Here is a 57,671-nt window from a genome sequence, read left to right on the forward strand (position 1 = left end):
CCGTTGCCGTGGCCAAGCGGCTGGCGGCCGATCATCCCGACTGGGTGATGCTCTACCAGTACGGCAACCCGGCGAACGCGCAGGCGCACTACGAGACGACCGGTCCGGAGATCCTCGAGGATCTTCCGTCCATCACCCATTTCGTCGCGGGGCTCGGTACCACCGGGACACTGATGGGCACCGGGCGTTTCCTGCGCGAACGGGTTCCGGGTATTCGGATCATCGCGGCGGAGCCCCGGTACGGCGAGATCGTGTATGGCCTTCGCAACATCGACGAGGRCTTCATCCCCGAGCTCTATGACGGCAGTGTGCTCACCACCCGTATCTCGGTGGGGCCGAAGGAGTCGCTACGGCGGACCCGGCAGATGGTCGAGGAGGAGGGGATCTTTGCCGGGATCTCGAGCGGCTGCATCCTGCACGCGGCACTGATCGAAGCGGACAGATGCGTGCGCGCCGGGCAGCGCGCGGACATCGCCATCAYCGTCTGCGACGGGGGCTGGAAATACCTGTCCACCGGCGCATACGCGGGGACGCTGGAGGAGGCCGAAGCCGCACTTGAGGGTCAGCTCTGGGCGTGACGGGCAAGCCGGCGGGCGCGGTCGGAGTCGGTGTACCCGGCCGCGGCACGGCAATGATCACGATTTTCCTCCCACGTCTCAGGATGGTCCCTGATGTGCCCGGATGYACTCTGATACCGACTCGTCCGGGCTGTCCAAAATTCGACATGGGTTTCGTGACCACTGCCACAGAGTCGGAACGGGATTTCGGGCTTAGTCTGATCGCTCATGAGCGGCGCGCCCATCGGGGTATTCGGTAGCGCGGATGGCAGTCATGCCGTCGCGACCGTGATCTCCGATCAGCTCCCGATGAACCCCGATCGGATCCCGATCGGGCCCCGCCACGTCCCCGCCCGCCGACGAGGCGTGTCAGGACGATCACGGTCAGTATCTGTGATCGCCACATCCGCCCGCGCCGCGAGCCATCCCGCGGGCCCGTCCCGGCCGCGCGTGTCCGGGGCGCGTCACCCCGTCCGGGGCGCTGAGGCGATCTTCGCGTCCGCCGGCCGCCCCGACGGCGCTGGCGGAACCGACGCGGTCGCGGTCGTGACCGCCCATGCCGCCCGCGGTGCCCCCGTGGGCGGCGCGCCTTACGACGTCTCCCCATCCGCCGGCTCTCCAGGACGCGGCCGGCTGCCGGCCCACCCCTGGAGGTCAGGAGCGAGATCGTGGTTCGAGGAGCCGGACGCCCTCGACCGGATCAGGGCCTGTTYGGCGCTGTGTCGAGAAGTCGATGCGTACTCATTGATCCCGGRCTATACCATCTGCCACCTTTTGTTGACCGGCGTCATCGGCTTTGTCAGGGGAGAGGGCGTCACATTGGCGAGTAGCGCAGAAACCGCGATGAACGATCACCAACAACCTGGTCGGCGCGGAGCACTCGATGATCCGGGCCGGCCCGGACCGGTCCTCCACCGGCGCGCGGCGGCCAGCCCGCGCCCCGCGCGGGCGGTACCTGCCAGCCCGCGCCCCGCGCGGGCGGTACCTGCCAGCCCGCGCCCCGCGCGGGCGGTACCTGCCAGCCCGCGCCCCGCGCGGGCGGTACCGGCACTGACAACATCAGTACCGGCGACACCAGCCCGGACGGTATCGGTACTGACGGCATTGGCGGTGGCCCGATGAAGCTCACGATTCTGGGATGTTCGGGAACCTACCCGGGACCCCGGTCGGCGTGTTCGTCCTACCTGGTGGAGTCCGACGGCTTCCGGCTGGTACTCGACGCCGGAAACGGCTCCATGGGCGAGCTGCAGCGGCACTGCGACCTGCGGGACGTCGACGCGCTGCTCGTCTCCCACCTGCACGGTGACCACTGTCTTGACCTGGTGGTGAGCTCCTACGCCCGCCGCTACCACCCGGAGGGAATGCCGCCCAAGCTGCCCGTCTACGGGCCCATCAACACCCAGGAAAGGCTGTGCTCGGCGTTCGAGCGCTGGCCGGAGGACTCCCTCGCCGACATCTACGACTTCCGGACGATCAGCCCTGGTCGGCTGGACGTGGGCCCGTTCCGGATCGATCTGGAGCGGGTGGCGCACCCGGTCGAGGCGTTCGGGATGCGGGTGACTGCCGAGGGGCGCTCCCTGACGTACTCCGGTGACACCAGCGCCTGCGACGAGCTGGTCCAGCTGGCTCGGGACACCGACCTGTTCCTCTGCGAGTCGGCCTTCCTGGACGTCCCGGACAACCCCCCCGGCGTGCACCTGTCGGGGCGGGAGGCCGGCGAGCACGCCACCAAGGCGGGCGTGGGCCGTCTCGTGCTCACCCATCTGGTGCCGTGGGGAGACGCCGAGCGCAGCCGCGAGGAGGCGGCCGGCGCCTTCGACGGCCCGCTGACCCTGGCCGAGACCGGCGCCATCTACGAGATCTAGCCACGGCATCCGGGCCATCCCCGTCCGGACCGGCTGCCGGACCGGCTGGCCGCTGGTTGCCTGAGCGCGTCGTCCGCGCGGCCGAAGAGCCGTCGCGGGCGGCCCGTCGGGAGCCGGCGCCAGGCTCGGACGCGACCCGGGCTGGCAGGCGTAGCAGGCCGGATTCAGCCTGGTATGCCTGACTCCGCGGACGCTGGACGCCGGTTGCCTGTGCAGCCGCGGGCGCGGATCTGGAGGATCTGGTTCCTGGCACCACTGGTCGCGATGTCGCGACCGGCCGGTCTGGGCAGGGGCCGGCGTGCCCGGTGCAGGCGCCGGGCACGCCTGTCAATCCGGGCACCTGCCGGCCCGGACATGTCCGCTGGCCCGGGCCCGTCGGTGGGACGCCCGTTGGCGGGTTTTTCGTACTGTCGCCAATGATGTCCGGTTGGATTCGACCGGTGTCGAGTTGCGTCCGCCCGGTAGGGTCAGTCGTCGTGAGACGTTCCGACGGCAGGACATCCGGGGAACTCCGCCCGGTGAACATCACCCGTGGCTGGCAGGACCACGCCGAGGGCTCGGCGCTGATCGAGTTCGGGCGGACGCGGGTGCTGTGCGCGGCGTCGGTCACCGAAGGCGTCCCGCGCTGGCGCAAGGGCAGCGGGCTGGGCTGGGTGACCGCGGAGTACTCGATGCTGCCGCGGGCGACGAACACCCGCAACGATCGCGAGTCCGTGCGCGGGCGCATCGGTGGCCGCACGCACGAGATCTCCCGGCTCATCGGCCGCAGCCTGCGTACCTGCATCGATCTGAAGATCCTGGGCGAGAACACGATCGCGATCGACTGTGACGTCCTGGTGGCCGACGGCGGCACCCGCACCGCGTCGATCACCGGCGCGTATGTCGCGCTGTCGGACGCGTGCGGCTGGCTCGGCCGTCCGGACGCCCTGATCCGCAGCGTGGCGGCGGTCAGCGTCGGGGTCGTCGCCGGCCGGCCGCTGCTGGATCTCGCCTACGACGAGGACTCCGGCGCCGACACCGACATGAACGTGATCTGCACCGGTGACGGCGGCTTCGTCGAGGTGCAGGGGACGGCCGAGGGCCTGCCGTTCGACCGCGCGATGCTCGACCAGCTGCTCGATCTGRCCGTCGGTGGTTGCGCGCGGCTGACCGAGGTCCAGCGGGCGGCGCTGGCGGGCCCGCGCCCGGTACCCGCCGGCGGAGCGCGACCGGGTACCCGGTGACCACCCTCCCCGATGAAGGAAGCGCGGTGAGCGGCCCCGGCCACGGGCGTCCCGTGGGCAGCGGCCCCGGCGGCCCTGGCCCTGGCGCGGAGGTGCTGGGCGGGAGCGGGCCCGTCGAGAGCCGGCAGCGGCCCCGGCGGGTGGTGCTGGCCAGTCGTAACGACGCCAAGCTCGTCGAACTGCGCCGCATCCTCGCGCTGGCCGGTCTCGACGTCGAACTCGTGGCGTTGCCGGACGGCCCCGACGTCCCCGAGACCGGCGCCACCTTCGCCGAGAACGCCCTGATCAAGGCGCGGGACGCGGTGCGGGTGACCGGCCTGCCCGCGGTCGCGGACGACTCGGGCCTGACCGTCGACGCGCTCGGCGGCATGCCCGGCGTCCTGTCCGCCCGCTGGTCCGGGCCGTTGCCCGGCGCCAGYCGGGCCGAGCGGGACGCCGCCAACAACGCGCTCGTACTCGCCCAGCTCACCGACGTCCCCGAGGAGCGCCGTGGCTCGGCCTTCGTGTGCGCGGCCGCGGTGGTGACGCCGGCGGGCGCCGAACGGGTCGTGCACGGGGAGATGCGCGGGCGACTGCTGCGGGAGCCCCGCGGGGACGGCGGTTTCGGCTATGACCCGCTGTTCCTCCCCGACGGGCAGAACCGGACCAGCGCGCAGCTGCGCCCGGCGGAAAAGGACGCCATCAGCCATCGAGGACATGCCTTCGGCCAGCTCGCGGCCGTCCTGCGGGAGCTGCTGGCCCTCTGACGGCTGCTGTCGGCCGAGGGCCGTCCGTTCGCGTCGCTTCGTCCGTTCGAGCTGTCCCGTCCCTGTTCGCCCGGGTCGTTCCGCACGTRCCGTCCCGCCTGGGTCGCCGTGCCTGCCTGCGTCCTCTGTTTGCCTGCGCTGTGTCATGTGGTTGCGTCGTGTGTTCGTGTTGTCTCTGATCCGTCTTGCGTCGGGCAGCCGTCGGTTATGTCCGGAGAGTTTCACGGGATCATTCGATACCCGGTATCCGGGCACTTTCTGTTACCGGGTTGTCAACACTGAGCGGGCAGCGGCGAAATCCGGCAAAAGATGAGGCGGTAGAGCGCATCAAACCGGGTACATGGATGCCAATCGCCGTGTAAGCTGGAACCACCTGTAATCGATCAGTGACTATTTGCTATCGGCAGGGTAGGTTAAGGACGCGGCTGAGGTGTCCGGGTCGTTCCATCCGTCCCCGACTCGTGACACCCCAGTCGCGTCCTCGATCACCCTGGGTTGTCGGGCGTCAGTTGGTCGCAGGCCGCCCGGTGGCGCCAGCGCTGCCGACGGGCCCCGGCTGCTCAGCGCCCGCCGGTCAGTGGTGGTTGTCTATGTCGATCTCCTGTCGGATCCCCGGAGCCGCCCGTTGTCGGATCTCCGGATTCGCGCACAGCACCGCGGCCGGCCACCATCGTTCGACCACGTCCTGGACGGCGTCCAGACCGAACTGGTCGTCGACATGGGCCAGCGCCGCCCGGAACTCCGCTTCGAACACGGCCCGCTGGTCGGCGTCCAGCGCGGCGTGCACCGCGGACCCCGTCTTGTCCACTCGGATCCGCAGCCCGTCCAGCGAGGCCGGCACGTCCGTATCAGCCATGTTTCCATTGTCTCGCTCCGCCCGACGGTAACGCGGACGGGGTGTACTGCTTTCTGAACGTGAAGGAGTCGGGGCTCGCGGTGCACCCTGCCCGGACGAAGCCGGATCCAGGACAAACCCAGGATTCAAGACGCACCGGAGCCACGATGAACCCGGAGCCACGATGAACTCGGAGCCACGATGAACTCGGAGCCAGGAGGAACTCGGGGCCACGATGAACCCGGAGCCACGATGAACCCGGGCTCGGTCAGATACCGGTGAACCTGGACGCCGGTGAGGCACGCCGCCGGTTCGCCGCCGCCAGGGTCGCCCGGCTCGCCACCGTGGACGCGGCCGGGCAGCCACACCTGGTGCCGGTGACCTTCGCGCTCCAGGACAACGCGATCGTCACCGCGGTGGATCACAAGCCCAAACGGTCGACGGCCCTCAGGCGCCTGGCCAACATCGCGGCCAACCCGCGGGTCGCCCTGATCGCCGACCACTACGACGAGGACTGGCGGACCCTGTGGTGGGCCCGCGCCGACGGCCTCGCCCGCGTCATCCCCGCCGAACCCCCCGCCACCGCACCCGAGCCCGCCCGCACCGCCAGGACTGCCGCCGGACCCGCCCGCATCGTCGGAACAGTCACCGGAGAACCCGCCTGTGCTGGAACCGTCGGGAACGCCTCGGTGGGGGAGAGTGCCGTCTGGCATGGCGCGATCGACCGGCTGGCGGCGAAGTACCACCAGTACCAGCGGCATCGACCAACCGGCCCGGTCATCCTGATCGACGTCCACCACTGGTCCGGCTGGTCCTACAGCCCAGCCCCGTGACGGCCACAGCCCGCGTCCGCTCGTGTGGAGCATGATCGGCGCAAGTTTGTCGTTGTGTACGCTTTTCGGCCGAAATAGCGTACACAACGACAAGTACGCGCCGATCTTTCCGATAGTCGGCATCCGTTGGTAGGCCCACGCCGAGCTGGCCGTCCGTATCGGACCTGGAGGTCACGGGATGAATCTCGAGGATGCGCGCGGCCTGGTCGGCAGCGATCTGCTGTGGCTCGTACCCGGCACCGGCAAGATGCTGGTCGGGGTGACCGTGCGCGACACGCGGGTGGCCTACGGCCGTACCCAGGTGCTGATCGAGCCGCTGTCCGGTCGCGGCAGCCGCTGGGCCGACGCGGAACTGCTCCAACCGGTCGAGGACTGACCACCAGCCATCCGGATCCCGCCGGAGGGTCGGACCGCGCAGCCATTCGGATCCTGGCTGAGAAGTGGAGCAGACTCCCGGTCGAGGAGTGGGCCGGACGGCGGCTTCGGCCCGAGAGATGTCCGTGACCCACTACGCCGGGCCACTGCACGTCGTTGCCATKATGTGACGCCTCTTCACCGCGGCAGGTCCGCGCTCGGTGCTTCACCAGGACCGTGCGACAGCCCTTACGACCTGGTGCGCGATAGAGGGGTGTCGGGCAGTCAGTCGCAGAAGAGGCAGAACTCGTTGCCTTCCGAATCGATCGTGACCTGGTAGGAGCCCAGCTGGGTCGTGACGGTCTTGCCAACCCTGACCGCACCCAGACGTTCTGCTTCGGTGACGGCGGGGGCGATCTCGTCGACCTCGATGTCGAGGTGGAGCCGGTTCTTCACCCCCTTCTCCTCGGGGACCGGCTGAAAGGCCAAGCGGACGAAGCCGGGAGGCTCGACGTGCGACCAGCCCAGGGCGCGGTCGACCGGCTCGCCGCCGAGCAGCCCAGCCCAGAAACAGACCAGCGACCTGGGATCGCAGCAGTCCACGACGATCTGGTCAAGACGTGCACGCATGGGTGTCAGCGTAGGAGGACCGCGACGCGTCGCAGGGCGTGACTTGAGGAGGATCGCACGGGGTGGGTGGACTGTGACGTCGGCCCGAGGTGCGGCTGCGCACGCTGGCGGATATCTTCGCCGACGCCGAGGGGGGACCCTGCGGATCGACGGCACCGAGCTGCAGGGGCGCCGTCCGGTGACCCACCGCCCGGGACACAGGGCGTTCGTCTCCGGCAGGAGGAAGCAGAACACCATCAAGACCACCACCATCAGCGACGGCCAGGGCCGCATCTTGTGGTCCGGAGCCGACCGGCCTGGTCGCCAGCACGATCAGACTGCCATGCGCATCGAGGGCATCGCCGAGCAGCTCCGTCTCCACCCGCAGGTAAGAGCCGAGGTCGACGGGTACTCGGTCGAGTGCTGTCTGGGTGGTGGTGCTCTTCGCTCAGAACCGGAACCAGGACGGCGTGGCATGTCCTCGACCACCTGATCACCGACGACCGACAGCCTGCCGGATAATCGCCGTGGCGGCTTCCGGCCGTATTCCGGTCGCCCCGCTGAACCTCGTATACCGCTGGGATAACAGGACGTGGCAGTCTTTCACGTGCGACATCGGGGGAAGGCGGGCTTGTGGCCGTCGTGGCCCCTCACGACGGCTGGCAGCGGGCCGTCCAGACGGCGAGCTCGGTGCGGGCGGCCACGGTCTCGCGGTGCTCGGGTCCCAACGCCTGTTCGAACAGCGCCAATACCGCGGCGAACTGGTCCCGGGCACCCGCGGGATCCCCCGCCTCACCGGTCCAGTGGGCGAGGTTGCGCTGGTCGAGCAACGTGTCCGGATGGTTGGGGCCGAGGACCCGCTGGTGGATCAGGAGCAGGACAGCGTACTGGTCGCGGGCCATCGCGGGGTCTCCCGCCTGACCCACCCAATAGGCGAAGTTACCCCGGGCGACCAAGGTTGCGGGATGCTCAGGACCCGAGACCCGCTCACGGATCGGTAGTAACTGTGCGTACTGATCGCGGGCGGCGGCAGGGTCACCCGCCTTGCCGGTCYACCAGGCGAGGTTGGTGCGGACCCACAGCGTGYCGTGATGCTCCGCGCCGGACACCCGCTCGTGGACGGTGAGCAGTGCCGAGCACATGTCGCGCGCGGCCACKGGGTCCCCAGCCTCCCCGATCCAACGGGCATACTGATCACGGGATTCGAGAACATCTGGGTGTTCCGATCCCAGAACCCGTTCCCTGATCGGCAGAAACGCGGCGTAGTGAGTGCACGCGCCCGCCACATCGCCAGCCTGCCCGGTCCAGAACCCGAGATTCGCCCAGACATACAGGGTGTCCGGATCATCCTCACCCGCGACGCGTCGCCACCGGGGCAGGATGGACAGGCACAGGTCGCGCGCGCCGGGCCAGTCGCCGGCCTGCCCGGTCCAGTCCGCGAGACGGGCCGCGACCAGCAGAGTCCGCAGGTCGTCAGCGCCTAGGGCCCTGCTGCAGACGGGCAGCAGCGCCGCGAGCATGTCGCGCGCGCCCCCCGGATCCCCGGCCTTCCCGGTCCAGTTGGCGACGGCGGCACGCGTACGCAGAGCGGCAGGATGTTCGGCGCCCAGCCGTCTCACGGTGTCGTTGTGGACGTCCTCCTGCACGATTTTCGCCGTCCGGTAGTCGCCACTGGCGTCGAGATACTCGAGGAGTTTCAGGACGCCGGGACGGTCCGGACTGAACACGGTACGTGCGTGGGGAGCCAGCATGGCGTAGGCAGGCCACGTCCTGGACCGGTGGGGTTCATCCGGCAGCGCGGCCTCCACCAAGGCCGCCACCACGCCGCGCAGGACGTCGCGACGTTCTTCGGGCAGCTGACCGGCGATGACCGCCCCGACGAGGCGGTGCAGCTGAACCGTGTCCCCGCTACGGCGGGCCAGGGAGTAGGCCAGCGCGTCACCGACCACATCGTCGAGGTCGAGCCGGGGATGGGTACCGGTGCACGCCTGCGCCAACGGGCCGTCGAGAAGATCGGGATGGTCATCGAACAGGGCCAACGGGATCGGTTCGGGAGCCAGCAGCGCACACAGTGTCAGCAGCTGCACGGTGGCCGGGGTGTCGGCCTGCAGCCGTTCCAGCGCCATGGACCATGCGGTGGCGATGGTGCCGGCATAGAAGGGATCGCCCCCCTTGCCCAGCAGCGTCGTACGCCGGGTACGGAACTTCGTAAGGTAACCGGCGGGATCCATCCGGGTCGTGGTGAGGTAGCCGGCGGCCTGCGCCAACGCCAGGGGCAGATCACCCAACTCGGCGGCCAGCGCGTCGGCTACTGCCGCGTCCAGGCCGGGAAGACGGYGGGTCAGGAACGCCACCGCCTCAGCCCGTTCAAACACATCCACGTCGACCCCGGCGGCGAGTGCCTCCCAGCCTGGATTCCGGGATGTGATCAGCACATGGCCCGGTCCGCTCGGCAGCCAGTCCCGCAAGGTGACGGGATCCTCGGCGTTGTCGAACACCACCAGCCATCCCACCCGACGGCCCAGGGCGGCGAGCACGACGGCCGCGATGTCGGATACCACTCCATCGGTCGACAGACCCAGCGGGCCCGCGAGCGCGGCGAACTTCTCGCCGACCAGGAGAGTCTGTTCCGCGTCGATCCACCAGACCAGTGTGTATTCGGCGGCATGCCGATGGGCGTACTCGACGGCCAACTGGCTCTTGCCCACCCCGCCCATGCCGTGCAGGGCGGTCACCGCCACCGGCCCCGACTCCAGTTCGGTACGGATCCGGTCGAGTTGGGACTGGCGGCCGGTGAAATGCCGGTTGCGACTCGGCACGTTCCACACATCGGGCAGCCGCCCGGGGAACATCGGCTCCATCCCCGTCGCGGTGACCGTCGGTTGGGCGGGCCCGCCGGGAAAGATCGGCTCCACCGCCGGCTTACTCCGCTCCCCACGTGCTGCGGTCACCAGCCGCCCGGCCGCGATGTCCCGGTCGAGGCCGAACAGGTCCACGCTGACCAGCTGACCCAGCAGCCCCGGCCGATCACACTCCTCCACCCGGAACACCAGCAGCTTGCGCGCCCGCCCGGACGGGTCGGCGGCCCATGCGGCCTGCCACTCCGCCTCCGTGAACGCCGAGGACAGGTAGGCCGTCGACAGCACAGCGATCGTGCGAGCCGCGACCTGTGCCGCCTGATGCATCTCGGTGACGAAATGACTACCTGCGGAGAAGTCCCAGGCCTGGATCCGCACCCGGTAGCCGGCGTCCTCCAACACCCAGGCGATCCACTCCGCCCACCCCTGATCGGCTCTGGTGTAGGAGACGAAGAAATCCACCCCCGACAATGGCGACCTCGCCAGGCCCTGCACAGCGCCGCCGCCTGACGTCGGGACCCCTGTGCCCATAGCCGCATAGCCTGCCACAGTAGCCACGAACCGTCGCAACCCAGACGCGTACCGGACAGCCGAACGGGCTGGCACCCGAGAGGCCCGCCCACTTCCCGGGTGCCAGTAGCTCGGCGGGCGGTGAGGACGACCCGGCAATAGCGGATGGCCTCGACGTCGGCTGCCCGCCTGGTCGTCTCCTGGAGCTGGATCGGCTTGCCGGCCGCCGGGTTATAGCCGGCGAAAACCGCGACCCGGAACGACTCGCTGGGGAGCCGCTCCACGTGACTCTTCTGGTCAKGCTGCCGCCGTGTTCACGGACGGGGCGTTGCTGAGTCACCGGCCCATACGCCACGACGTATTCCACACGGATCAATCGGCGAGGCTCGCTACCGATCGTCGATGCGTGCAAGCGCCTGCCGGAGATGCTGTGTGCGGGAGGGGGGACTTGAACCCCCACGCCCGAAGGCGGCAGATCCTAAGTCTGCTGCGTCTGCCATTCCGCCACTCCCGCGCACGTGCTGCCAGGTACGGCGTACCACAAGGTAGGTGCCGCAGGTATCACGTACCGCCAGCTACAGGGTAGCGATCGCTGGCCACGAACCGTCCAGCCGCCCAGCTCAGCCCATGGGCTGGACGGTGCGGGCGAGGGCGCGGAAGGCGGTGGTGATCCATCAGATCGGGCCCTGGTTCGCGTCACGGCAGGTGGACGGCCGGGTGGAAGACTGGCGGGTGTGCTTCGGAATGTGACCGCCACCCGGTATGCGACGCCGCTGCGTGAGGGCGGGAGCCTGCCCGGTCTCATGGAGGCCGACGATCTCGGGACCTGGGTCGTGAAGTTCCACGGCGCCGGTCAGGGGGTCAAGGCGCTGCTCGCCGAGGTCGTTGCCGGGGAGCTGGCCCGCGCCCTCGGCTTCGCCGTGCCGGAACTGGTCGTCATCGACGTCGATCCCGAGCTCGGCCGGGTCGAGCCCGACCAGGAGATCCAGGAGCTGCTGCGCGCGAGCCCCGGAGCGAACCTCGGGATGGACTACCTGCCGGGCTCGATCACCTACGATCCGCTGGCGTTCACGGTGGACGCCGGCCTCGCAGCCCGCGTCCTGTGGCTGGACGCGCTCGTCCTCAACGTCGACCGATCCTGGCGGAACCCGAACCTGCTGCTGTGGGGTGGCCGGCTGTGGCTGATCGACCATGGCGCCGCGCTCTACCCGCACCACGACTGGACGCGGGCGAAGGGCACGCTCGACCGTGCCCTGCCCCAGTGGAACCAGCATGTYCTGCTTCCGGCCGCCGGGGAGCTGGCGGTCAGTCTGCCGGCCGCCGACGCGGCTCTTGCCCCCGCGGTGACCGAGGAGCTGTTGCGCGACGTGCTTGCGCTGGTGCCCGACGCCTGGTTCGGCATCGACGCCAATGCCGACGCTGATGCCGCGCGCTATGTCGACTGGCTGCACACCCGGGTCAGCGGCAGCCGCCCGTGGGTCACCGCGATGCTGGCAACGGACCGTCCAACCCGGTCGGCGGATCGTGGGACGGGACCGCCGGAGTGGCTCCGACGCCGGCTACCGTCACGGCCCGCTCACGCTCCCACCACCAGCCCGCCAGCCCCCGGCCGCCACAGGGACGGCGACCATGGGAGCAATGGCTGTGAGGATGGGCGCCGTTCCGCGGACGACAGGGCCACGGACAACACAGCCGGGGACGGTAGGACAGCGGATGGCAGAGCCGGGGACGACAGGGCCGGGGACAGCCGTGGCTGATCTGTTCGAGTACGCGGTCATCCGGGTCGTGCCCCGGGTCGAGCGCGGCGAATACGTCAACGTCGGTGTCGTGCTGTGGTGCCAGCGGGCCGGTTATCTGGCGTCCAGGTACGCGCTGGACGTCGACCGGCTCACCGCGCTCGACCCCTATGTGGACCGTACCGTCATCGCGRCCCACCTGGACGCGCTGCGACGGGTCTGTGCCGGCGGCGCGCAGGCGGGCGCGCCAGGGTCGCTGTCAGCCGGTGAACGGTTCCGCTGGCTGACATCGCCGCGCAGCACAACCGTCCAGACCTCACCCGTACACAGCGGCCTCACCCACGATCCGGCCGCCGAACTGGAGCGTCTGATGAGCCTGCTGGTCGATCCCCCCGGCCCACCAGACAATGTTGGTGGCATGCGTCCGCTCAGGCGACGTCGAGCATGATGGTGATCTCTTCGGGGGCGCCGTCGTCTTCGAGGACCATGACGACGGAGTCCCGAAGATCTGCCAGGGCCTCTTCGCGGGTGTCTCCGTTGCCGTTGCACCCAACGCGGCCGACGTAGGCGTGGGCGCACCAGACGCCGTCCTCGTCCTGTTCCACCGTGTAGGGGATGTGCACCGCGCGGCTCATGGCAATCAGAATACGTTTGCCGGTTCCCGGTGGACGTGGGCTCGCCCGGTCGGGTGGCACCCGGTGGGGCGGGGCTGTCATCGGTGACCGCGGTCCCGCCCGTTGATCGCGGTCACGTCGACAGGTATCCCGGGACGGCCGGGGYCACCCACGGCCCGGACCGTCGTCGGATCGGATGCGCCGTACGCCGCCTGCCACAGCCTGCTCCGGCGCACCCGAGGTTTCCCATACCCAGGCTGCCTGACCGGCTGCCGTGTGTGAAGGGGCCTACGGCACGTGCGCCATGTCACTTTGGCGACTGTCACGGGGCCGTTGTTCTGCTCGCGGCCGGCAAAGATACCTGAAGACCGGTGATGAGCAGGCATGTCCCGGTTTCGGCTGCCCCGCCACCACAGCGATCATCGACGTCGGCCGGGTGCGCGCAGCATGATCGTTGTGATTCTGATGCTGTGGGAACAGCGCTGAAATTACAACGATCATGCCGCTGGCCGAGGCTGACGCGGGTTGGGTGGTCACCGCACCGGCGGGGTGGCTGGTCAGATGGACGACAGGCCGAGGTCGCGGATGATTTTGGCGACGTGGCCGGTCGCCTTGACGTTGTAGAGCGCCTTCTCGATCCTGCCGTCGGCGTCCAGGACGAAGGTCGAGCGGATCACGCCCACGGTCTTCTTGCCGTAGAGCGTCTTCTCACCGTATGCGCCGTAGGCGGCGAGCACGGCCCGGTCCGGATCCGACAGCAGCGGGAAGGTCAGTTTCTCGTTGTCGTGGAACTTCACGAGTTTCGCCGGCTTGTCGGGGGAGATCCCGAGCACGTCGATGCCGGCGTCGTTCAGCAGCGCGAGACTGTCCCGGAAGTCACAGGCCTGCTTGGTGCACCCGGGCGTGGAGGCGGCCGGGTAGAAGTACACGACGACCCGTCGTCCCCGGTAGGACGACAGCGACACCTCGTTGCCGTCAGCGTCGGGGAGGGTGAAGTCGGGGGCGCTGTCACCGGAGGTGAGACGGGCAGCAGCGGCGGTCTCGGTCATGGCCGGAAGGTAGCTGGACGGGTCCGGCACCGCAAACCCCACCCCTCCGAAACCAACCCGGTGTGCCTTTTTCGCACGTTGTCCCCTGGCGTCGCTGCCCGGCCAGCTGGTCGCGGCGGGGAGGGCCGCAGGGCAGGCTGTCAGGGCGGGCTGCCCAGCGGCTCGACGCCCGCGAGCGTGGCCACACCCACGAACGCGGCCGGATCCACCTGGCCGGCGGCCCATCTGCGCAGCTCGTTTATGATCAGAATGGCCAGGTCGACGTCCGCGTCGGCGTCTGCGTCGGCGTACACCATCGGGTCGATCACGACGTCCATGATGACCAGGAAGGTCCGGCCGTCCCCGACGATCCGGCCGCAGCCCACCGCCCGGCCCGGCTCGTCCGCGGCCTCCACGCACAGGCCGGCGAGGCTGCCGTCGATGGCGTCCTCCGCCGCCTCGGGGCCGGGGTCGGGCAGACCGCCGGCGGTACGCAGCCGGCGCAGCTCCGCCACCGTCGGCATCCGGTGGACGACGATGAAGCCGCCCACCGACAGTGACAGGGCGTGCGCGGCAGAACCGTTCGCGCTCGCGCCCGCCGCCCCCGCCGCCGGCTCGACGAGCGCCGGATGGGTGGACACCGGGCCGGGCCGACGCCCCACCAGCAGGGTGTCGACCGCCGGGTGTCCGCGATCGTCGGTCCGCAGCGGGCTGCGGACGCGGCCGGCCCGGCTGATCCGCAGGGGCGGGCCGGCGGCCAGCTCCGTCAGCAGCTCGTCGGCGTCGAACAGGAGCTCGGGGTCGGCGGGGGTGACGTTCTCGTGCCGCAGGTTCGCCCGGTCGTGTCCGATGACCAGCAGCGTCCCGCCCGGGACGATCGCGTCGACCGCGCAGCGCAGCACGTCCCGCCGCTGCTCGGGCTCCAGGTGTAGGTAGCAGATGGTGACCAGCTCGTAGGACGCCGGTCGCGGCGTCCAGACCATGACGTCGGCGTGGATCCACTCCGGTGTCACGTCGAAGCGGCGGGAGAGCTCACGTGCCTTGCGGATCGCGACCTGGGAGAAGTCCACGCCGGTGACCCGCCAGCCCTGGGTGGCGAGCCAGACGGCGTTGCGGCCCTCGCCGCAGGCGAGGTCCAGGGCGCGTCCCGGGGTGAGCCCGGCGAGATGTTCGATCACGACCTGGTTCGGCTCGGCGGTCCACAGCAGGCCGGTACCGGCATGCCGGCGGTCCCACTGGGCGGCATTCATAGTCGCTATCTCACCTCGGGTGGCCACGATCTGCCGCATCGTGGCCACCCGAGGATCGGTCAGCCGGTGGCTGCCGGTGCGGGAGCGGCGGCGGCGCTGGTCACCGCGGCGGTGAAGCCCTGAGGGGTCAGAGCCTGCGGGGACAGTTGCCGGCCGTTGACGAGCACGGTCGGGGTGCCGGTCACACCGCGTTTGGACGCGTCGTCCTCGACTTTCGCGACATAGCCGTTGTAGGTGCCGTTACGCACCGCCTCGACGAACGCGGGGGATGTCAGGCCCACCCTGGCGCCGAATGCCGTCAGCGCGTCGTTCTGATATCCGCCGCTGTGCTCGGGCGGCTGGTTGGCGTAGAGAATGTCATGGTACTCCTTGAATTTTCCTTCCTGCGCGGCGGCCGCGGCGGCGTTCGCCGCCCGGACGGACTCCGGCCCGAGGAAGGACATCATGTGATAGACGGCCCTGATCCGTCCGTCGCTGATCATTTGCTGGATGTTCGGGCCGAGCGTGCTCTCCAGCTCCTGGCAGATCGGGCACTGGAAGTCCTCGTAGAAGTCCACGGTGACGGGGGCGTCCGCCCGGCCGACGACGATTCCGTTGTCGGTGCCRGTCGCGGTCACCGGCAGCACCACCGGCGCGGATTCCGTCCGGTTGCTCTGGACGGCGACGCCGATCAGCGCGGCCACCGCGAGCAGGGCCACGACCACCGATCCGACGATGGCCCGTTGCCGCCGCCGCGCGCGGGCGGCTTCGGCTGCCCGGGCCTGGGCCGCCTTCTCCCGCCGGCGATCGTCCCGCGGGGACTTCTCCAGCCGGGGGTCCTCCCGCCGGGTGTCGTTCCGGTTCCGGCGGACGTCGTTTCCGGCCTGCCTCGTGTCGTCCTGGGCCTCGTCCCGCCCTGTGTCGTCCTGGGTGGGCCCGGGCTGCTGCGCGGCGGAGCCACCCGGCCGGGAGGCCGACCGCGCGCCGGCCGGCCTCCCGGCCGGGTTTCCGCTCCGCTTCCCGCCTGACCGGTTCTTCCTGCTCTTTCTGGACGCGGTACTCATCAGCTCTCCGAAGTCCTGCGACGGCTCGATGACATGGGCCTGCGGCGGCATATTTCGATCATGGACGCACTGTCTGCGGCCCCTCGACGGCCGGTGGGCGCGTGCCTCGTTCGAGGAGGCGGTCGACGGTGAGCGCACCGGCTGGCAGGYAGACCACCAGGACGCTCGCGGCGAGCAGCAGACCGTCCCGGATGATCTCCCCGGTGTAGTGGGTGGGCGCGCCGGCGGTGAGGTCCCCGCCGGTGGAGAAGCAGCCGCAGTCGATGCGCAGGCCCCGCGCGGCGGCCGAGGCGATCGCCGCGATGTAGACGGCGAGCAGCAGCGTGGAGACGGCGGCGCTCACCCGCACCGCCAGCCCGACGAGCAGCAGCAGGCCGAGCGCGATCTCCACGAACGGGACGGCGTAGGCGAACGGGTGCACGAGCGCCTCGGGCAGGATGCGGAAGGCCCGGACCGACCGCACCATCCCCTGCGGGTCGCCGATCTTGACCAGGCCGGCGGCGAGCCAGAGCCCCGCCAGCCCGAGGCGTAGAAGCGTGGAGACGGTGGCCAGCACCAGCGGTACCCGTGAGCTGGCCGCAGCGGCCCCGGCGATCGTCCTTCYGGCCGTTGTCCGCTGATTCGTCATTGTTTCATGTGGTCTTTCCGGTATTGACCAGGATCGGGAGGTCATGGGCGTAGTCGGCGACCTGGGTGCCCGCCAGGTAGACGACCCTGGCCCGGTCGTCCGTGGTGAAGGCCATGACCTGTGTGCCATGCGTGACGGTGAAGATCCCGTTGGGCTGACGTACCGGATCCTCCAGCGGGATGCCGAGCGCGTCCGCCTGCGCGCGTATCTGTGCCAGGGTGCCCCGCACACCGATGAAGGACGGGTCGAACTGGTTCAGCCAGCGGCTGAGCACCTCGCCGGTGTCCCGCTCGGGGTCGGTGGTGACGAACACCGTGGCGATCCGCGACCGGACGGATGCCGGCACCGTGTCGAGGRCCGCCGCGATGTCGGCCATCGTCGTCGGGCAGACGTCCGGGCAGTTGGTGTAGCCGAAGAACAGCAGGGTGACCTTCCCTGCTGTCCGGGAACGCAGGTCGAACGGGGCGCCGGCGGTGTCGACCAGGTTCAGCGCGGGTTTGTCGACCGGTTGCGCGAGCGCCGTGCCACGCAGCTCGTTGGTTGCCCCGGAGTCGTCCACGATCGTGACCGCGGACTCGGTACCGGACGCACACCCGGCCAGGAGGAGCGCGAACGCCATCACCAGCGGTACCGCGAACAGGCGGCGGCGGGCAGGAGGACGCGGACGGCCCCCGCCGGATCCTCGGCCAGGCGGATCGGTACCAGGGCGGGCACCCGCCGTACTGTCGGCGTCGTCGCCGACAGCTTCGCCGACAGCTTCGCCGACAGCTTCGCTGACGGCTTCTCCTRCATCTTGCGATGTACGCACCCGGGCCTCGCTCCTCGATCCGTACCCTTACCGCCGGACGGCTCCTTGTGTGGACTGACGGATAAGCCCTACGGCTCGGTTCCACCTCCGGCCGTGTCGGACGCCCGGGCCGTGGGCCATCACCGTGGGCCATCAGTGGAACAGTGGGCCATCAGTGGAACAATCGCATGTGCCGGTCCCGCCGGGAGYGGGCGCTCCTGGCGGTGAGTCACCCGCGAGTCACCGGTATCCGCTGGCATCCGCCCGTGCCTGCCGGCGTGACCGCTGCCCGGCCGAGCCCTGTCGCGATCTTCGGTGACGCGGGACAGTCGTCTACGAAGGTACGCGACCGGCTTCTTCGGCAACGATCTCCGATGACGTGGGGACGGTGGCCCGGCGCGGGTGAGCTCGGCCGCTCGACCGCTGTTTTGCCGCGCGTCCGGGCGGCCCTTCTGGCACGATTGTCATCAGATCCTGTCGTAGATCCCGGCGTCATCCGACGTCGATGTCGTCGCTCATGGTCGTCATATAGTGTGATTCATGTTATATCCGGCATGTTCCGGTGGATATTCTGGTACGCCTGAACGGCCATCCTGGGATGTGGAGGAGGTCTCGACGGTGGCGTTCTGTTCGGGTCGACGACAACGCCATTGACCACAACGCCGTGCTGCTGACGACAGCGTTGCCGGTCCGGCGAAGCCGACGTGGTACGTTCAGGAAGCGCCGGTGAAGATCCAACAGATATACCCAGGCAGTCATCGCGCGTGGAGGAAAGGGCGACATCGGTGCCGCAGGACCCGGCTGCGATTCAGCAGCAGATCGAGAATACCCGCGCCGAGCTCGCGGTCACCTTGGACGCCATCGCCGAGATCGTGAGCCCCAGAAGGGTCGCGGAGCGGACTGGCGAGCAGATCAGAGGCAGGGTCGCCGAGCTGCGCCAGAAGATGATCACGAGCGGCTTCGGTGGCCCGCCCGCCATCACCGCGGACTCCAGCGTCGCCGGCAACGGTTACGGCACGCCGGCCGACAGGCGTGAGCTGGTCGCCGGGCTTGACACGGGTCCGGTCGTGCAGCGCGTCGTCCGATGGGACAGGGTGGCCGCCGTCGGGAGCGGCGTGCTGGTGCTGTTCGTCAGCGTTCGCCGCCGCAGGCGCCGCCGCGCCCGCGTTCTGTGACGTTCTACGGCATTCCGCGAGGGCCGGGCAGGCCCGCTCTTGTCGTATGACGTAATGCTGTAGTTCCGTAATGCCATCCAGTGCCAGAAAAGCGGACTTCCGCCTGTTTCTGGCAATATTCCGCCGATAGCGACCGTACCGGCCGGGTGACGGCCAGTGCGGGCCTGAAGCCGTGCTGTGCCGACTGTTCTGGGCCGGTTCTCCGTGCCGGCCGTTCTGTGCGGACCGCTGTGCTTCGTGTCCGCCCGCCCCGAGCGCGTCCTCCCGCGCCGTCCGGGTTGCCGGCCCGCCCGAGTTCCCGCGCTTCCCGCTGTCGTCGTGGTGCCTGCTGGCCGGGGGTTTCCGGCCGTCCGTGCTTTCGACGAGCCGTCGCCCGCCGCTTTGTTCACCGGTACCGTCCATGCTTGTGGGATCTCATATATGGATGGTCGGCCGCCCACGTTGCCCGAGATTTTCGCCGCTTGTACCCAGCCGGCGACCGGTGGGCGACGGAATGCCCGTCCAGTTCGGGGACCCGGCTTTGACGCATTCGTAGACTTGACTTGTTCCAGACAGCGGCGAAGGCTGGCCGGTGTGAACAGTGAGGATGCCGCCGGGCAACTGCGCTCGGCCGGGCTGCGGGTGACCGCGCCTCGGCTGGCGGTGCTCGCGTCCCTGGCCGAAGGCGCGCACCTGAGCGTGGAGACGATCGCTCAGGGCGCCCGTGCCCGGCTCGGCTCGCTGTCGCTGCAGGCCGTGTACGACAACCTGGACGTGCTCGCCGCCGCCGGGCTGGTGCGCCGGTTCGAACCGGCGGGCCACCCGGCCCGGTTCGAACTGCGGGTCGGTGACAACCATCACCATCTCGTCTGCCGGGTGTGCACGGCCGTCTACGACGTCGACTGCGTGATCGGCGCGCGGCCGTGCCTGTCGCCGTCGGACGACCATGGTTTCGTCATCGACGAGGCCGAGGTGACCTTCTGGGGGATCTGCGCCGACTGCCAGGCCAGGGCCATCGCCGACGTTGGGGGCGGCGCCGGCTCCGGAGCCAGGGCCGACGTCAATGCCGATGCCAGGGCCAACGCCGATGCTGGCACCGCTGGTGACGCCGGTGCCGACGGCAGTGCGCCTGCCGGGGCGCGGCCGCGGCGGGCCGTTCCGAGCGTGCGGGAGAGCTGACCTCCCGGCCACGCGGCTGATGTCCCGGCCACGCCGGGAGAACCGACAGCTGACATCCGTCGACTTTCCGGCGGGCACGGGCGGGTAGGACCCCGGGAGTCCGAATCCGGCGCGAGCCGCCCGGCCGTCGGCAGGGACCCGTCCCACCGACGGTCGGGACGCGACGACAGAAGACAACAGGAGTGAGTTTTTGATGACTGACTCTCGACCACCTGTAACCACGACCGACGCGGGTATCCCGGCACCGAGCGACGAACACTCCCTGTCTGTCGGCCCGAACGGTCCGTTGCTGCTCCAGGATCACTACCTGATCCAGAAGATGGCCCAGTTCAACCGGGAACGGGTGCCGGAACGGGTCGTTCACGCCAAGGGCGGCGGTGCGCACGGCTATTTCGAGGTGACCGCGGACGTCACCCCGTACACGAAGGCGGCCTTTCTTTCCGAGGTGGRCAGGCGCACCGACGTGTTCATCCGGTTCTCCACCGTCGCGGGTGAGCTCGGCAGCGCCGACACGGTTCGTGATCCGCGTGGTTTCGCCATCAAGTTCTACACCGAGGACGGCAACTACGACCTGGTCGGCAACAACACGCCGATCTTCTTCGTTCGGGACCCGAGCAAGTTCTCCGACTTCATCCACTCCCAGAAGCGGCGGTCCGACACCCACCTGCGCGACAACAACATGCAGTGGGATTTCTGGACGTTGTCCCCCGAGTCCGCCCATCAGGTGCTCATCCTGATGAGCGACCGCGGGACGCCGCGCAGCTGGCGGAACATGAACGGTTACGGCAGCCACACGTTCATGTGGGTGAACGAGGCGCACGAGCGGTTCTGGGTGAAATACCACTTCAAGACCGAGCAGGGCATCGACAACTTCACCGACGCCGAGGCGAAGGCGGTCGTCTCCGTGGACCCGGACTTCCACCTCCGGGACCTGGCGTCGTCGATCCAGCGGGGCGACCATCCGGCCTGGCGGCTGGAGGTACAGATCATGYCGTTCGCGGACGCCGCCACCTACCGGTTCAACCCGTTCGACCTGACCAAGGTCTGGCCGCACGGGGACTACCCGCCGATCACGATCGGGCGGATGGTCCTCGACCGCAACCCCGAGGACTACTTCGCCGAGGTCGAGCAGGCGGCGTTCGAGCCGGCGAACCTGGTGCCCGGCATCGGCGCGAGCCCGGACAAGATGCTGCTCGGCCGGCTGTTCTCCTACCCGGACACGCATCGTTACCGGATCGGCCCGAACTACCTGCAGCTACCGATCAACCGCCCGAAGGTGCCGGTGCACTCCTACAACAAGGACGGCGCCATGCGCTACCAGCCGTCCCACGACCCGGTGTACGCGCCGAACAGCTACGGCGGCCCCAGGGCGGACACGGCCCGGTACGGCGAGGACGCGGTCTGGCGGGCCGACGGCGACTTCGTCCGGGCGGCGTACACGCCGCGCCGCGACGACGACGACTTCGGCCAGGCCGGGTCGCTGTACCGCGACGTGATGTCCGATACCGATCGGGAACATCTGGTCTCGAACATCGTCGGCCACGCGTCCCAGGACGTCACGTCGGAGGTCCAGCGCCGGGTGGTCGAGTACTGGCGCCAGGTCGACCCGGACCTCGGCGCCCGCGTCGCCAAGGGCCTCGGCACCGGCTGACCAGCCCTTTTCCTACGCGTTTCCTACTCGCAGGCCGGGCCTCATCCGACGGCCCGGCCTGCGGCCCTCCCGGGCAGAGCCGTGCTGCGCGGGCATCGGTCTACAGGATGCCGCGGCGGCGCAGGACGGTCAGGGCGGCGATGCCGGGGAGGACGGGGAGCCAGTAGCTGATCAGCCGGTACACCAGGACGGCCGCGAACATGGACACGGCGTCGCCGCCGGCGGCGGCGAGGCCGATGGCGAGGGCGGGCTCGAGCGCTCCGATGTTGCCCGCGGTGGGTACCGCGCCGGCCACCACCGCGCCCACCAGATAGATGGTCGCTACCGACAGTAGCGATACGGAGCCGCCGAAGGCCCAGACGCAGGTGGCCAGCGCCACGATCTGTGTCACCTTGGTGGCAGCGGCCGACAGCAGCAGCACGGCGGTGCGCCGGGGGGAGCGTGCGAGCAGCGCCAGATGCTGGCCCGCGCCGCGCAGCGCCGGCCCGAGCCGGCCGCGGATGCGGGGGTGCAGGCCGGCCACGACACAGCCGACCAGGCACAGCGCGACACCGCCGAGGGCGGGTCCGGAGCCGACGCTCGCCGTGACCGACCTGATGGGCGCGATCACCGCGTCCTGCGTGCCCGAACCGCCGACCAGCGCGGCGGTGAGCGCGATCCCGCCCACGTGGGCCAGGGCGAAAACAATCTTGACTGCGGCCACCGCGCTCAGGCAGGCCGAGCAGGTCAGCTTCTGACGTTCCAGATAGCGGATGTTCACGGCGATCGCGCCCAGGCCCGCCGGCAGCACCCGGTTGGCCGCCGCCGCGGCCAGTTGCACCGCCACCGCCGTGCGCAGCCGCAGGGGCAGCCCACTGGCCGCCCGCAGGGCCAGACCGTTGGCCAGGAAGAAGCAGGACGAGGCAAGCCCGCACGCCACCAGCCATGGCCAGGTCGGCACGGGGACGCTCGACAGTCTCGCCCCGACCTCCGTCCGGAACCGCATGACCAGCATGACGGCCGTCGGAACGGCGAGGGCGACCACGACCAGCGTCCAGGGATGGCGCAGCCAGCCCATCCGCAGACGGGGGCGCAGCGTTCCGGAAAGTGCGAGTGGGCTCACCATCTGCTCATCAGGCAGGCCTGACAGCGGCGGGCGTGTGACCTGCCGTGGTGAGATAGCTGCTGGCTGTGCGGTGGCGACGGCGCTGCCGTCGACCGTCGCCCTTGCGGGGGCTGCCGTCGCGGTAGCTGCCCGGCTGGGCGTCATGGCGCCAACAGTAGATCGGAATTCATAACGGATGCTGAACAACGTACATCCTGTGATGGGATCTTCTTCTACCTGCCCCGTCGGGCGAGGGATGGCACCGATTGGCCAGGAGGCCGTTTCATGCCGGTACGGAACAGAACCGGCGGCGGCCGGCTTGCACGCAGAGGTACGTCATGTCGCCCGAAAATGACGTGCACCGGTAATCCGCCGCCGGGTGACCGGGATCACAGAACCCAGCGAAACCTTCAGCATCCGAGGAAAGGCAGGACCGTGACAGATCTGCGTGACCTACCGGTAACGACCCTTGCCGGTGAGAAGACGACCTTTGGTGCGTTGGCGGACGGGCGTGCCGCGCTCRTCGTCAACGTGGCAAGCCGGTGCGGCCTCACCCCGCAGTACGCCGGTCTGGAGAAACTGCACGAGGAGCTCGCCGGCCGCGGATTCACCGTGATCGGTTTTCCGAGCAACCAGTTCGGTAGGCAGGAGCCGGGCACCGCGGAGGAGATCGCGACCTTCTGCTCGACGACCTACGGGGTGACGTTCCCGCTGAGCGCGAAGATCGAGGTCAACGGCGAAGGCCGTGACCCGGTGTACGCCGAGCTGACCCAGGCCGCCGACGCGGAGGGGCGGACCGGCGACATCGCCTGGAACTTCGAGAAGTTCGTGGTCGCGTCGGACGGCAGGGTCGCCGCCCGCTTCGGCCCGCGCACGGAGCCGCACGACCCGGCGCTGCGCCAGGCGATCGAGGCGGTTCTGCCCGCCTGATTCCCCTTTCGGCCCTGGCCCCTGTCCCTGGCCTCGGCCTCCGCTCCCGGTTGTGGCTCTGTCCTGTTTCTGCTTCCGGCCAGGCCCGCCCCGCCCCTGGTTCCGGTCCGGTGCTGGTCGTGGGGGCGTTGCGGTTACTCACTCGGCCCGGCTCTTTCTCAGTGCGGTCCGGCGGTCGTCCGGGGGAGCCCGTCCGGGCCGTACCAGGACGGCCGGTGAGTGCGCAGCCAGCGCAGGATGGCCGTCCGCAGGTACGTCGGCCGGAACTCGAACGTGTGGAGCGTGGACACCGAGACCGAACTGATGTCGATCGCCTCCTCCCGGCTGCCGATCTGTGCGAACGCGGGCAGCGCCGCGGCGAACACGACGTTGATCTCGTGCCAGCTCTGACCGGATTCGACGAACGTGTGCTCCACGCATCCGACGAAGTCCAGCGCGTGGGTCGCGAGTCCGGCCTTCTCCCGGATCGTGCGGCGCAGCGCCGCCTCCACACTCTCGCCGGGCTCCACGTTCCCGCCCGGCAGGTAGAACCAGGACCGCCCGCGCCGGTTGGCGATGAGTACCCGCTCACCGGAGATGAAGAGCATGCGGGCGCTCAGTACCGGGATGGCGTCGTGGGCCGGGCCGCCCAGGCCGTACGGGCCGCCCGCGGCGGCAGGGCGTTCCAGGTCGGCGACTGTCGGGTCCACGGCGATCGTCGGGTCGGCGGCCCAGGAAGCGTCCCTGCCGGGACGCGGTAACGGTCGGGCTGCCTGGTGGGATGTTGCGTCGTTGTTCTTGAGCATGGCTTTCCTCACGGGTGAAGGCGGGCTGGATCGACCACGTTCGGCTGATTCGGCTGCTTCGGGTACTTCGGGGCTGCTCCGGTGATGTTGCTGCTCGGTGATGTTGCTGCTCGGGGGATGTTGGGTCGGTGGGTGTCGCGTCTTCGAGGTGTCCGCGGCCGGTTCCTGGCGGGCCTTCGGCGTACTGGCGGCGTCTGACAGCACCGGACGGCACCGCGGACAGCGCCCGGCTCGGCCTTTTTCCGGTGTCAGGCCCCGGTTCGGCCTGRCTGCCGGTTCCCGCGGCGGCGGCCAGGCGGTCTATCCGTGGGTGCTCCTGACCCGCTGGACCGCCAGCGAGGACGGGTCGAGCCCGAGGATGTCCATCGCTTCCTGAACGACGGCCCGCTCGGCGGGGTCGAACGTGCCGTCCGAGCGTCCGATCACCGCGCCGAACTGCACGACCGACCGGGCCCGCGCCCGGTTGCCCCGCACCTTGGCGATCTCGCGCAGCGCCGCGGCCCGGCCGCCGGCGGCGTCCGCGCGCAGCGCGTCCACATGGGCGTCGAACAGGTGGACGAGCTCGTTGGGCGGGAAGGCGCTGAGCGTCCGGTCGGTGGTGACGATGTGCGCCATGGCGTCCCGCTCCCGCGCGTCGATCGTGCCGTCGGCGGCGGCGACGAGCGCGCAGATGGCGACCGCGGCGTCCCGGAACGCGGCGTCGTCGAGCTCGTGCCGCCGGGCGTGCAGTTGGGCCCGCAGCACGTGCACGGACTGGCTGAGATGGTTCCACCACGCGTCGGGCTCGTGCACCGGCAGCCCCTGCCACACCGGCCAGTGGTCCTCCAGCCAGCGGACCACCGCGACCGAGACGGCGGCGGGTGTCAGCGACCGTTCGTTGAAGTCCTCCAGGGCCAGCGGGACGAGCGCGGCGCCCGCGTGGGTGACCGGGGCGGCGGCACCGTCGGGCAGGTCGGCGGCGAACAGTGCGGTGACCGTGTGCTCCGCGTCCGGCCCGTGGTGCTCGACGCAGCCGACGAACTCGGTCGGGACGGCCGGGGAACCGGTCAGGGTGTGGACGTAGCGGGCCGCGGCCGAGGCGATCCCCTCGGCGGGCTCGACGTCGCCGCCGGGCAGGAGGTAGGCGGACACGTCGGACCGATAGTGCGCGACCAGGTAGCCACCGGTGTCGAGCAGGATCCGGACGTTCAGCCGGACATCCGTGGGAACGGGCATGTCGACCCCCTGATGACGGTTTCCCGCTGTCAGCGGCATTACGGACGAGTTGTTGCTGACCCRATGACATCATCCACCTGCCCAGGGTGGTTGCCCATTGGCAGGAAGCCGCCGATGAATACGACGGCACAGAGGTTGTAACCGAAAGAGGTTTGTGTTGCTGCGGCCGGTTACTTGAAAATTTTCAACCAAGATTTGTGACAGTGCTTTGACCTGCAGTGATGCATGATCTAGATCATATTGATGATCGATCCTGCCGTCGGGCGGCCTGCCAGGGGCCATCGGGGAACGGCCTGTCCAGTTCACGACAYGCGACCTCACGTCCTGTGGTCGTTACCTTCAGTAGATGGCCGCTGGTCCCCGGCGGGCTCGGCCCGCACCGTATCGTGATCCATCCACCCGGTCGCCGTCACTGATCTGATATTCCGTGGCGAGCCGTGATGCCGGTGGCAGGCTCGGGCAGGCGACAGGCCCGGCGGTGGTGACTCGGGGTGGCTGCCGCCGGGGGTGGTGGGTCAGCCGGGGGGTGGGGTGAACGTGGGGTGGGTGTCGTCGGAGCCCCGCCACAGGTAGGCGGTCAGCCTGGCGCCCTCGGCACGTTCGGCGGCCGGGTTGGCCGGCGGCGGCCAGCGCAGCTAGGTGTAGAGCAGGACGCGGTGCTGGTCGTAGGCGGCCTCGACCAGGTCACCGAACGTCTGCGCCCGGGCCGGGACCATCAGCGTCACGCTGCCGACGGCGACGGCGAGCCCGACGGGCAGCGCCAGCCAGGTGAACGGGGTGAACGCGCAGAACAGCAGCCCCCACACCGCGGTGGTGACCGCCGCGTCCAGGCTGGCGCGGGCTGCGAGCAGGTCGGCGCGGGTGGTCTCGGGCAGCGCCGGCCACAGCCGCGGCCACAGGATGATCGCGTCCAGGCCGTACTTGTCCAGCGGGCGGCCTTCGGCGGCGCGCAGGATGTTCCCGATCGGGGTGGGCAGGAAGTAGCCGGGCGGCGCCGGCGGCAGCGTTCCAGCCGGGTGTAGGCGGCGAGTTCGTCGGTGGTGGGGGTGCTCGGTGGGCGGACGCGGTCGTAGGCGGCCTGCCAGGCGGTCTGGTCGGCGGCGGCGCGGGCCGCGAGCCGGCCGGCCAGCCGGCGGCGGACGGGTGCGGTCCAGGCGGGCCAGTAGCCCTCCAGCAGCCGCAGCACCGGGGTGGCGGCGCGGGCGACGAGGATGCCGGAGGCGAGCACGGCGAGCAGGACGGTGAGGATGGCGGCGGTCTGCACGGCCGGGGTCTGCCGGTCCAGCCAGTCGGCCTGTTCGCTCAGTGTGTGCAGGCCGCCGCGGTGGTGGGTCCAGGCGGCGAGCCCGGCCAGCCAGAAGATCAGGGCGGGGGCGGTGACGGTGGCCCAGCGGTCGGCGAGTTTCCCCCCGACCGCCTCCCAGAACGCCCCCAGCATCAGGTCAGCCTCGCACCAGGCGGACCTGATGGGTGGGACAGTCCGGGATCGCGACGCCGACTTCGGGCCGGTACCAGGTGTAGTCACCGCGCGGGCAGACGTAGCGGCCGGCCTCGACCGGGCCGGGATCGCCCGGCAGGACGAGCGCGCCGCCGGTCTGCCGGTACAGGTAGCGGGGCTGATGGTAGGGCGGTCGGTAACGCGGCGCGTCCTCCAGAACCGTCCTGAGGAACCATGCGGTGGTCTCGTTGCCGTCGAGCAGCGCGCGGAGCTGGCGGGCAGCCGCCGCGTGGTCGGTGGGGGTGATGGCGGTGGCGGTGACGGCGGTGAGCTGGTTGGCGAGGCTGCGGTCCAGATCGGGGGCGGCCGGGCCGACCAGCTCGTCCAGATAGGGGCGGATCGCCCGAGCAGCCTCCAGCACCCCCTTGATCTCGTTCACTTCGCCGTCGTCGGTGCCCATCGGTTCTCCTCGTCGTACCGTGCGTCGTCCATACCGGGTGCCGGCCCGGGTGCGTGCCACCCGAGTGGGTGCGGGGTGTCAGGCGCCGGCGTGGATGTGCGGCGCCCACACCGACGGCTCGTGTGGCCACCGGTCACGTAGCCGCCGGGTCGCCGTATGCACCGCGACGGCCACATTGTCCGCGTCGGCGCCGTTGGTGCCGAGGAGGGTGTAGATGTGGTCGGCGATCTCCACGGCGTGCTGGTCGCCGATCGGCCACAGCGTCCCGATGACATGCCGGTAGCCGGCGAGTTGGAACGCCGCCGCCAGATTGATCACCTCGTCGGCCAGCCGACCGCCGGGGCGGGCGGTCTCGCAGGCGGACAGGAACGCCAGCTGGGCGCTGTCCAGGCGCAGCCGGGCGACATCCACGACCGTCAGCGGCCGCTGCTGATGGTCGGCGAGTAGCAGCCGGCTGGCCGAGGGGTTGGCCAGGTCGGCTTGGCCGTGGCAGGCGAAGTGCGCCCACCGGGCGGCCGGCAGCGCCGCCGTCACCGTGCCCCGGGTGGCGTCATCCCCGCCCAGCGGTTGGACCCGCTCGGGGAACCGCTCCCGCAGCTGACGAATCTCCTCCGCGGTGCCGGGCAGGTCGGACGCGCCAGGGGTACGGGGCATCCCGACCGCCACGATCCGTCCACCCTCCGCGCCGGGGAGAGGGCGGCGGGCGTGGATGAGAGCGCGGATCGTGGGGGTGGTCGAGCTGATCACCCGGTCCAGCACGGTCACCGGGGCCGGGTCGTGCCGGGTGTGGTGGTGGCCGGCGGCGTGGACCGGCAGGAACGCCAGCAGCCCGGAGACACACCACCACACCCGCAGCCCGCCCGCGTCCTCCGGCCGCCGCACAGCGGCCGGGCCCGGTCCGGTGGGGCCGGTCCTCTCCGGCGGGACGACTCCCGGGGTGCCGGTGGGGGCCGGCCGGTGATCCCGAGCCGGTCGAGGACCGGGCCGGCCAGGTTGTCCCACAGCCAGCCAAGGGTGTCGGTCAGTTGTTGTCTGTTGTCCGGTGTGTGGGGGCTGGCCAGCGCGGTCAGGAACGCGACGGTCTGCTCGTAGACCGCGGCGGGGGTGAGTGCGGGGAGGTCGACGGGGTCGAGCAGCCCGTCGGCGGTCAGGATCAGCGCGGACGACCCGAACTCGGACACGATCACCAGGATGATCGGTCCGGCGGTGGCGGCGGGCAGCAGGTCGGCCAGCCGGGGTGGGCGTAGGAAGTCCTCGAAGCCGGGCAGCCCGCGGATCCGCCCGATCGTGGCTTCAAGGGCGTCAGCGGCCCGTCGACGCCGCTCCCGCTCACCGTCGGTGAGATTGGCAGCCGGGATGGCCGAGGCTGCGCCGGCCGTATCGACCGCGACAGGCCCGGCGGCGGGCGTGGGCTGGTCGAGCTGGGCGCACAGGTCGGTGAACCGGCCGGCCAGTTCCGGATGACGGGCGGCCAAAGCGGTCAGGTCGGTCCGGGTGTCCAACGCCTGCCCCAGCAGCACCCCCCGGCCCTGCTCGAACAGCTCGACGGCCCGGGCGGGCTGCCCGGCGCGCAGCGCGCAGGCGGCGGCGTCCGCCCCCAGGCTGCCGAGTTCTGCGAGCAGCCCCTCCTGGTCGGTCCGAGCCAGGCTGCGGGGGATGAGCGGGGAGAGCAGGTCGATCGCCGCGGTGAACCCGGCCGTCGCCTGCTCCCACCGCCCCCCGGCAGCCGCCGACCGCCCCCAGCCGCGGGCCGCGCCCGCGCGTATCCGCGGTGGCGCCACCGCGACCGCGACCGCTTCCTGGCTGGTGGTGATCGCGTCGTCGAGGTCTGTCATCTCCCCGACCCGCTCGAACCGGGTCTGCAGTGCGGCGCCAAGGTTGGACAGGTACATGGCGCGGTCGGGGTGGTTGGTGGGGGTGGTTGGTGGGGGTGGCTGTGACTGCTTCTCGGACGGTGGTGATCGCGGCGTCGAGGTCCGCTAGTTCTCCGACCCGTTCGAACCGGGTTCGCAAGGCAAGGCCGAGGTTGGACAGCAAGCCGGCGTGGTTGGGGTGGTTGGTGGGGGTGACGGCTATTGCTTTCTGGTTGGTGGTGATTACGGCGTTGAGGTCCGCTAGAGCGCCGGTCATGGAACCATACGTATCCTCGCTAACGGCGGCACACGTCGATGGACACCGGCCATCGGAGAAGATCGGCGCAAGTTTGTCGTTGTGTACGCTGACGCGGCCAAAAAGCGTACACGACAACAAACTCTTTTGGATCATGGCCTGTGCGGGTGGTTGTGGATGGGATTCGCACTACTTGACCAGCGCTCTAGTTCTCCGACCCGTCCGAACCGGATGTACAGGGCAAGGCTGAGGTTGGACAGTCGGCCGGCGTGCTTGGGGTGGCCGGTGGGGGTGGCGGTGACCGCTTCCCGGCCGGCGGTGATTGTGGCGTTGAGGTCCGCCATCCCCCCCGACCTGTTCGAACCGGGTCCGCAGGGAAATACAGAGGTCGGACAGGTACATGGCGTGGTCAGGATGATTGGTGGGGGTGGCGGCTATTGCTTTCTGGTTGGTGGTGATCGCGGCGTTGAGGTCCGCCATTTCCCCGACTCGTTCGAACCGGGTGTACAGGGCAAGACTGAGGATGAACAGCAGGCCGGCGTGGTTGGGTTGGTTGGTGGGGGTGACCGCTAACGTGCGGGTGAACAGGTCGATTGTCTCGTTGAGCGGACCGAGATCGCCGTTCTTCCGGGTGGCTTGTAACAAAGCGGCTGCTCGAGCCGCCCATGCCTGTGGATCATCAGTGGTATTCTGGCTGGAGGAGGTCCGGTCCCGGGTGGGGGTCTGTTCAGGGCGTGCTCGTAGCCGCGGCAGCAGGCGTTTTCGCATGATCCCGTACCCCCGTGATTTCCGTGCCATCTAACGATGGCGGCGATTCTCTCGCGCAGAGGATATGAACACCGCTGTCGCGGCATATGCCCGGGGTGGTCCGTGCCTGCCGGGGGTGGACGCGGACCAGCTACTACAACACCGCCGGACAGACCGTGGAGTCGCGGATGCCGAAGGCGAACGGCACGGACACGTTCGCCATGGTGATCGCCTACTATACGGAGACCGGCAGCGGCTGTGTGGACGTGGCCTGGACGGGGTTGGCGTGCACCAGCGGGCCGGCGGCGCAGCCGTCGTCGGGGAACCCGTTGCCGATGGTGACGTACACCTATAACGACCCTGACGAGGTGTTGATCRCGGTCGAGACTGTCAACGCGACGACCTGGACGGCGATGACCAGGCTATGACGCGGCCGGGCGGAAGACCTCTGCGGCGGTCGCCGCGAGTCTCGCGGCGGACGGCGGTACCACTCTGCCGACGATCACCTACGGCTACAGCACGACGACAGGCCTGCCGACCAATGTTGGTGACGGTACGACCACGCTGGCGACGGGCTACGACAGTCTGGGTCGGGTCGCCTCGCAGACGGACGCGGACGGCAATGCCGCTGCCACCGCCGGCACCGTCACCACGCCGGTGCTGGACTGGGCCGGGGCCAGATCCCCGTCGATTCCGGGAACGTTTCCGGTGTTTGTTGCGGTTGGCTATCTGGCGGTGGCCAATCGTAGACTTCCCTGATTCCTTGGCTATATGGGCCTGGCTATGCGGAGAGCGGGATCGCGTCTCGGCGCTGTTCGATCCGGGTGGAGGCTACCCGCCTGATCGCTGGTGACCCGTAATGACTAGTCTCGCGGCRTGGCCACCGTTTGGAGAAGACAACCGGTGTTCGTCGCGCGGTCCGGCAGGCGGGCACGGCGGGTCCGGCGGGTGGGGTGGGTACTGGGAGCCGTGATGCTCGGCTGTCTCGGGTTGGTGGCGGCGGGTCTGTCGGGGGTGGCCACGGTTCCCGGTGTGACGTTGCCGCCGTTGTTCGGTTCCTCCGACCGGCCGGCTCCCGCATCCTCCCCGAACTCCGGCTCCGACGGCCTGGACGCCGCTGCCGGGGGTATGCCACGCGCGCAGGCGTCGGTCGCGGTGCCGGCGCGTCCGGTGACCGCTCCGGCGCCGTCCGGCCCTTCCGGCCCGCTGGGGATGCCGGCTGCCTCCGCGAGTGGCGTGTCGGGGCCGCTCCCGGTGGCCACCGTCGTGGCGGTGTCCTCCACGCCGCCGCGGGCTGTCGCCTCCCCGAAAGGCCAGGGCCAGGGTCAGGGCAGGCCGACCGAGCAGGGAAGGCCGACGTCCAAGCCGAGCCCGTCGAAGCCGTGAGGCATCGGCGTGACGCGCACCGGACCCCCCGGGCGCACTGGCTGCTGCTCGCGCTGTTCATCGGCACATTGGCGAGCATGCTCGGGATTCAGGGATTCGCCCGGCACGGAACCGGTCCGGCCCGCACCCCCGCCCCCGACGGCACCGTCGAGGAGACGGCGGCGGGCCCGGGGGACGGGCTGGGCGGCCCGGTCCTCGACCTGTCCGGCCCGGTACCCCAGGGGCGTGGCCTGCCTGCCCGGACGGTCGCGCTGACGTTCGACGACGGGCCCGACCCGCGATGGACACCCGCCATCCTCGACGTGCTGCGTCGGCACCGGGCGCAGGCGACCTTCTTCGTCGTCGGCTCCCGCGTCCTGGAACACCCCGAACTGGTCCGGCGTATCCGGCAGGACGGTCATCAGCTCGGCATCCACACCTTCAGCCATTCCGACCTCACGGCCGCGCCCGCCTGGCGTCGCCGGATCGAGATCTMCCTGTCACAGTCCGCGCTGGCCGCCGCGACCGGCGCGACGTCCAGCCTGCTGCGGCCGCCCTACTCGTCCACCCCGGCCGCGCTCACCCTCCCCGCCTACACCACCTATCGTGAACTCGCCTCGCAGGGTTACCTCACCGTCCTCGCCGACATCGACTCCCGCGACTGGACCCGTCCCGGTGCTGACGCGCTCGTGCGGGCGGCCACCCCCGTGGGCACGGCCGGCGCGGTCGTCCTGTTCCACGACAGCGGTGGCGACCGGAGCCAGACCGTTGCGGCCGTGGACCAGCTACTGGACGTACTGGACGCGCGAGGCTACCGCCTCGTCACACTTTCGGCTGGGCTGCGGCTACCGTCCGACGTCGCCTCCCACCCCGCCGACACCGCCACCAGGCTGCGCGGCCAGGCGCTGCTGGCCACCTACCGGATCTCCAGCGCGTTGACCTGGACGCTGACCGCCTTCCTCGTCCCGCTCACCGTGCTCACTCTCCTGCGTGCCGTGGTCGTCACGGTGATCGCCCGCCGGCACTGGCGGCTCGCCGACCGGCGGCGCAAGGCCGCCCGCCGGCGCCTGCGGAGTACCGACCTGCGCCGGCGGACGGACACCGGGTTCCGTCCGCCGGTCAGTGTGATCATTCCTGCCTACAACGAGGCGGTCGGCATCGCCGACACCGTCCGCTCGATGGTCGCCAACGACTACCTCGATCTTGAGGTGATCGTGGTCGACGACGGCTCCAGCGACGGCACCGCCGACATCGTCGAACAGCTCGGACTGCCCGGGGTGCTGGTCGTCCGGCAGGCCAACCAGGGCAAACCAGCTGCTCTCAACCACGGCATCGCCGTCGCCTCCGCCGACGTGCTCGTCCTCGTCGACGGGGACACCGTCTTCGAACCGGACACGGTCCACCACGCCGTCCAGCCGCTGCGCGACCCGGCCGTCGGCGCCGTCGCCGGCAACACCAAGGTCGGCAACCGGCGGGGGCTGCTCGGCCGCTGGCAGCACATCGAATACGTGCAGGGCTTCAACCTGGACCGCCGGATGTACGACGTGCTCCAGTGCATGCCGACCGTGCCGGGGGCGATCGGCGCGTTCCGCCGGGAGGCGTTGGAATCGGTCGGAGGCGTCTCGGAGGACACCCTCGCCGAGGACACCGATCTGACCATGGCGCTGTGCCGCGCCGGCTGGCGGGTCGTCTACGCCGAACAGGCCCGGGCCTGGACCGAGGCGCCGGCCACCCTCGGCGCCCTGTGGCGGCAGCGCTACCGCTGGTGCTACGGCACGATGCAGGCGATGTGGAAGCATCGGCATGCCGTGGTCGAACGCGGCGCCGCCGGCCGGTTCGGCCGCCGCGCCCTGCCCTATCTGCTGATGTTCCAGGTCCTGCTGCCGATGCTTGCCCCCGTCATCGACCTGATGGCCCTCTACGGCCTGCTGTTCGCCGATCGTGGTGCTGTCCTCATCTCGTATGCCGKCTTCYKCKYSRWMMARMWMRCCACCACCGCCTACGCCTTCCACCTCGACCGGGAACGGTTCGGCCCCCTGTGGACCCTGCCGCTCCAGCAGATCGTCTACCGCCAGGTGATGTACCTGGTGGTCATCCAGTCCGTGGTCAGCGCCGTGCTCGGCAGCCGGCTGCGCTGGCACAAGCTCGCCCGCGCCGGCAGCGCCGGCTCCGCGCTGGAGACCCGCACCCCCGTCGAACCAGCCTGATAGCGGATCATCATTCTTCGCTACCGGCTGAGCGCTGCTCGGGACCGCCTCTCCCGGTGAATCTCAGTTGGCTCCACGACGACGGCCACCGCTCTCACCGCCCGCTGCGGGCTCGACCCGAGTGCTCGGGGGAGCTGTTCAGCGGAAAAGGCGGAATGCGGYGGGGGAGCGGACAGCGTCCACGGGGACGCGAGGGTGGACGGGGGCTGCGAGTTCGAACCAGACGTGTTTGCCGGGGCTGTCGTTGGCGGATTTGTCCACGCCCCACTCGCTGGCGAGCGCCGCCACCAGGTGCATGCCGCGGCCGGACTCGTCGTCGTCACGTACGGTCCGTAGCACCGGGTGGGTATTGCTGCCGTCGCCGACCGCTATCCGCACCCGGTCCTTCTGCGCGACGACCTGGACGTGCAGCGGATCGTCCGACCTTGTGTAACGGACGGCGTTGGTGACGACCTCGCTGACCAGCAGGCGAGCGACCTCGGCGTCCTCCTCGCGGCCCCAGGTCGACAGCAGCTCGTTGACCAGGCGTCTGGCACGCCCGGYGGCGCGGGCGTTGGCGGGAAGATCGAAGCGTGCGGTAAGAGCTTCGGCCACGCCTCAACCCTCCACGGGTAACCGCCGACGGCCGTACCGTCGAACATCGCCTTGGGCCCGTCGCCGTCGTCGCGTTCATGCCACATGCCGTCTGCATTCAAACCTTGCCGACGCCGACCTGTCACGGACCGTCGGGTTACTCGGCGGGCCCCGAACCGCCCCGTACGCACGACCGGTTGGTCCGCGTCCGGCGGGACACCGACAGTACGATCATGCTTTTCCTGTGCTGCCGGGGGGTTTCGGCGAGGTCAGATCACGTCGATGCCGTCGAGGATGTTGCCGTAGCCGGGCCAGTGGGCGCCGCTGCTGTCACTGATCGTGTCGTCCTGGGCTGCGGCGCGAGGCGGTCTCCCCGGGCGTTCGGCCTGCGGCCCCCGGGCGTTCGGCGGGGCGCCCGGATCACCGCCGCCGGGATGCGACGCGGTGGTGTACGGCTGGCGTGCCGGGTCCGGCCCCGGATGCGGCCGGCCTGCCGAGCGGGTGGGCGGAATACCCATCGGCCCGGAGATCAACGGCGCGAGACGGGCCGTGGGGATGGCCGCTTCCCTGGGCGGGTACGCCGGCGGCTGGTCACCGGCTCCCGGCCCCGGCCCCGGCACGAGCGGCCAGGGCTGCGGCTCGCGCACCGGCGGCTGCCGGAACGGCTCGGCGGGCCGTTGCCGCGCCGGCAACGGGCCCGTCACCGGCTGCTGACCACCCGGCCGCGGCGCGGAAGGCGGGGCGGGCGGGGTGCCTGACGGCATCTGCCACCCGTCCGGTGTGGGCGTGACGTCGGCCGGGCGCGGCGGCTGGGGCCTTCGCGGCGGCTGTGGCGGCTGTGGCTGCTGCGCCGTCTGGGGTGCCTGGGGCGGTTGCGGTATGCGGTGCGCGCCGGTTGACAGCGAGGCGGTGGAGGACGGGATCCATCCGGTGGGGTTGCCAGGGGTCGCCGAGACCGGGTAGGCGCCTGTGCCCGRCCCACCTGGGCCTGTTCCGAGCGGCCCCGTGCCCGGGCCGTTCGGGCCCGTGGCCGACGTCGGAGCCGCCGGCAGCGGGGGAATCGGCCCGCTGACCCGCGGCATGCCGGAGAACGGCGGGAGGGAGCCGGGGGGTGCGGGTGGGAGCGGTGCGGGCGCGGGGGGTGCCTGTGCGGGAGGCGGGACGGCGTCACCCGGTCTGGGGCCCCCTGGTCTGGGGCCGTCCGAGATGAGGCCCCCCGGGATGGGGCTGCCCGGGATGGGGCCGCCCGCGGCGGCGGCGCGCGTCGCGACGGTGGGCGGCGCGGGCGGGGCTGTGGGCGGGACGATGGTGACGGGCGGGACCGGGGGCGCGACGCCGGCCCCGGGTGCGGCACCGGTACCGGGCGCGATCGGAGGCGCGGTGGTGGCCCCGGGCATGACGGGTATCCCAGGCATGGTGGTGGATGCGGGCGTACCGGCCTCGACGGGTCTCGCTTCCAGGGCCTCCAGGGCATCCAGGGCCGCTTGGGCACGCTGTCGCCTGACATCTGGATCCGGGGCCTGCTCGTCGTCATCCGGCTGTGGGGACATGCCGGTGACGGCCACGACCGTCGGGCACGGYCAGAGCCGGTCACAGCTCACGCACAGATCGAACTCGTTCGCCTGGTGGAGGTCGAGCAGCGTGAGCAGGGACCCGATGTGCGCCATCATCTTCGGACCAGCCAGGACAGGCCCGTTGGAAATCATGCGAAGTTCCGAGCGCAACCGGTTGCAGTAGCGCTCGACCTCATCCGTCCGCTGATCCTCCATCGATGCCAGCATGCACCATCACCCGGTGGGAAGTGCTACCGGTACCGTCCTTGAGCGACCATTTTGGTCATCACACTACCTTTTGTAGCCTTACCTGCAAACTCTGTTACCAGATGTCGCTTCTGTCACCAAAAGCCGGGTGTTGCCACCGATGGCGGGGTACCGGCGGCTGGACGGCGACATGATCCGGACGACGGCCGTTGCCACCGGGGCACCCAGCGGCCCGATCACCTGGCCAGGCGGCAACCGGCTGCCCGGCCGCGCGCCGCCGATTGCCAGCCGCCCTGCCACCACTCGCCGGCTGTCGCTGACCAACCGTCTGGCCACCAGCCGCACGGGCGGTCGAGCGACCGCCCGTGATGTTCATCCCCGTTCGGGGCGGACCTCGTCCGGACGGCGGACCTGGCGCATCAGGCCCTCCTGGAGACGGGCGAACTCCTCGACGTACGGGCTGTCGACCTGGCCGGGCACGCCCGGGCCACCCGGGACCGGCTCCTTGATGCCGCCCTGGATGGCGCCCGCCTGCCGGTCGAAGACCGGCTCGAATCCGGCGAACTGCCCACCGGCGCCGCCGGGGCCGAGGCGTTCTCCCTGCCCGTCGAAACTGGGGTAGTGGGTGGCGACGGCGGTCGGCGGCGCGCCACCGCGCTCACCCTGCCCGTCGTAGCCGCCCGAGAACGAGGGCAGGTTCGGCGGGCCGCCCGGGCCGGGACGTTCGCTGGGGGCTTCGAACGACGGGTAGTGGGCGCCGTTGCCGCCCGGGCCGCGCTCGTCGGCGGGCGGGTCGTACCCGAACGACGAGCCGTTGGACGACGGCTGGGCCGCGCCGATGGCCGGGACGTTCGAGCGGCCGGCTGGTTCACCGCCCAGCTCGGGCTCGCCCGGTCCGAACGCGTCCGCTGGCGGGTAGATCCGTGCCGACAGGCTGACCGACAGCGGGTCGCTACCGTAGGTGATTACGTCTACCTGGTCGTCCGCCCCGATGCCGCCGTTGCGGGCCAGGTCGACGAACCGGAAAAGATCAGCCCAGCGCAGGCCGTCAAGGTCCACACTGATTCGCAAAGCCATCGTCGTGCCTCATCTCACGGTTCCAGCGTGCCGACCCAACCATTGCCTGACCCTGCCTGACCCATTGCCCGTGCCCGAACCCATCATCTGGGTCACTGCCTGGGCCACCGCCTGACCACTGCTTGGCCCGCTGTTGCCTTCGCCTTCGCCTTCGGTGCCGCGACTGCCGGACGACGTGGAGCTCTCCGGCGGTGGCCCGGCGCCGGTTCGCCGGCCCGGCAACAGCGGGAGGCCGACGATGGGCGGGAGCTTATACCCCGTTGGGGGTGCATTCCCCATCCGGGGAGGTTTGTGCGTTTGTACCGGGAATCCGCGGTCCGTGGGTTGTCGCGGGGTGTTGACCTGGCTCGGGCAGGCTCGGGTGAGCCCCGGACGGACCCGGACGGACTTGGATGGACTTGGGCGGACTCGGATGGACAGCGCCATCGTCCACCGTTGTAGGACGGTGCCGCCCGGGCGGGTAGTGTCCGGCGTGTGAGTGTTGCTTCCGGCGGTGTCAACGGTATGGCTGGCGTTGGCGGCATGGCTGGTGTGGACATGCGTGCCGGATCGTTGYCGATCAGACTTCTTCATGATCGGGTCCTTGTCGCTCCCCGTGAGGACTCGGCCGACCGCCGCTCGAAGGCCGGGATCGTCATTCCCGCCACGGCGCAGATGGGTAAGCGACTGTCCTGGGCGGACGTGGTCGCGGTGGGTACGGCTGTACGTACCATCCAGGTGAGCGACCGGGTGCTCTACGATCCGGAGGAACGGGCCGAGGTCGAGCTGCACGGCACGACCTATGTGCTCCTGCGCGAGCGGGATGTGCACGCGGTGGCCRCTGAGCGTCTCGATGACGGTCTGACCGGCCTGTACCTGTAGAGCTGTACCTGTAAAGTGGTCCGTCCGTGGGGGCCCGCCCCCACGGCGACGGCCAGGAACCGGGCATCCGGCCGGTGGGCCGGTGGGCGCCGGGTGAGCCTGGGCGCCCACATGTCGATCTGGCTACGGGTCGTTCCGTCCCGGTGACTTCATGATCGCTATTCTCTGACTCGGCTCATCCCGGCCGGAGCGGAGCGATCATGCCTGTTCGCGCGCCGGGCCGCGGGCCACGACGGCTGCGATCGACGGGGAGCGGATCGACGGGGAGTGGCAGGGATCGGCGGGGGCGGKCCGGGTGGATCCGGTAAGGCCTACCAGATCGGGTTCCCCGAGATGTCCGGACTCGACCGGGTCGACGTTATCGGCCCGTCTGTCGGAAATACCACCGCGCTATACCGGAATACGACGAGAAGATGGATGTGTCGGGTCTGACATCGAGGCGAACACGTGATGCCTGGCCTGTCGCCGCGCGGAACCGTATTGTACGCGTCGGTCGAGGGAGATCCGTTGTCCTGTATCGACCACGCAGGGATGTAGACAAACCTCGTCGGCTGTGCCCGCGTCGGAGTCGTTGCGTATTGTAGCCGCTCGATCCTGTTCGGGTACGGGCCTGGACGGGTACCGACACGCGGCTGTGCATCGCGTCTCGCGCGCATGGCTGATCGCAACCGTAGGGAACGACTGGAACCGTAAGGAAGGAGACTCGATGGCTCGTGACTTCGACGCCCGGCGGGGCACTGACGTCGAGGATGACGAACTCCAGGAGCAGAGCCTGGAGACGCTGAAGGCACAGCGGGCCGGAGCCGCGGCCGATCTCGGAGACGATGTCGACGCTCTCGAGGCGGAGCTGGATCTTCCGGACGCCGAGGTGCGTGACGAGGAGCTGTCCCTGCGGGTGCTGCCGAGACAGGCTGACGAGTTCACCTGTACGAGCTGTTTCCTCGTCCACCATCGCAGCCAGCTCGCGGACGCGCGTCGCGCGGTCTGCGCGGACTGCGCCGCCTAGCGCCGGCCATCGGAGAAGATCGACGCGGGCTTGTCGCTGGGTACGCCCGCAGGGGCCAAGAAGCGTACCCAACGACAAACTCGTCTGGATCATGCTTTGTACGGACGGGGCTGCGGGCAGTGCCCGTGCCGGCCGGTGTTCGTCGGAAGCGCTTCGACGGACACCGGCCGGGGCACCTGATCTGGTTTTGCGCACGCCTGGCGGCGCCGGCGGACTCGGCCGGCGCCGCCAGGCGTGCGATCATGATCTTTTCGGTCGGCGGGGCCCGCGGGATGCGCGGCTGCGCACCCTGCCACCGCGGGCTGGGAGCCGGCCTGGGAGGCCCAGTTCCCCGGTCTCGGGGCCGGGCCTACAACAGGCGGGCCAGCAGGCGGGCCAAACAGGCGGGCCAAACAGGCAGGCGCCGTCCGTCAACGGGCGGACGCTGGCTACGGGCCCGGTTCCCGCGCTCCCCGGTAGCGGGCGGGTCGCTGTCGGGGGTGCCGCCGGGGGATGCCGGTGTGTACGTGGAGCCCACGTGACATTTCCGGTCTTCGTGTTCTGGCGGGCATGACGCCGCCAGGTGCGTCGTGGCCCGGTCGCGGCTGGCCCCTTTTCGACGGGTTCGTGGGTGTCTGGTCAGCGGTCTCGTCTTGCCCATAACCGCTCGTCGCGATACCACTACGTTGCGCGCCTGGTCGGTTGGGGGTTGTGACATGGTTGACGGTAAGGTGTCCGCGGCCGTTACTTCTTACCTGGATACATCCGCCGCGAGGGTGCCCCTCGTCATCGCGCGGACGAACGCGCCGCCACTGCCCGCCATCCACGTCCCGCGCATCCGCCTCTGGGAGGCCATCGACCGGGGCGTGCGCGGCGGGGTCACGGCGATCAGCGGGCCAGCGGGTTCCGGCAAGACCGTCCTCGCCGCATCCTGGGCCGCCGCCGGCCGCTGGGCGGGGCCGGTCGCCTGGTTGTCGGTGGACGCCGACGCAATCACCGAGCTGTGGTTCCACCTGCTGTGCGCGCTGGAACGCGGGGGTGCCATCCCGGCGGGGGCCGGGGCGCTGCGCTACGGGTCGGCAGCCCCCAGATCGGCCGTTGCCGCCGCGGCTGCCGGTGGCCGCGGCGGCGCCACCGCGGCGGTCGACGGGACATCGCCACTCGTCGGCGATACCGGGCCCGTCCGGCCCGTTGGACCTGCCGGACCCGCTGGGCCCGTTGGACCTGCCGGATCCATCGGGCCCGGCGGCTCGGGATGGTTCTGGCGGGAGCTGGCCAACGCCCTCACCGAGCTGTCCGCGCCGGTCGTACTGATCATTGACGACGTGCACCTGATCGCCGATCCGGTCGTGCTCGCCGGGCTGGAGCTGCTGGCGGCCTGCGCCGGGCCGACGCTGCGGCTCGTGCTCTGCTCGCGTTACCCGGTCCTCGCGCTGCACCGGCTGCGCCTCGACGGCCGGCTGGTCGAGATCGGCCCCGCCGACATCGCCTTCACCGCGGGGGAGACGTCCGCGCTGCTGCGCGCCCACGGCGTCGAGCTGTCCGATGCCGGCCGGAACCAGCTGCTGGAGCATACCGAGGGCTGGGCCGCGGGCCTGCGGCTGTGGGCCGCCCGCGCCCCCTTCGCCGGCACGGGCCAGGCGTCCGCCGCCGGCGAAGGGGGCGCCGGATGGCCGGGCGGTGCCGACGGTGCCGATAGTGGCGGTGGCGGTGCCGAAGGCGGTGATGCCACCACGGCCGTCGCGCATCCCGGCCGTGAGGTCGCCGAGTACCTCGGCGCGGAGGTCCTCGGCGGCCAGCCGTGGGCGGTCCGCCGTCTGCTGCTGCGCGCCAGCGTGCTCGACCGGCTGACCGGACCGCTGCTCGACGTCGTCGCCGCCGAGCCCGGCGGGACGGCCGCGGCGCTCACCCCGGTCGCCGGTGCCGCCACCGTCGGGCGGGACAGCCCGGCCGTGGACGGGCGGATGCTGCTGGCGGACCTGGCCCGGACCAACTCGTTCGTGATCGGTATCGACGGCGACGACACCTGGTACCGCTTCCACCGGCTGCTCGCCGAGACCCTGCACGCCGATCTCGTGCGGGAGGCCCGGGAGGACGAGCCCGAGCTGCACCTGCGCGCCGCCATGTGGTTCGCCGACCACGGGGACCTCTCCGCCGCCGTGCGGCACGCCTGCCGTGCCGGCGACTGGCGCTATGCCGCCTGCCTGCTCGTCGAGAGCGGTCTCGGGGTGCTTCCCAGGCCGGATGCCCCAGGCGTGGACGTCGACCGGGTCGGCATGCTGGTGGACGCCTTCCCCGCCGGATCGGTCGACCAGTCGGCCGAGTGCGCCCTTGTCGTGGCAGCCCGCCACCTGCGGGCCGGCGCCGCCGAGCCCGCGGCCGGCTGCCTGGACGCCGCGCGGGCCGGGGTGACCAGCCTGCCGGCGAAACGCAGACGTCTGGTGGCGACCGCCGCGGACCTCCTGGAGATTCGGCGCGCCGAACTGCGGGCGGACACCGACGGAATGCTCAACTACGCCCGCCGGCTGCTGCGCGCCGGCCAGCGTCCGCACGACGCGTCCGAGTGCCATGATCCTGACCAGTGGCGGGGCTACCCCGCGGCACGGGCTGTCGCGCTTGCCGCCCGGGGGCGCGCCGATCTGTGGCGCGGCCGGCCGGACAGCGCCTTCGAGACCCTGCGGACGGCGCTGCGGCTGGCCGGGGAGACCGGCATGGACGACGTGGAACTGTCCTGTCTGGGCAGCCTCGCGCTGCTGCACGCCTGGCGCGGACGGCTGCGCCAGGCCCGGGCGTGGGCCGACGCGGCGGTGGACGCCGGCCGGGGCCGGCCGGCCGGCGGCGGCGGTCCGGCCGGCAGCGGCGGCGGTCCGGCCGGCAGCGGCGGCGGTCCGGCCAGCGGCGGCGGCGGTCCGGCCGGTACTGACGGTTTGGTCGGCACCGATGGTGACCGGTTCCGGCCGGGCCGGATCGCCGGGCTCGCCGACGCCCGTCTCGCGATGGCCATCGTGGCCTACCACAGCGATGAGCTCGCCGCCGCCCGCCAGCACATCCAGGAGGCGGACGGATACTGTCGGCGGTGGCCGCAGCCGGTGACCGCCGAACTGCTCGTCCTGCTCGACGCGGCCATCCTGGCCCGGCAGGGGGAGGTCCGGGCCGCCCGGCGGCTGCTGGCCATCCACCGTCCGGCCGGGCTGCCCGACGTCTGTCTACGCGCACGACTGGCCACCGAAGGAGATCTTCTTGTTGCGGCGGGTAATCCCGACGCGGCGCTGACCCTGCTGCGACGCGGGATCGCCGACCACCGTCCCGACCCGGTCGAGGTGCTCACCCTGGTGCGCATCCACCTTGCCCGGGCGGACGCGTCCGCGGCCACGACGATGCTCGCTCCGCTGCTGCGGGCCGACACCGGCTTCGGCATTGGCAGCCTCACCGCGGCCTGCGTGCTGGACGCGGTGGCGGCGGACCGCGGCGGGGACGTGGCGCGGGCGACCGCATCCCTGGCCCGCGCACTGGCACTGGCCGAGGACGAAGGTGCGTTGCGTCCGTTCGTGGACGCGGGAGAAGTGATCATCAGGCTGCTGCGGGCGCATCCCGGGCTGCGGGCGGCCCATCCCGCGTTGGTGGGCCGACTGCTCGACCGGGCCGGGCGTGCCAGCCACGCCACATCCACCACATCCACTGGGTCGCCTGGGTCGTCGAGGACCGCGGGGTCCGCGGCGGTCGCCGGGCCCGAGGGAGCCGGGGCGCCCGGGACCGGGCCGCCGGGCGCGTGGCTTGCCGGGCCACGGGCCGCTGCCGCGCGACCGGCCGTGGCCCGGCCGCGGCCACCGGCGTCCCCGGTAATCGCGGGTGCCGTCAGCAGCCCCGTCGCCGGCCCCGGGCGGGCGGGCTCACCCCGCCCGCGGCCGGCGGGGCAGCCGGCCGCGGCGGCCCGTGGGTTCCCCCCGGCGGTGCCCGGTGACAGCGCCCGTCCAGACGCGCCGATCCCGCGACGCGCCACCGACCGGCCGGTCGGACCGGCCGGTCCGACCGGGAGCGTCCCGGCGGGCTCTTCCCAGGCTGGGCAGCAGGTCGGACACGCGGCGGGGCCGGGCGGGCCGGTGGTGGAGCCGGCCGGGCCGTTGCCGGCCGCTTTCGAGCCGTTGAGTGGCCGGGAGCAGACGGTCCTGAGCTATCTGCCGACCATGCTCACCACGGCGGAGATCGCCAGCGAGATGTTCGTCTCGGTGAACACCGTGAAAACCCACCTCAAGAGCATCTACCGTAAACTCGACGTGGCTCGCCGCCGGGACGCCGTGCACCGGGCCCGCGCGCTTCATCTGCTGTGAGTTCGGGCCTGTGCGAGCCCCGGCCGCTGTGAGCTTCGGCCGGGCCGGGGTCGCGTCATCCAGACCGCCCCGGTCGCGCCGGCCACCGGCCACCTTGACGGCACCAACGACAGTGAGCACCGATGGTGGCAGGAACGCCCGGCCGTACGCGAACGGAACGACGTGGGGTGGGCGGAGCCGTCCGCGTGTATGCGGCCTGACGTTGTTGGTTGTGGGTTGTCGGCCTCGGCCCGTCAGCAGTGCGCGGCAGTGCGTGAGAATACGGTACCGGCCGCCGCCGTTCCGATGGCCGAAGCGATCGTTGAAAATATGCCGACAATATTTCGGAAGTACGTGGTGGATATGTGGTCGACAGATACCCGGAGCGCGGTTGTCGCGCGATTGTCGTGTGGTTGACGTCGCCGTATCCGCGCCGGCCGTGTCGCCGTGCTGGCGGCTATGGCACATGCTATGAACTGATATGATCTAATTCATCTTCCTCTCACCCCATGGGGAGGATGCGCTACCCGTGGCCGCTGACAGATCTTTGTCCTCGCGGCGCTGGGCGACGGCATCCGATGGTGGGGTGGGCGATGTCGTCTGCGGCGTGGGACCGGCGGCCTCGACCGGTCCGGGGGGACGCGGCCGGGGGTGACGCGATGGACCAGGTGTACGACCGGATGAAACTGCCGCTTTCCGGTGTGGAAGTCGAACTGGTGAGTTCGCCGGTGGGCCTTCTGCACTGGCGGCTGAAGTCCGCTGACGATTCCACCACCCGTCTTGACCAGCCGCTCGACCGGACGCCGATTCTCGGCTGGCAGGAAGGCAGCACAGCGGTGGACGGGCGGCATCCGCCGGTGCTCTTCACCGTCGTGTGGGGATCGCTGCTCGGCGGTCGCGGGCCGCTGCGGGTCGTGCTGGTGCGCCGCCGCCGGTTCCGGGCCTCCCAGCGGCACAACCTGGACCCGATAACGCTTGGCGGGGCGTTCTGGATCGCCGAGTCCGAGGGCTCCTTCGACCATCTGGTGGTCTCGGACGGGGCGATCGTCGAGAGCCGTGACCTGCACGCCCCGGTCTGAGCCGGGGACTGCCCGGATGGCCGTGGCCGGTGCCGTCCCGCTCGGGCACGCAACGCCCGCGCTGGCCGGGCGGCGGGCCACCGCACGGCCAGCCGCGCCGGTTGTCAGGTGCGTTTTCTCACATCTTCCCGCGGCCCGGTCGGATTCGGATGTATTGATGATCAATATCAGGGGCGACCGGTCGCGGGAACGCCGGGCGGACGCCTTTGTCAGCGGATTGTCGGCAGCCTCGGCGGTATCGGCAGCGTCTGCGGTATCAGCGGCATCGGCGATGGCGTCGGGGCGCGGATGGCCGGGCCTGACGAAACCAGGCGTCCCGAAAGCGACCACGGTACCTGCCCTTCCGTGTATGGATAACTGCGCTGTGTCCGCACCCGGTTTCCGCTGTGTTGCCCGGCCGGTGGGTCCTGCCGGTTGGTTTTCCCGGGGGGCTAAAATTTCCGATACGTATCCGGTGGCACGGTGCCCGCGCCCATGTCCTGCCTGCCCGGGGAAGGAGCTGGTCCGGCACCCGCAAGTGCCGATCTCGGTGAACCGGTGTCGGTCGCCGTTGGTGTCCGTCGGGGACCGTCGGCCAACGATCTGCTGGGAAATGATGTCGACCTTGAGAACTGTCGTCGTTGTGAGTTTCGTGATTTCTGGTTGTCTTTTCTGGCACATTATTGTGAATATAATGTGTCGTTGTTGTTCTTTCGTATATGTGTACGGTTCGACTCCCGGGCTCCTTGGCGGGTCGGTCGCGGCACGCCCGCGGCCGTGGCCGCCGGCCCGGTGGCCGGCGAGCGCCGACCGGCCGGCGGGCACACGATCGTCACCGTGGCCGCACACCTGGACACCGGCAGGTATGCCGGTGGGTGCCGGGCCGTCCGCCGGCGCAGCCCCGGCCCGTGGCGCCGCCGGCGCGCCGACGCGACGGCGGGTCAGGAGGGACCACCCATGAGCACCAGCACGCACCGTAGCCCGCAGGCCCGGACCTCCGGGGTATCGCGGGCCGGGGCGGTGCGGGTCCCCGGGTCGTCGCGGGACCTCGTCGTCGCCATCACCCCCTTCACCGAGCCTGACGCGCGCCTGGTGGCTGCGGTGGCCCGGGCCGGCGGCCTCGGCGTTCTCGACCTGGGGCGGGACGCCGCCGCCGCGCGTGCCGCGCTCGCGGACGCGGCCCGCTGGTCGCGTGGCCCGTTCGGGATACGGGTGCCCGTCGGCTGCGCCACCAGCCCGTGGGAGCTGCCGCCCGAGGTGGACACCGTCGTCCTCGCCACCGGGCCGGCCCACGGAGGGCGGGACGGTGAGTGGGATGTGGCGACGGCGGCGGTCGGGCGCCGGCGCGTCCTCATCGAGATCACCTCGGTCGAGCAGGCGCAGGTGGCGGCCGCGGCCGGCGCCGACGGCCTGATCGCCCGGGGCGGCGAGTCCGGCGGCCGGGTCGGCGACCTGACCACGTTCACCCTGCTCCAGCACCTGTTCGCCGCCGACGGCCTGGACCTGCCCGTGTGGGCAGCCGGCGGGGTGGGGCCGCACACCGCCGCGGCCGCCGTTGCCGCGGGGGCGGTCGGCGTCGTGCTCGACGTCCAGCTCGCGCTCGTCCGGGAGATGGAGCTGCCGGCCGAGGTCGCCGCCGCCATCCGGGGCATGGACGGCAGCGAGACCACGGTCCTCGCCGGGCACCGGGTGTACGTCCGCCCCGACCTGCCGGTCGCCGGGCTTGCCGGCCAGCAGTTCGCCGGCCCTGGCCAACAGGTGGACGAGGACATCGACGATGACGCGGTCGCGTACCGTCTCGGCGCCCGTGACCTGCGCGAACAGTTCCTCCCCGTCGGTCAGGACGGCGCCTTCGCCGCGCCGCTGGCCGACCGGTACGTCACCGCCAGCGGCGTTGTCACAGCGGTCCGGGACGCCATCGAGACCCAGCTCGCCGCCGCGGTCCGGCTCGCCCCGCTCGCCCCGGGCGCGTCCTTCGCCGCCGACCGGGGTCTGCGCGTCCCGGTCGCGCAGGGGCCGATGACGCGGGTCAGCGACCGGGCCGAGTTCGCCCGGGCGGTGGCCGACGGCGGTGGCCTGCCGTTCCTCGCGCTGGCCCTGATGGACGGTGACGAGGCCCGCGCTCTGCTCGAACAGACCCGCGCCCTGCTCGGGGACGCGCCATGGGGGGTGGGGATCCTCGGCTTCGCCCCGCCGGAGATCCGTTCGGCCCAGCTCGATGCCATCGGGGAGATCCGCCCGCCCTGCGCGCTGATCGCCGGCGGGCGTCCGTCCCAGGCGGCCTCCCTGCAGTCCGCCGGTGTCGACACCTTCCTGCACGTGCCCTCGCCGGGGCTGCTCGGCCGGTTTCTCGCCGCCGGGGCCCGCAAGTTCGTCTTCGAGGGACGCGAGTGCGGCGGCCATGTCGGCCCGCGGGCCAGCTTCCCGCTGTGGGAGAGCCAGATCGCCGGGCTGTTGGCGTACGGCGAGCAGGTGTCCGTCGCCAGCGGCCGGTCCGCGGCCAGGGCGTTCTTCGAGGGCCTGCACGTGCTGTTCGCCGGCGGTGTGCACGACGAACGGTCCGCGGCGATGGTCGCGGCGGCTGCCGCGCCGCTGGCCGACCACGGTGCCCGGATCGGGGTGCTGATGGGTACCGCGTACCTGTTCACCGCCGAGGCGGTCAGCTCCGGCGCGATCCTGCCCGGTTTCCAGCGGACGGCGCTGGACTGCGACGGCACCGTCCTGCTGGAGACCTCGCCGGGGCACGCCACCCGCGCCGCCCGGTCACCTTTCGTCACCACGTTCGCCGGGCGGCGGGCCGAGCTGCTCGCCCAGGGGCTCGCCCCCGCGCAGGTGTGGGAGGAGCTGGAACAGTTCAACCTCGGCCGGTCACGGATCGCGAGCAAGGGCCTGCGCCGCGACCGCGGCCGGCTGGTATCCGTCGACGAGGACGTCCAGCGTAACGACGGTATGTTCATGATCGGCCAGGTGGCGGCGCTGCGTTCGGAGCCGACCACGGTGGCTGCCCTGCACGCCCAGGTGAGCGAGGGCGCCACCCAGGCGCTGGCCGACCGTCTCGCCGCCCTCGGCATCGACCCCGACAGCGACATCCCCGACAGTGACATCGACACTGGTCTCGACAGCGATGCCGATACCGACGTCGGCGCGGCGCTCGGGCAGCCGGCCCGGCCAGGCACCACGACACAGGCGGGCGCCACGACACAGGCGGGCACCAGGGCGCGGACGGGTGCCAGGGCACGCGGACGTGGACGCGGCCGCCGCCACGAGGCCGCCCGTCCGCTGGACGTGGCCGTCATCGGCATGGCCTGTGTGTTTCCGGGCGCCGCCGACACCGCCGAGTACTGGGCCAACGTGCTCGGGGGCGTCGACGCGGTCACCGAGGTGCCGCGCAGCCGCTGGGACGCGGACCTCTACCATGCTCCCGTCCAGACCCCTGACCAGCGGGCCTCCGGTGGCCCGGATTCCGGGCGGGGCGGGCGGGTGCCGTCCAGGTGGGGCGGGTTCCTCCCGCCGGTCCCGTTCGACGCGCTGCGCTTCGGCATCCCGCCGAAGTCGCTGAGCAGCATAGAACCCGGGCAGCTGCTCGCCCTCGAGGTGACCGCGCGGGCCCTGCGCGACGCCGGCTACGACAACCGGCCGTTCGACCGGTCGCGCACGTCGGTGGTCTTCGGCGCCGAGTCCGGCGCGGACCTCGCCGCCGCCCACGGCTTCCGCTCGGCCTACCCGGCCTTCTTCGGGCCGGTCCCACCCGCCCTGGCCGAACGCCTGCCGACACTGGACGAGGACTCCTTCCCCGGCATGCTCGCGAACGTCATCGCCGGGCGGGTCGCCAACCGTTTCGATCTCGGTGGCGTGAACTACACGGTGGACGCGGCATGCGCGTCCTCGCTGGCGGCGCTGGACACCGCCTGCAAGGAACTGGTCGGCGGCACCTCGGACCTGGTGCTCTGCGGCGGTGTGGACACGCACAACAGCATCCATGACTTCATCCTGTTCTCCTCTGTCCACGCTCTGTCACCGACCGGTCGGTCCCGCAGCTTCGACGCGGCCGCCGACGGCATCTGCCTGGGGGAGGGGGTAGCTGTCGTCGTCCTCAAGCGGCTCGCCGACGCCGAACGCGACGGCGACCGCATCCACGCGGTGATCAGGGCGGTGGCCGGGTCGAGTGACGGCCGGGCGCTGGGCATGACCGCGCCGAGCCGGGCCGGTCAGGTGCTGGCGATGGAACGGGCGTACGCGCGGGCCGGGATCTCCCCGGCCGACGTCGGCCTGGTCGAGGCACACGCCACCGGCACGGTCGTCGGTGACAGCACGGAACTCGCCAGCCTCACCGAGGTGTTCGCCGGCCACGGCGCCCGGCGGGGGAGCTGTGCCGTCGGCTCGGTGAAATCCCAGATCGGGCACACCAAGTGCGCCGCCGGGCTGGCCGGACTGATCAAGACGGTGCGGGCGCTGGCGGTCGGGGTGCGTCCCCCGACGTCCAACATCACCCGGCCGAACCCGTCCTGGGACGCCGGGAGCAGCCCGTTCTTCTTCGACACCGCCGCCCGGCCGTGGGCGGCGCCGGCGTCGCGGCGGCACGCCGGAGTGTCCGCGTTCGGCTTCGGCGGGACCAACTTCCACGTGGTGCTCTCCGCCTACGACGGCGCTCCCGAACCCACCCACGGGCTGGACGCCTGGCCCGCCGAACTGTTCGTCATCCGCGGCACCGACCGGGCGGCCGCCTGCCGCACCCTGGACCGGCTCGCCGAGCTGATCCGCGTCAACGACGGCGCCGGACGGCCCTGGAAGCTGCGTGACCTGGCCGCGACGGTGGCGGTCAAGCGCGGCGGGGCGGTGCGGGTGGCGTTCGTCGCGACCAGCCTGGACGAACTCGCCGACCTGGTGAAGCGGGCTCGCGCGTTCACCCACGACCCGAAGGCCGGGATTTTCGTCGCCGGCGGCGACCGGGGCGTGGCGGGCCAGGGCAGGGCCGGCCGTGCCACGCTGGTCGGTACCGCGGACACGGCCCCGGCGCCAGCCGGGAAGCAGGGCACGGGCGGGGCGGAAGAAGAAGAGGCGGAAGAAGGGAAGATCGCCTTCCTGTTCCCGGGGCAGGGCAGCCAGCGGCCCGGGATGCTGGCGGAGCTGTTCGTGGCCTTCCCACGGCTGCGGCACCTGCTCGAACGCGGGGAGAAGTGGGTGCCGGCGATGTTCCCGCCGGCCACGTTCAGCCGGGCGGACACCGACGCCCGGCATGCGGCGATCACCGACACCCGGACGGCGCAGCCGGTCCTCGGGATCGCCGGCCTCGCCATGCACGAGATCCTCACCGGCCTGGGCGTGCGTCCCGACCATCTCGGTGGCCACAGCTACGGCGAGCTGGTCGCCCTGTGCGCGGCCGGGGCCGTCGACATCGACGATCTGCTGCCGCTCAGCGAAGCCAGAGCGGCCGCCATCCTGGACGCCGCCGATGCCTTCGCCGCGGCCTCCGCGACCGCTGATCCCAGCGGTGCCTCCGCAACCGGTGTCATTGTCGGCCCTGCCGTTGGCGCCGATCCCACTCCCGTTGGCGCCGACACCACTACCATCAGTGGCAATAACACTACTTCTAGTGGCGACATCGATCCCGTCACGGCTGGCGCCGGCACGATGGCGGCGGTGTCAGCCCCGGCGTGGCGGGTGCGGGAGGTGCTGGACGCCGCGACGCCGGGCCCGGTCGACGGCCCGGCGGGCCCGGGCGATGCCGTGATCGCCAACCACAATTCGCCGGAGCAGACCGTGATCTCCGGTCCGACCCCCGCGGTGGAGGCCGCGGTGCGGCGCCTGGCGGCCGAAGGGCTCACCGCCAGGCGGATCCCGGTGGCGTGCGCCTTCCACAGCCCGGTGGTCGCGGCCGCGGCCGGGACGTTCGCCGCGGAGCTGGACAGGGCCGCGATCATCCCGCCGTCACGGCCGGTCTGGTCGAACACGACCGCGCGGCCATACCCGGACACCGCCGACGCGATCCGGCAGACCCTCGCCGGCCAGGTCGCCCAGCCCGTCCACTTCGTCGAGCAGATCGAGGCGATGTACGCCGCCGGTGTACGGATCTTCGTGGAGGCCGGGCCGGGTCGGGTCCTCACCGGGCTCACCAGCAGGATTCTGCACGGCCGGCCGCACACGGCCGTCGCCACGGACGTCCCCGGCGAACACGGGCTGCGCCGGCTCCTGCTCGCGCTGGCGGAGCTGGCGGCCGCCGGTGTCGCCGTGGACACCACGCCACTGTTCACCGGACGTGACGCACAGGTGGTCTCGGCCGCGAACTGCCCGCGCCGGCCCGGCTGGCTCGTCGACGGCCACCTGGTGCGGACGTCCGACGGCCGTCACCTGCCGGGTGGGCTGGTTCCGGCGGACAGGCTGACCCGTCTGCCGGTCCCCGAACCGCCGTCGTGGGCCGCGTCTCCCGCGGTGGCGGAGCTGCCGACGGTGATCGTCCCACCGTCGGTCGGGAACACCGATGCCGCCGTGATCGAATTCCTGCGGACGACCCGTGAGCTGGTCGCCGCGCAGCGCGAGGTCATCCTGAACTACCTGGCCGCCACCGACCGCATGTCGGCACTCCCCCCGGCCGCTCTCGCGCGTGCGGAGGCTGCCCTGCCACCGGGCACGCTCGACCACGTCCCGCCACTCGACCACGTCCCGCTGTCGGATCCGCACGAGCATGGTCCGTTTCCAGCGGTGGACAACCACGTTGCGTTGCCAACGCCGGCCGACCATGYCGCGCCGCTGCCCGCCTCGGCCGATCAGCCCTGGCCGCCCGGCCAGCCCGTAGGCCACGACGACGCCCCGGCCGTGGTGGTCTCCGAGCGGCCGGTGTCCCGGGAGCCGGACGTGGTGCTGGGCGCGGTGGTGGAGGTGATCGTGTCCGCGACGGGGTATCCGGCCGAGATGCTGGCGGCGGACCTGGATCTCGAAGCCGACCTGGGTATCGATTCGATCAAACGGACGGAGATCCTGGGCACGCTGGCGGAACAGCTCGGCCTCGGCCTGCCCACGGCCCGGGAAGCCGGTACCACCGAAGGCGGCGCGACAGTGGATGTTGGCGCTGCCGGAGGCTGGAGAGCTGGCACTGCCGAAGGCGGCGCGACAATGGATATTGGCGCTGCCGGAGGCTGGAGAGCTGGCACTACCGAAGGCGGCCTGGCCGACGAGGTCGTCGAGGAGCTCGCGGCCATCCGGACCATTCGCGGGATCGTCGAGTGGATCGTCACCCGCTCGGATGCCGGCCCCGCCACGGACACGTACCCCGCCACGGACACGTACCCCGCGGCGGACGCGGGCCCTGCGACGTACCCGGACCCCGCCGCGAGCGTGGGCCCCGCCGTGGGCCCGGGGAACGCGGTGGGCCCGGGGAACGCCGTGGGCCCGGGGCTCGGCCCGGAGCTCGCGGCCGTCCCGGGCCCCGTGACGATTCCGGGCAGCGGGATTGTTGTGGAGGCCGCGAGCGTCGCGGACGCGGGGAGCGGGCCAGCGGTCCCGGCGGCCGTGTCGCGACAGGCCGGCGGTCGGCCCAGCGAACGTTTCGTGCGCCCGCCGGGCCCGGGGGATCCCGCGGACTCGGCGGCCGCGTTGCGGCGCTTCGTCGTCGAGGTCGTTCCGCTGCCGTCGCAGGGCACCCTCCCCGACCTGCTTGCCCTTGCCGCGGCGGGCACCCGCCCCGGGCCGGGGCCACTGGCCGGCAGCCGGTTCGCCGTGGTCGAAGGCGGCCTGGGTATCGGCCTGGCGCTGGCGACCCTGCTGGAGCAGCAGGGCGCGTCCGTGCGGATGTTCTCCGTGGACGACGCCTCGCTCGCCGACCAGCTTGCCGGCGGTGCCGGGGCGGACGGTGTCTGGTGGGTGTCGTCCGTGGACCGGGACGCGCCACCGGCCCTGCCCGCCGCGTTCGTCCCGATCCGGGCCGCGGTTGCCGGCGGCACCCAGCGTCTGATCATCGCGACCGGTGGTGGGGGCAGCTTCGGTCGCGGGGTGGGCGACGAGCCCGGCCCAGGTGTGGGGATGGCCGGTTTCACGCGCACGCTCGCCCGGGAGGTGCCGGACGTGGTGGTCCGCGCGGTGGACCTCGACCCGAAGGAAGCGCCGACCCGGCTCGCCGGCTACCTGCTCACGGAGTTCCTCACGCCGGACGCCCCGTCGGTGATCGGCTACCGGCACGGCGTCCGGTCGACTCTCCGGGTGGTGCCGGCCGAGATCCCCGGTGCCGGTGCGCCCCCGGCCGCCTCGGTGGCTCCGGTGGGCCCGGCTGGCCCGGTGAGCATGGCTGCCCTGACGCTCCCGGCCGCCGGGCCGTCGTGGGGCTGGCGGTGGCACGACGACGTTGCTTCCGTACCGCCGCCCCAGGCCACCGGCGTGCTGGGGGAGCTCGGCCCGAGCTCCGTCGTCCTGCTCACCGGTGGCGCGCGCGGGATCACCGCCAAGGTCGCCCTCGGGCTTGCCCAGGCCACCGGCTGCGGGATCGAGCTGATCGGCCGGACGCCGCTGCCGGCCGCAGCCGAGGATCCGGCGACGGCCTCCGCGGTGGACGCGCCTCAGCTGCGCCGCGCCCTGATCGCCGCCGGCCTGCGCCGGCTCACCGAGGTCGAGGCCCGTGTCACCCACCTGCTCGCCGAGCGGGAGGTGCGGGCCACCGTCGCGGCCCTGCGCGCGAGCGCGTCCTTCGTCCGCTATCACGCCGTCGACGTGCGGGATCCGGACGCGCTGCGCGCGGTCGTCGAGACGATCTACGCCGACCGTGGCCGGCTTGACGGGGTCGTCCACGGCGCCGGCGTCCGCGAGGACAAACTGCTGCGGGAGAAGACGGCACGCTCGTTCGAGCGGGTGTTCTCGACCAAGGTCGACGCAGCCCGGACGCTGGTCGACGCGCTGCGGCCCGACCTCGGCTTCCTGGTGCTCTTCGGCAGCGTGTCCGGGGTGTTCGGCAATCGGGGGCAGGTCGACTACGCCGCCGCCAACGACGCGCTCGACACCTGCGCCCATGCCTGGGCGAGGCGGCTGCGCGGCCGTGTCGTGTCCCTGGACTGGGGCCCGTGGGCATCGCCCGGCTCTGCGGGCCTTGCCGGCTCCGCGGGCTCTGCGGGCCTTGCCGACTCTGCCGGCTCCGCGGGCTCTGCGGGCTCTGCCGGCGGTGACCGGGAGGCAGCGGTGGCAGGCGCGGGAGCCGGCGGGGGGATGGTCTCGGCGGAGCTGGCACGCGTCTACGCCCGACGGGGTATCGGGCTGATCGACCCGGACGCCGGGGTCGCCGCGGTCCTGCGCGAGCTGGCCGCCGACGTGGACGACCCGCAGGTGGTGTACCTCTCCGGCTCCCTGGACGCCTTCGATGCCGGGATCTAGGGCGGGCGGGCCCGGCGGGCCGCCGGACCCGGACGCGGGCATCGCGATCGTCGGGATGGCGGCGGTGTTCCCGGGCGCCGGTGACCTCGACACCTACTGGCGCAACATCCTCACCGGTGTGGACGCCATCCGGGACATCCCGCCGCAACGTTTCGACCCGGAGTTCTTCCATCCGGATCCCGGCCCTGGCTCCGGCTCTGGTCCCGATCTCGGTCCCGATCTCGGTTCCGATCCCGACCCTGGTTCCGATGGCGGTCCCGAGGCGGCCGGGGAGCGGATCCGCTGCCGGCGCGGCGGGTTCATCGAGGAGTTCGCGACCTTCGACCCGACCCAGTTCGGGATCATGCCGCTGGCCGTGGACTGGGCCGAGCCCGACCAGCTCATGGCCCTGCGGGTGGCGGCCGAGGCGATCGCGGACGCCGGTGGCGCGGACGCGCTCGGTGACCGAGGCCGGACCGGGGTGGTACTCGGCCGCGGTGGTTACTTCGCCTCCGGGATGGCCCGGCTGGACCAGCGGATCAAGGTCTCGACACAGCTGGTCACCAGCCTGTCCGAGCTTGTCCCGACGCTCACGGCCGAGCAGTTGGCCGGGGTGCACGCCGCGTTCACCGAAACGCTCGGCCCGCGGCGCCCCGAGGCCGCGATCGGGCTGGTGCCCAACCTGGCCGCGTCCCGGATCGCCAACCGCCTCGACCTGCGCGGCCCGGCCTACACGCTGGACGCGGCCTGCGCGTCGTCCCTGATCGCCGTCGAGACGGCCGTGCGCGAGCTCGTCGCCGGCCGGGCCGACACCATGATCGTCGGCGGTGTGCACCTGGCGCAGGAGGTGACGTTCTGGAGTGTCTTCTCGCTGCTGCGGGCGTTGTCGCCGAGTTCGCGGATCCGTCCTTTTGACCGGCGGGCCGACGGCATCCTCATCGGTGAGGGGGTCGGCATGGTCGTCCTCAGGCGGCTGGCCGACGCCGAACGCGCCGGTGACCGGATATACGCGGTGATCCGCGGCTGCGGCTCGGCGAGCGACGGGCGGACGTCGACGCTGCTGGCGCCGGCGTCCGACGGGCAGGTGCTCGCCGTCGAGCGGGCCTGGGCCGACGCCGGGCTGGATCCGAGGGCACCCGGCGCGCTCGGCCTCGTCGAGGCGCACGGGACCGCGACCCCGGCCGGGGACGCGGCCGAGCTGGCCACCCTCCGGCAGGTCTTCGGCGCCGACGCGGGGGCTGGTGCGGGGGTCTGGGGGGGAGCGCGGCCGATCGGTGTCGGCTCCGTCAAGTCCATGATCGGGCATACCATGCCGGCGGCGGGCGCCGCCGGGTTGATCAAGGCTGCGCTGGCGCTGCATCATCGCGTACTGCCGCCAACCCTGCACTGTGAGCAGCCGCATCCGGCGTTCGCGGGCACCCGGTTGCGGCCGGTGGCAGAAGCCGAGGCCTGGGACGTCGACGACGGTGTGCCGCGCCGGGCCGGGGTGAACGCGTTCGGTTTCGGCGGGATCAACGCGCACGTGGTCGTCGAGGAGGCGCCGGCACCGTCGAACGCGCCGTCGCTGGCCTTCCCGGCCACGGTTCCGGTGCCGGTCCCGGTCATGCTCCCGGTCCCGCCTCCAGGCCCGGCCGCGGCCGCGCCCCTGGCCGTGACCACGGCGGCGGTGCCCCCGGGCGCGGTCCCGGGCGCGACCGCACTCCCGGCCACCGTCCCGCTCCCGGTCCCGGCAACAGCCATGGCCACCACGGCCATGGGGCCGTCCACGCGCTCGGGCGAGCGACCCGGCGGCGAGCGGGTACTGCTGTTCGCCGGGACGAGCCCGGCGGAGATCGCCCGCGCGCTCGCCGTCCCCGACCAGGAGCTGCTGGCGCGAGACGACACCGCCGCCCCGCCCGAAGGCGGGCCCTACCGGCTTGCGATCGTCGCGCCGGACCGGCGCCGGCTGGCGCTCGCCCGCACGGTCGTCGAGCGCGGTCGGCCCTGGCGCGGCCGCAACGACCTGTGGTTCACCGGCTCACCGCTGCTCGGCGCCACCGCCGCGCCGGACCGGACAGCGTTCCTGTTCTGCGGCCTGGAGGACAACTTCCACCCCCGGGTGGACGACGTCAGCGCGCACTTCGCGCTCACCCGCCCGCGGCACCTTTCCGCCGGAAACCTCGGCCCGGCCGCCGCTGGAACGGGCGGCTGGGCCGAGGCGCTCGGGGAGCACGGCGTCGCCAGCGTCGAAGTGGGCCGTGTACTCGACACGGCGCTGCGCCGACTGGAGATCTTCCCGGACCTCGTCGGCGGCCACAGCATCGGCGAGTGGAACGCCATGATCTCCGCCGGGATGATCGACGACGAGGATGTGGACAGGTTCATCGCCTCGTTCGAGCCGTACTCCCTGGAGGTGCCGGGGGTGGCCTTCGGCGCGCTCGGGTGCGGTGCGGACACGGCAGCCGCCACCATCGCGGACCTCCCGGACGTCGTGGTCTCGCACGACAACTGCCCGCATCAGTCGATCATCTGTGGGGAGGAACGCAGCGTCGAGAGCGCCCTGCAACGGCTGCGCGGCCAGGGCGTGCTGGGCCGGATCCTGCCGTTCCGCTCCGGCTTCCACTCCCCGTTCCTCTCCCCGTTCCTGGCGAAGGTCCGGGTCGACGTGGCCGGCATCCCGATCCGCACGCCGACGGTGCCGGTGTGGTCGGCGACGACGGTCGCGCCCTACCCCGACGACCAGAACGGAATCCGGGAGCTGGCGGTGCGCCATCTGCTGGAGCCGGTCCGGTTCCGCCAGCTCGTCGAGCGGCTGTACGCCGAGGGCGCGCGGGTCTTCGTCCAGGTGGGGGTGGGCAGCATCGCCGGCTTCGTGCAGGACACGCTGCCGGGCCGGGAACACCTGACGGTCGTCACGAACACCCCGAAACGCCCGGGCATGGACCAGCTGCGACGGGTGGTCGCCGCGTTCTGGGTCGAGGGCGCCACACCCCGGATGGACCGGCTGTCGGCCATGAGCACGCCGGCGACGATCCCGCTCCCGATCCCCGGGCCTCAGCGGCCATCGCCGTCGCCATCGTCACCGGCGCCATCGCCGCTGTCCCCGCTGTCATCACCGTTGTCACCGTCAGCCGCTCATGACGGCCAGGAAGAAGCAGTCGACGATGGACAGCGGTCGTCCCAGCAGACGCACCGTGGCCAGCCGATGTTGCTCAACCTGGGTGCCCCACTGGTCCGCCTCGGCGAGCGGGCGGCGTCGCTGCTGCCCACGACCCTGTTCCCGGGCCCAGCCTCGATCTCATACCCGGCCCTGGATCCGGACTCGGACTCGGCTCTGAGCCCGGACAGGGAACTGGCCCTGCCCCCGGATCCGGCCCTGGATCCAGCTTCGGACCCGAACCTGGCCCCGAACCAGAATCAGGACCCGAATCCGGAGCCGCCCCCTGCCTCGGATTCGGCCCTGGCAGCGGATCCGAACTCGATCCCGGAGCCAGTCCTTGTCCCGGATTCGGACTCGGCCCTGCTGTCGGAGCCGGGCTCGCGCCTGGCCACCACCCTGGAGCCGGATCTGACTCTGCTCCCGGATCCGGCTCTGGATCCGGATCCAGCCCTGGATCCGGTCTCGGCGCCGATCCTGGCGGAGCCGGAGCGGGAACCCTCGGTTGCCGGGCCGTCCGCCCGTTCGATTCCTTCCGCGACGGCCCACGAACGTCGGCCGCTGACAGCGCGGGAAAGACGTGATCGGGCGGTCAGCGCGCATCCGGCCGGTGGACACGGCAGCACCGGCAATCCGGTGCTCGCCGAATTCGACGCGCTGGTCGCCGAGACCAACGCGATGGTCTCGGCCGTGTTGGCACACTGGACGGCCAGCGCGTCCGCCGTCGGCGCCACCGCGTCCGCCGCCAGGAGCGGTGCGCGTGGCGCCGGGAGCGGCGCGCCTG

The 57,671-nt window shown here is 71.4% G+C and carries 41 protein-coding genes, 1 tRNA gene and 3 pseudogenes (2 of these 45 cut by a window edge); 24 read left to right on the forward strand and 21 right to left on the reverse strand.

The window, feature by feature from the left end:
• The 4 genes from BL254_RS14750 to rdgB form a co-directional block, all read left to right on the forward strand.
• A protein-coding gene (locus tag BL254_RS14750; RefSeq protein WP_076843590.1) for a PLP-dependent cysteine synthase family protein crosses the window boundary here: on the forward strand, positions 1–578 show its 3' portion. 370 nt of this gene lie to the left of the window's left edge; the window shows 578 of its 948 coding nt (coding positions 371–948); the start codon falls outside the window, past its left edge; the stop codon is at positions 576–578.
• Between the two features lie 1,097 nt (positions 579–1,675).
• Positions 1,676–2,422: an MBL fold metallo-hydrolase gene (locus BL254_RS14755; protein WP_047223398.1), complete on the forward strand. Its 747-nt coding sequence runs from the start codon at positions 1,676–1,678 to the stop codon at positions 2,420–2,422.
• 476 nt (positions 2,423–2,898) lie between these two features.
• Positions 2,899–3,645: a ribonuclease PH gene (gene rph / locus BL254_RS14760; protein ID WP_076843592.1), complete on the forward strand. Its 747-nt coding sequence runs from the start codon at positions 2,899–2,901 to the stop codon at positions 3,643–3,645.
• 95 nt (positions 3,646–3,740) lie between these two features.
• Positions 3,741–4,391, forward strand: a complete 651-nt coding sequence (gene rdgB, locus BL254_RS14765) for an RdgB/HAM1 family non-canonical purine NTP pyrophosphatase (protein ID WP_047223438.1) — start codon at positions 3,741–3,743, stop codon at positions 4,389–4,391.
• 574 nt (positions 4,392–4,965) lie between these two features.
• Here rdgB and BL254_RS14770 read toward each other — a convergent pair.
• The gene (locus tag BL254_RS14770) at positions 4,966–5,247 is read right to left on the reverse strand and encodes a DUF6247 family protein (RefSeq protein ID WP_047223396.1); all 282 of its coding nucleotides are present in this window, start codon (positions 5,245–5,247) and stop codon (positions 4,966–4,968) included.
• Positions 5,248–5,504: 257 nt separating this feature from the next.
• On the opposite strand from BL254_RS14770, the gene BL254_RS29485 reads away from it, so the two are divergent.
• Both BL254_RS29485 and BL254_RS14780 read left to right on the forward strand, forming a co-directional pair.
• Positions 5,505–6,059: a TIGR03668 family PPOX class F420-dependent oxidoreductase gene (locus BL254_RS29485; RefSeq protein WP_047223395.1), complete on the forward strand. Its 555-nt coding sequence runs from the start codon at positions 5,505–5,507 to the stop codon at positions 6,057–6,059.
• A gap of 178 nt (positions 6,060–6,237) precedes the next feature.
• Positions 6,238–6,435, forward strand: a complete 198-nt coding sequence (locus BL254_RS14780; RefSeq protein ID WP_047223394.1) for a hypothetical protein — start codon at positions 6,238–6,240, stop codon at positions 6,433–6,435.
• Between the two features lie 263 nt (positions 6,436–6,698).
• Here BL254_RS14780 and BL254_RS14785 read toward each other — a convergent pair whose 3' ends face one another.
• On the reverse strand, positions 6,699–7,043 hold the full coding sequence (locus tag BL254_RS14785; RefSeq protein ID WP_047223393.1) for a VOC family protein: 345 nt from the start codon (positions 7,041–7,043) through the stop codon (positions 6,699–6,701).
• On the opposite strand from BL254_RS14785, the gene BL254_RS29490 reads away from it, so the two are divergent.
• On the forward strand, positions 7,042–7,515 hold the full coding sequence (locus BL254_RS29490) for a transposase family protein (RefSeq protein ID WP_371390677.1): 474 nt from the start codon (positions 7,042–7,044) through the stop codon (positions 7,513–7,515). The genes BL254_RS14785 and BL254_RS29490 overlap by 2 nt on opposite strands.
• A 157-nt stretch (positions 7,516–7,672) precedes the next feature.
• Here BL254_RS29490 and fxsT read toward each other — a convergent pair whose 3' ends face one another.
• Complete coding sequence (fxsT, locus tag BL254_RS14795; RefSeq protein ID WP_254858171.1) at positions 7,673–10,342, reverse strand: FxSxx-COOH system tetratricopeptide repeat protein; 2,670 nt, start codon at positions 10,340–10,342, stop codon at positions 7,673–7,675.
• Positions 10,343–10,823: 481 nt separating this feature from the next.
• Positions 10,824–10,904 (reverse strand) — tRNA-Leu (locus tag BL254_RS14800).
• Between the two features lie 220 nt (positions 10,905–11,124).
• Between BL254_RS14800 and BL254_RS14805 the strand changes: the two genes are divergently transcribed.
• Positions 11,125–12,147, forward strand: coding sequence for a HipA family kinase (locus BL254_RS14805; protein ID WP_338052748.1), 1,023 nt, complete (start codon positions 11,125–11,127; stop codon positions 12,145–12,147).
• The gene (locus BL254_RS14810; protein WP_175648378.1) at positions 12,140–12,574 is read left to right on the forward strand and encodes a DUF3037 domain-containing protein; all 435 of its coding nucleotides are present in this window, start codon (positions 12,140–12,142) and stop codon (positions 12,572–12,574) included. The genes BL254_RS14805 and BL254_RS14810 overlap by 8 nt, the downstream gene beginning before the upstream one ends.
• On the opposite strand, the gene BL254_RS14815 is transcribed toward BL254_RS14810, so the two are convergent.
• The 7 genes from BL254_RS14815 to BL254_RS27155 form a co-directional block, all read right to left on the reverse strand.
• A complete protein-coding gene (locus BL254_RS14815) occupies positions 12,555–12,761 on the reverse strand; it encodes a type II toxin-antitoxin system HicB family antitoxin (protein ID WP_047223435.1) in 207 nt (68 codons plus the stop codon). The genes BL254_RS14810 and BL254_RS14815 overlap by 20 nt on opposite strands.
• Positions 12,762–13,297: 536 nt before the next feature.
• A complete protein-coding gene (gene bcp / locus BL254_RS14820) occupies positions 13,298–13,789 on the reverse strand; it encodes a thioredoxin-dependent thiol peroxidase (RefSeq protein WP_047223434.1) in 492 nt (163 codons plus the stop codon).
• 140 nt (positions 13,790–13,929) lie between these two features.
• Positions 13,930–15,057, reverse strand: coding sequence for a class I SAM-dependent methyltransferase (locus BL254_RS26130; protein ID WP_200902443.1), 1,128 nt, complete (start codon positions 15,055–15,057; stop codon positions 13,930–13,932).
• A 20-nt stretch (positions 15,058–15,077) separates the two neighbouring features.
• Positions 15,078–16,112 carry a thioredoxin domain-containing protein gene (locus BL254_RS14830; RefSeq protein WP_047223432.1) on the reverse strand — a complete coding sequence of 345 codons (1,035 nt, stop codon included), beginning with the start codon at positions 16,110–16,112 and terminating at the stop codon, positions 15,078–15,080.
• 7 nt (positions 16,113–16,119) lie between these two features.
• On the reverse strand, positions 16,120–16,689 hold the full coding sequence (locus BL254_RS14835; protein ID WP_083731103.1) for a MauE/DoxX family redox-associated membrane protein: 570 nt from the start codon (positions 16,687–16,689) through the stop codon (positions 16,120–16,122).
• 4 nt (positions 16,690–16,693) lie between these two features.
• Positions 16,694–17,308, reverse strand: coding sequence for an SCO family protein (locus BL254_RS14840; RefSeq protein WP_076843602.1), 615 nt, complete (start codon positions 17,306–17,308; stop codon positions 16,694–16,696).
• On the reverse strand, positions 17,308–17,481 hold the full coding sequence (locus tag BL254_RS27155; RefSeq protein ID WP_175648379.1) for a hypothetical protein: 174 nt from the start codon (positions 17,479–17,481) through the stop codon (positions 17,308–17,310). The genes BL254_RS14840 and BL254_RS27155 overlap by 1 nt, the downstream gene beginning before the upstream one ends.
• A gap of 780 nt (positions 17,482–18,261) precedes the next feature.
• On the opposite strand from BL254_RS27155, the gene BL254_RS14845 reads away from it, so the two are divergent.
• From BL254_RS14845 to BL254_RS14855, 3 genes and pseudogenes are all read left to right on the forward strand, one after another.
• Positions 18,262–18,651: a DUF3618 domain-containing protein gene (locus BL254_RS14845; protein WP_047223430.1), complete on the forward strand. Its 390-nt coding sequence runs from the start codon at positions 18,262–18,264 to the stop codon at positions 18,649–18,651.
• Positions 18,652–19,224: 573 nt separating this feature from the next.
• Positions 19,225–19,635 (forward strand): annotated as a pseudogene (locus BL254_RS14850) (Fur family transcriptional regulator); the annotation flags it as partial.
• A 367-nt stretch (positions 19,636–20,002) separates the two neighbouring features.
• On the forward strand, positions 20,003–21,460 hold the full coding sequence (locus BL254_RS14855) for a catalase (protein ID WP_076843606.1): 1,458 nt from the start codon (positions 20,003–20,005) through the stop codon (positions 21,458–21,460).
• Between the two features lie 100 nt (positions 21,461–21,560).
• Here BL254_RS14855 and BL254_RS14860 read toward each other — a convergent pair whose 3' ends face one another.
• Positions 21,561–22,565 (reverse strand): YbhN family protein, encoded by a 1,005-nt coding sequence (locus BL254_RS14860; RefSeq protein ID WP_254858159.1) that lies wholly within the window; start codon positions 22,563–22,565, stop codon positions 21,561–21,563.
• Positions 22,566–22,979: 414 nt separating this feature from the next.
• Here BL254_RS14860 and BL254_RS14865 point away from each other — a divergent pair, with 414 nt between their 5' ends.
• The gene (locus BL254_RS14865) at positions 22,980–23,474 is read left to right on the forward strand and encodes a glutathione peroxidase (protein WP_076843608.1); all 495 of its coding nucleotides are present in this window, start codon (positions 22,980–22,982) and stop codon (positions 23,472–23,474) included.
• Between the two features lie 158 nt (positions 23,475–23,632).
• Here BL254_RS14865 and BL254_RS14870 read toward each other — a convergent pair whose 3' ends face one another.
• From BL254_RS14870 to BL254_RS28425, 6 genes and pseudogenes are all read right to left on the reverse strand, one after another.
• Positions 23,633–24,259, reverse strand: coding sequence for an NUDIX domain-containing protein (locus tag BL254_RS14870; protein WP_235433551.1), 627 nt, complete (start codon positions 24,257–24,259; stop codon positions 23,633–23,635).
• Between the two features lie 300 nt (positions 24,260–24,559).
• Positions 24,560–25,474: a TerB family tellurite resistance protein gene (locus BL254_RS14875; RefSeq protein WP_047223428.1), complete on the reverse strand. Its 915-nt coding sequence runs from the start codon at positions 25,472–25,474 to the stop codon at positions 24,560–24,562.
• A gap of 515 nt (positions 25,475–25,989) precedes the next feature.
• Positions 25,990–26,912 (reverse strand): annotated as a pseudogene (locus BL254_RS14880) (hypothetical protein).
• A 4-nt stretch (positions 26,913–26,916) separates the two neighbouring features.
• Entirely contained in the window at positions 26,917–27,372 is a 456-nt protein-coding gene (locus BL254_RS14885) for a hypothetical protein (protein ID WP_047223389.1), read from the reverse strand.
• A gap of 78 nt (positions 27,373–27,450) precedes the next feature.
• Positions 27,451–28,221, reverse strand: a complete 771-nt coding sequence (locus tag BL254_RS28420) for a CHAT domain-containing protein (RefSeq protein WP_052914643.1) — start codon at positions 28,219–28,221, stop codon at positions 27,451–27,453.
• On the reverse strand, positions 28,134–29,264 hold the full coding sequence (locus BL254_RS28425; protein ID WP_254858161.1) for a hypothetical protein: 1,131 nt from the start codon (positions 29,262–29,264) through the stop codon (positions 28,134–28,136). Before BL254_RS28425 ends, BL254_RS28420 begins: the two co-directional genes overlap by 88 nt.
• Before the next feature lie 508 nt (positions 29,265–29,772).
• Here BL254_RS28425 and BL254_RS27790 point away from each other — a divergent pair.
• From BL254_RS27790 to BL254_RS14915, 5 genes and pseudogenes are all read left to right on the forward strand, one after another.
• On the forward strand, positions 29,773–30,054 hold the full coding sequence (locus tag BL254_RS27790) for a hypothetical protein (protein ID WP_139342322.1): 282 nt from the start codon (positions 29,773–29,775) through the stop codon (positions 30,052–30,054).
• 281 nt (positions 30,055–30,335) lie between these two features.
• Complete coding sequence (locus BL254_RS28430; RefSeq protein WP_076843614.1) at positions 30,336–30,656, forward strand: hypothetical protein; 321 nt, start codon at positions 30,336–30,338, stop codon at positions 30,654–30,656.
• A 157-nt stretch (positions 30,657–30,813) separates the two neighbouring features.
• Positions 30,814–30,987: a hypothetical protein gene (locus tag BL254_RS28435; protein ID WP_235433853.1), complete on the forward strand. Its 174-nt coding sequence runs from the start codon at positions 30,814–30,816 to the stop codon at positions 30,985–30,987.
• Positions 30,988–31,131: 144 nt separating this feature from the next.
• On the forward strand, positions 31,132–31,614 hold the full coding sequence (locus BL254_RS26145; protein ID WP_139342323.1) for a hypothetical protein: 483 nt from the start codon (positions 31,132–31,134) through the stop codon (positions 31,612–31,614).
• A pseudogene (locus BL254_RS14915) lies at positions 31,611–33,800 on the forward strand (bifunctional polysaccharide deacetylase/glycosyltransferase family 2 protein). The gene BL254_RS26145 and the pseudogene BL254_RS14915 overlap by 4 nt, the downstream one beginning before the upstream one ends.
• Positions 33,801–33,938: 138 nt before the next feature.
• On the opposite strand, the gene BL254_RS14920 reads toward BL254_RS14915, so the two are convergent.
• The 3 genes from BL254_RS14920 to BL254_RS14930 form a co-directional block, all read right to left on the reverse strand.
• Positions 33,939–34,394, reverse strand: a complete 456-nt coding sequence (locus tag BL254_RS14920; protein ID WP_076843618.1) for an ATP-binding protein — start codon at positions 34,392–34,394, stop codon at positions 33,939–33,941.
• Between the two features lie 248 nt (positions 34,395–34,642).
• Positions 34,643–36,154, reverse strand: a complete 1,512-nt coding sequence (locus BL254_RS14925) for a hypothetical protein (RefSeq protein WP_076843620.1) — start codon at positions 36,152–36,154, stop codon at positions 34,643–34,645.
• A gap of 351 nt (positions 36,155–36,505) precedes the next feature.
• Positions 36,506–37,210, reverse strand: coding sequence for a hypothetical protein (locus tag BL254_RS14930; protein WP_076843622.1), 705 nt, complete (start codon positions 37,208–37,210; stop codon positions 36,506–36,508).
• A gap of 474 nt (positions 37,211–37,684) precedes the next feature.
• Here BL254_RS14930 and BL254_RS14935 point away from each other — a divergent pair, with 474 nt between their 5' ends.
• The 6 genes from BL254_RS14935 to BL254_RS14960 all read left to right on the forward strand — a co-directional run.
• On the forward strand, positions 37,685–38,071 hold the full coding sequence (locus tag BL254_RS14935; protein ID WP_076843624.1) for a co-chaperone GroES: 387 nt from the start codon (positions 37,685–37,687) through the stop codon (positions 38,069–38,071).
• Between the two features lie 706 nt (positions 38,072–38,777).
• A complete protein-coding gene (locus BL254_RS14940) occupies positions 38,778–39,077 on the forward strand; it encodes a DUF4193 family protein (protein ID WP_013872769.1) in 300 nt (99 codons plus the stop codon).
• 695 nt (positions 39,078–39,772) lie between these two features.
• On the forward strand, positions 39,773–43,384 hold the full coding sequence (locus BL254_RS29100; protein WP_175648380.1) for a LuxR C-terminal-related transcriptional regulator: 3,612 nt from the start codon (positions 39,773–39,775) through the stop codon (positions 43,382–43,384).
• 659 nt (positions 43,385–44,043) lie between these two features.
• Positions 44,044–44,442 carry a hypothetical protein gene (locus tag BL254_RS14950; RefSeq protein ID WP_139342324.1) on the forward strand — a complete coding sequence of 133 codons (399 nt, stop codon included), beginning with the start codon at positions 44,044–44,046 and terminating at the stop codon, positions 44,440–44,442.
• Between the two features lie 936 nt (positions 44,443–45,378).
• Complete coding sequence (locus BL254_RS14955; protein WP_083731110.1) at positions 45,379–53,772, forward strand: type I polyketide synthase; 8,394 nt, start codon at positions 45,379–45,381, stop codon at positions 53,770–53,772.
• A protein-coding gene (locus tag BL254_RS14960; RefSeq protein ID WP_083731107.1) for a type I polyketide synthase crosses the window boundary here: on the forward strand, positions 53,759–57,671 show its 5' portion. It continues 2,036 nt past the right edge of the window; the window shows 3,913 of its 5,949 coding nt (coding positions 1–3,913); it begins with the start codon at positions 53,759–53,761; the stop codon falls past the right edge of the window. The genes BL254_RS14955 and BL254_RS14960 overlap by 14 nt, the downstream gene beginning before the upstream one ends.

Origin of the sequence: Protofrankia sp. BMG5.30 (assembly GCF_001983005.1) — a bacterium.
GTDB lineage: Bacteria > Actinomycetota > Actinomycetes > Frankiales > Frankiaceae > Protofrankia > Protofrankia coriariae.

Bases quoted from the DNA above. Each gene is read 5' to 3' on its own strand.
- BL254_RS14870 (WP_235433551.1), bottom strand. From the start codon at position 24,259: ATGCTCAAGAACAACGACGCAACATCCCACCAGGCAGCCCGACCGTTA.
- BL254_RS14860 (WP_254858159.1), bottom strand. From the start codon at position 22,565: ATGGTGAGCCCACTCGCACTTTCCGGAACGCTGCGCCCCCGTCTGCGG.
- BL254_RS14930 (WP_076843622.1), bottom strand. From the start codon at position 37,210: ATGGCTTTGCGAATCAGTGTGGACCTTGACGGCCTGCGCTGGGCTGAT.
- BL254_RS14780 (WP_047223394.1), top strand. From the start codon at position 6,238: ATGAATCTCGAGGATGCGCGCGGCCTGGTCGGCAGCGATCTGCTGTGG.
- BL254_RS14940 (WP_013872769.1), top strand. From the start codon at position 38,778: ATGGCTCGTGACTTCGACGCCCGGCGGGGCACTGACGTCGAGGATGAC.
- BL254_RS28425 (WP_254858161.1), bottom strand. From the start codon at position 29,264: ATGTACCTGTCCAACCTTGGCGCCGCACTGCAGACCCGGTTCGAGCGG.
- BL254_RS26130 (WP_200902443.1), bottom strand. From the start codon at position 15,057: ATGCGGCAGATCGTGGCCACCCGAGGTGAGATAGCGACTATGAATGCC.
- BL254_RS14875 (WP_047223428.1), bottom strand. From the start codon at position 25,474: ATGCCCGTTCCCACGGATGTCCGGCTGAACGTCCGGATCCTGCTCGAC.
- BL254_RS14885 (WP_047223389.1), bottom strand. From the start codon at position 27,372: ATGGGCACCGACGACGGCGAAGTGAACGAGATCAAGGGGGTGCTGGAG.
- BL254_RS29490 (WP_371390677.1), top strand. From the start codon at position 7,042: ATGGGTGTCAGCGTAGGAGGACCGCGACGCGTCGCAGGGCGTGACTTG.
- BL254_RS14785 (WP_047223393.1), bottom strand. From the start codon at position 7,043: ATGCGTGCACGTCTTGACCAGATCGTCGTGGACTGCTGCGATCCCAGG.
- BL254_RS29100 (WP_175648380.1), top strand. From the start codon at position 39,773: ATGGTTGACGGTAAGGTGTCCGCGGCCGTTACTTCTTACCTGGATACA.
- BL254_RS14770 (WP_047223396.1), bottom strand. From the start codon at position 5,247: ATGGCTGATACGGACGTGCCGGCCTCGCTGGACGGGCTGCGGATCCGA.
- BL254_RS14815 (WP_047223435.1), bottom strand. From the start codon at position 12,761: ATGAGCCGCGCGGTGCACATCCCCTACACGGTGGAACAGGACGAGGAC.
- BL254_RS14950 (WP_139342324.1), top strand. From the start codon at position 44,044: ATGAAACTGCCGCTTTCCGGTGTGGAAGTCGAACTGGTGAGTTCGCCG.
- bcp (WP_047223434.1), bottom strand. From the start codon at position 13,789: ATGACCGAGACCGCCGCTGCTGCCCGTCTCACCTCCGGTGACAGCGCC.
- BL254_RS14755 (WP_047223398.1), top strand. From the start codon at position 1,676: ATGAAGCTCACGATTCTGGGATGTTCGGGAACCTACCCGGGACCCCGG.